Annotated in this window: 61 protein-coding genes and 1 pseudogene (2 of these 62 only partly in view); 28 read left to right on the forward strand and 34 right to left on the reverse strand. The window is 58.3% G+C overall.

Features of this window, described 5'->3' with window-relative positions:
- The 5 genes from ATN00_RS17875 to ATN00_RS17895 all read right to left on the reverse strand — a co-directional run.
- Positions 1 to 849, reverse strand: the 5' portion of a protein-coding gene (locus ATN00_RS17875) for an electron transfer flavoprotein subunit alpha/FixB family protein (protein WP_062067179.1). It extends 81 nt beyond the left edge of the window; the window shows 849 of its 930 coding nt (coding positions 1-849); the start codon lies at positions 847 to 849; its stop codon lies off the left edge, out of view.
- Complete coding sequence (locus ATN00_RS17880) at positions 846 to 1,595, reverse strand: electron transfer flavoprotein subunit beta/FixA family protein (RefSeq protein WP_062067181.1); 750 nt, start codon at positions 1,593 to 1,595, stop codon at positions 846 to 848. The genes ATN00_RS17875 and ATN00_RS17880 overlap by 4 nt, the downstream gene beginning before the upstream one ends.
- A gap of 94 nt (positions 1,596 to 1,689) precedes the next feature.
- On the reverse strand, positions 1,690 to 2,889 hold the full coding sequence (gene sucC / locus ATN00_RS17885) for an ADP-forming succinate--CoA ligase subunit beta (RefSeq protein ID WP_062067184.1): 1,200 nt from the start codon (positions 2,887 to 2,889) through the stop codon (positions 1,690 to 1,692).
- Between the two features lie 116 nt (positions 2,890 to 3,005).
- Complete coding sequence (locus ATN00_RS17890; protein ID WP_062067186.1) at positions 3,006 to 3,332, reverse strand: hypothetical protein; 327 nt, start codon at positions 3,330 to 3,332, stop codon at positions 3,006 to 3,008.
- A gap of 96 nt (positions 3,333 to 3,428) precedes the next feature.
- Positions 3,429 to 3,608: a hypothetical protein gene (locus ATN00_RS17895; RefSeq protein ID WP_062067189.1), complete on the reverse strand. Its 180-nt coding sequence runs from the start codon at positions 3,606 to 3,608 to the stop codon at positions 3,429 to 3,431.
- 299 nt (positions 3,609 to 3,907) lie between these two features.
- On the opposite strand from ATN00_RS17895, the gene ATN00_RS17900 reads away from it, so the two are divergent.
- From ATN00_RS17900 to ATN00_RS17915, 3 genes are all read left to right on the forward strand, one after another.
- Complete coding sequence (locus ATN00_RS17900) at positions 3,908 to 4,546, forward strand: glycosyltransferase (RefSeq protein ID WP_062067192.1); 639 nt, start codon at positions 3,908 to 3,910, stop codon at positions 4,544 to 4,546.
- Positions 4,468 to 6,186, forward strand: a complete 1,719-nt coding sequence (locus ATN00_RS17905) for a recombinase family protein (RefSeq protein WP_082635243.1) — start codon at positions 4,468 to 4,470, stop codon at positions 6,184 to 6,186. The genes ATN00_RS17900 and ATN00_RS17905 overlap by 79 nt, the downstream gene beginning before the upstream one ends.
- A gap of 451 nt (positions 6,187 to 6,637) precedes the next feature.
- Positions 6,638 to 7,051, forward strand: coding sequence for a hypothetical protein (locus ATN00_RS17915; protein ID WP_082635244.1), 414 nt, complete (start codon positions 6,638 to 6,640; stop codon positions 7,049 to 7,051).
- 153 nt (positions 7,052 to 7,204) lie between these two features.
- On the opposite strand, the gene ATN00_RS17920 is transcribed toward ATN00_RS17915, so the two are convergent.
- On the reverse strand, positions 7,205 to 8,194 hold the full coding sequence (locus ATN00_RS17920) for a hypothetical protein (protein WP_062067201.1): 990 nt from the start codon (positions 8,192 to 8,194) through the stop codon (positions 7,205 to 7,207).
- 299 nt (positions 8,195 to 8,493) lie between these two features.
- Here ATN00_RS17920 and ATN00_RS17925 point away from each other — a divergent pair, with 299 nt between their 5' ends.
- Complete coding sequence (locus ATN00_RS17925) at positions 8,494 to 9,045, forward strand: recombinase family protein (RefSeq protein ID WP_062067204.1); 552 nt, start codon at positions 8,494 to 8,496, stop codon at positions 9,043 to 9,045.
- On the forward strand, positions 9,046 to 9,387 hold the full coding sequence (locus tag ATN00_RS17930) for a Rap1a/Tai family immunity protein (protein WP_062067207.1): 342 nt from the start codon (positions 9,046 to 9,048) through the stop codon (positions 9,385 to 9,387).
- An 85-nt stretch (positions 9,388 to 9,472) separates the two neighbouring features.
- Here ATN00_RS17930 and ATN00_RS17935 read toward each other — a convergent pair whose 3' ends face one another.
- Positions 9,473 to 9,928, reverse strand: a complete 456-nt coding sequence (locus ATN00_RS17935) for a terminase small subunit-like protein (protein ID WP_156415299.1) — start codon at positions 9,926 to 9,928, stop codon at positions 9,473 to 9,475.
- Positions 9,929 to 10,145: 217 nt separating this feature from the next.
- Between ATN00_RS17935 and ATN00_RS17940 the strand changes: the two genes are divergently transcribed.
- Both ATN00_RS17940 and ATN00_RS17945 read left to right on the forward strand, forming a co-directional pair.
- The gene (locus tag ATN00_RS17940) at positions 10,146 to 10,781 is read left to right on the forward strand and encodes a hypothetical protein (RefSeq protein WP_062067213.1); all 636 of its coding nucleotides are present in this window, start codon (positions 10,146 to 10,148) and stop codon (positions 10,779 to 10,781) included.
- Positions 10,778 to 11,434 (forward strand): hypothetical protein, encoded by a 657-nt coding sequence (locus ATN00_RS17945; protein ID WP_062067216.1) that lies wholly within the window; start codon positions 10,778 to 10,780, stop codon positions 11,432 to 11,434. Before ATN00_RS17940 ends, ATN00_RS17945 begins: the two co-directional genes overlap by 4 nt.
- Before the next feature lie 15 nt (positions 11,435 to 11,449).
- Here the strand turns inward: ATN00_RS17945 and ATN00_RS17950 are convergent, their stop codons facing one another.
- From ATN00_RS17950 to ATN00_RS17975, 6 genes are all read right to left on the reverse strand, one after another.
- Positions 11,450 to 12,190: a hypothetical protein gene (locus ATN00_RS17950; RefSeq protein ID WP_062067218.1), complete on the reverse strand. Its 741-nt coding sequence runs from the start codon at positions 12,188 to 12,190 to the stop codon at positions 11,450 to 11,452.
- Positions 12,191 to 12,249: 59 nt separating this feature from the next.
- Positions 12,250 to 12,783, reverse strand: a complete 534-nt coding sequence (locus tag ATN00_RS17955) for a hypothetical protein (protein ID WP_156415300.1) — start codon at positions 12,781 to 12,783, stop codon at positions 12,250 to 12,252.
- 68 nt (positions 12,784 to 12,851) lie between these two features.
- On the reverse strand, positions 12,852 to 13,595 hold the full coding sequence (locus tag ATN00_RS17960; RefSeq protein WP_156415301.1) for a hypothetical protein: 744 nt from the start codon (positions 13,593 to 13,595) through the stop codon (positions 12,852 to 12,854).
- A 17-nt stretch (positions 13,596 to 13,612) separates the two neighbouring features.
- The gene (locus ATN00_RS17965; RefSeq protein ID WP_062067223.1) at positions 13,613 to 13,948 is read right to left on the reverse strand and encodes a hypothetical protein; all 336 of its coding nucleotides are present in this window, start codon (positions 13,946 to 13,948) and stop codon (positions 13,613 to 13,615) included.
- Positions 13,945 to 14,352 (reverse strand): hypothetical protein, encoded by a 408-nt coding sequence (locus tag ATN00_RS17970; protein WP_062067226.1) that lies wholly within the window; start codon positions 14,350 to 14,352, stop codon positions 13,945 to 13,947. The genes ATN00_RS17965 and ATN00_RS17970 overlap by 4 nt, the downstream gene beginning before the upstream one ends.
- Positions 14,353 to 14,436: 84 nt before the next feature.
- The gene (locus tag ATN00_RS17975) at positions 14,437 to 14,997 is read right to left on the reverse strand and encodes a hypothetical protein (protein ID WP_082635245.1); all 561 of its coding nucleotides are present in this window, start codon (positions 14,995 to 14,997) and stop codon (positions 14,437 to 14,439) included.
- An 18-nt stretch (positions 14,998 to 15,015) separates the two neighbouring features.
- On the opposite strand from ATN00_RS17975, the gene ATN00_RS22995 reads away from it, so the two are divergent.
- Positions 15,016 to 15,495, forward strand: coding sequence for a GIY-YIG nuclease family protein (locus tag ATN00_RS22995; protein WP_082635246.1), 480 nt, complete (start codon positions 15,016 to 15,018; stop codon positions 15,493 to 15,495).
- An 11-nt stretch (positions 15,496 to 15,506) separates the two neighbouring features.
- Here the strand turns inward: ATN00_RS22995 and ATN00_RS17980 are convergent, their stop codons facing one another.
- The 3 genes from ATN00_RS17980 to ATN00_RS17990 form a co-directional block, all read right to left on the reverse strand.
- Positions 15,507 to 16,367, reverse strand: a complete 861-nt coding sequence (locus ATN00_RS17980) for a hypothetical protein (RefSeq protein ID WP_062067232.1) — start codon at positions 16,365 to 16,367, stop codon at positions 15,507 to 15,509.
- 701 nt (positions 16,368 to 17,068) lie between these two features.
- Complete coding sequence (locus tag ATN00_RS17985) at positions 17,069 to 17,404, reverse strand: hypothetical protein (RefSeq protein ID WP_062067234.1); 336 nt, start codon at positions 17,402 to 17,404, stop codon at positions 17,069 to 17,071.
- Positions 17,405 to 17,863, reverse strand: a complete 459-nt coding sequence (locus ATN00_RS17990) for a hypothetical protein (RefSeq protein ID WP_062067236.1) — start codon at positions 17,861 to 17,863, stop codon at positions 17,405 to 17,407. It abuts the gene before it with no gap.
- A 230-nt stretch (positions 17,864 to 18,093) separates the two neighbouring features.
- Between ATN00_RS17990 and ATN00_RS17995 the strand changes: the two genes are divergently transcribed.
- Positions 18,094 to 19,092, forward strand: a complete 999-nt coding sequence (locus tag ATN00_RS17995) for a hypothetical protein (protein WP_156415302.1) — start codon at positions 18,094 to 18,096, stop codon at positions 19,090 to 19,092.
- A gap of 4 nt (positions 19,093 to 19,096) precedes the next feature.
- On the opposite strand, the gene ATN00_RS18000 is transcribed toward ATN00_RS17995, so the two are convergent.
- Positions 19,097 to 19,438, reverse strand: a complete 342-nt coding sequence (locus tag ATN00_RS18000; protein ID WP_062067252.1) for a hypothetical protein — start codon at positions 19,436 to 19,438, stop codon at positions 19,097 to 19,099.
- A complete protein-coding gene (locus ATN00_RS18005; protein WP_231746330.1) occupies positions 19,438 to 19,848 on the reverse strand; it encodes a lysozyme in 411 nt (136 codons plus the stop codon). The genes ATN00_RS18000 and ATN00_RS18005 overlap by 1 nt, the downstream gene beginning before the upstream one ends.
- A 156-nt stretch (positions 19,849 to 20,004) precedes the next feature.
- Here ATN00_RS18005 and ATN00_RS18010 point away from each other — a divergent pair, with 156 nt between their 5' ends.
- Positions 20,005 to 20,736, forward strand: a complete 732-nt coding sequence (locus ATN00_RS18010; RefSeq protein ID WP_156415303.1) for a hypothetical protein — start codon at positions 20,005 to 20,007, stop codon at positions 20,734 to 20,736.
- A gap of 79 nt (positions 20,737 to 20,815) precedes the next feature.
- Here ATN00_RS18010 and ATN00_RS18015 read toward each other — a convergent pair whose 3' ends face one another.
- Positions 20,816 to 21,172, reverse strand: a complete 357-nt coding sequence (locus ATN00_RS18015; protein WP_082635247.1) for a DUF2958 domain-containing protein — start codon at positions 21,170 to 21,172, stop codon at positions 20,816 to 20,818.
- Positions 21,173 to 21,296: 124 nt separating this feature from the next.
- Between ATN00_RS18015 and ATN00_RS18020 the strand changes: the two genes are divergently transcribed.
- The 5 genes from ATN00_RS18020 (at position 21,297) to ATN00_RS18030 (ending at position 23,970) form a co-directional block, all read left to right on the forward strand.
- On the forward strand, positions 21,297 to 21,587 hold the full coding sequence (locus ATN00_RS18020; RefSeq protein ID WP_062067261.1) for a hypothetical protein: 291 nt from the start codon (positions 21,297 to 21,299) through the stop codon (positions 21,585 to 21,587).
- Between the two features lie 67 nt (positions 21,588 to 21,654).
- Complete coding sequence (locus ATN00_RS23760; protein WP_197413618.1) at positions 21,655 to 21,825, forward strand: hypothetical protein; 171 nt, start codon at positions 21,655 to 21,657, stop codon at positions 21,823 to 21,825.
- A complete protein-coding gene (locus ATN00_RS18025; RefSeq protein WP_082635248.1) occupies positions 21,806 to 22,663 on the forward strand; it encodes an RES family NAD+ phosphorylase in 858 nt (285 codons plus the stop codon). The genes ATN00_RS23760 and ATN00_RS18025 overlap by 20 nt, the downstream gene beginning before the upstream one ends.
- A gap of 47 nt (positions 22,664 to 22,710) precedes the next feature.
- Positions 22,711 to 22,890, forward strand: coding sequence for a DUF6771 family protein (locus ATN00_RS24300; RefSeq protein ID WP_082635249.1), 180 nt, complete (start codon positions 22,711 to 22,713; stop codon positions 22,888 to 22,890).
- 327 nt (positions 22,891 to 23,217) lie between these two features.
- Positions 23,218 to 23,970 carry a hypothetical protein gene (locus ATN00_RS18030; RefSeq protein WP_062067264.1) on the forward strand — a complete coding sequence of 251 codons (753 nt, stop codon included), beginning with the start codon at positions 23,218 to 23,220 and terminating at the stop codon, positions 23,968 to 23,970.
- A gap of 847 nt (positions 23,971 to 24,817) precedes the next feature.
- Here the strand turns inward: ATN00_RS18030 and ATN00_RS18040 are convergent.
- Positions 24,818 to 25,213 (reverse strand): hypothetical protein, encoded by a 396-nt coding sequence (locus tag ATN00_RS18040; RefSeq protein WP_062067271.1) that lies wholly within the window; start codon positions 25,211 to 25,213, stop codon positions 24,818 to 24,820.
- A 105-nt stretch (positions 25,214 to 25,318) separates the two neighbouring features.
- Between ATN00_RS18040 and ATN00_RS18045 the strand changes: the two genes are divergently transcribed.
- The 6 genes and pseudogenes from ATN00_RS18045 to ATN00_RS18070 all read left to right on the forward strand — a co-directional run bounded on the left by ATN00_RS18045 (position 25,319) and on the right by ATN00_RS18070 (position 30,934).
- Complete coding sequence (locus tag ATN00_RS18045; RefSeq protein ID WP_062067274.1) at positions 25,319 to 26,305, forward strand: HNH endonuclease; 987 nt, start codon at positions 25,319 to 25,321, stop codon at positions 26,303 to 26,305.
- A gap of 78 nt (positions 26,306 to 26,383) precedes the next feature.
- Positions 26,384 to 27,274, forward strand: a pseudogene (locus ATN00_RS18050) (glycosyl transferase family protein); the annotation flags it as partial.
- 521 nt (positions 27,275 to 27,795) lie between these two features.
- Positions 27,796 to 28,305: a hypothetical protein gene (locus ATN00_RS24040; protein ID WP_231746331.1), complete on the forward strand. Its 510-nt coding sequence runs from the start codon at positions 27,796 to 27,798 to the stop codon at positions 28,303 to 28,305.
- 57 nt (positions 28,306 to 28,362) lie between these two features.
- Positions 28,363 to 29,277 (forward strand): sulfite exporter TauE/SafE family protein, encoded by a 915-nt coding sequence (locus ATN00_RS18060; protein WP_062067276.1) that lies wholly within the window; start codon positions 28,363 to 28,365, stop codon positions 29,275 to 29,277.
- The gene (locus tag ATN00_RS18065) at positions 29,274 to 30,041 is read left to right on the forward strand and encodes a TIGR02186 family protein (protein ID WP_062067279.1); all 768 of its coding nucleotides are present in this window, start codon (positions 29,274 to 29,276) and stop codon (positions 30,039 to 30,041) included. The genes ATN00_RS18060 and ATN00_RS18065 overlap by 4 nt, the downstream gene beginning before the upstream one ends.
- On the forward strand, positions 30,038 to 30,934 hold the full coding sequence (locus ATN00_RS18070; protein ID WP_062067282.1) for a Rossmann-like and DUF2520 domain-containing protein: 897 nt from the start codon (positions 30,038 to 30,040) through the stop codon (positions 30,932 to 30,934). The genes ATN00_RS18065 and ATN00_RS18070 overlap by 4 nt, the downstream gene beginning before the upstream one ends.
- A 6-nt stretch (positions 30,935 to 30,940) precedes the next feature.
- Here the strand turns inward: ATN00_RS18070 and mmsB are convergent, their stop codons facing one another.
- The 4 genes from mmsB to ATN00_RS18090 form a co-directional block, all read right to left on the reverse strand.
- Positions 30,941 to 31,825: a 3-hydroxyisobutyrate dehydrogenase gene (gene mmsB, locus ATN00_RS18075; protein ID WP_062067285.1), complete on the reverse strand. Its 885-nt coding sequence runs from the start codon at positions 31,823 to 31,825 to the stop codon at positions 30,941 to 30,943.
- A 129-nt stretch (positions 31,826 to 31,954) separates the two neighbouring features.
- Positions 31,955 to 33,013, reverse strand: coding sequence for an enoyl-CoA hydratase/isomerase family protein (locus tag ATN00_RS18080; RefSeq protein ID WP_062067289.1), 1,059 nt, complete (start codon positions 33,011 to 33,013; stop codon positions 31,955 to 31,957).
- A gap of 130 nt (positions 33,014 to 33,143) precedes the next feature.
- The gene (locus ATN00_RS18085; protein WP_156415305.1) at positions 33,144 to 34,289 is read right to left on the reverse strand and encodes an acyl-CoA dehydrogenase family protein; all 1,146 of its coding nucleotides are present in this window, start codon (positions 34,287 to 34,289) and stop codon (positions 33,144 to 33,146) included.
- A gap of 10 nt (positions 34,290 to 34,299) precedes the next feature.
- Positions 34,300 to 35,796: a CoA-acylating methylmalonate-semialdehyde dehydrogenase gene (locus tag ATN00_RS18090; protein WP_062067294.1), complete on the reverse strand. Its 1,497-nt coding sequence runs from the start codon at positions 35,794 to 35,796 to the stop codon at positions 34,300 to 34,302.
- 107 nt (positions 35,797 to 35,903) lie between these two features.
- On the opposite strand from ATN00_RS18090, the gene ATN00_RS18095 reads away from it, so the two are divergent.
- Positions 35,904 to 36,782: a LysR family transcriptional regulator gene (locus ATN00_RS18095; RefSeq protein WP_062068984.1), complete on the forward strand. Its 879-nt coding sequence runs from the start codon at positions 35,904 to 35,906 to the stop codon at positions 36,780 to 36,782.
- 74 nt (positions 36,783 to 36,856) lie between these two features.
- On the opposite strand, the gene cysQ is transcribed toward ATN00_RS18095, so the two are convergent.
- The 10 genes from cysQ to ATN00_RS18145 all read right to left on the reverse strand — a co-directional run bounded on the left by cysQ (position 36,857) and on the right by ATN00_RS18145 (position 47,948).
- Positions 36,857 to 37,690 carry a 3'(2'),5'-bisphosphate nucleotidase CysQ gene (cysQ, locus tag ATN00_RS18100; protein WP_231746332.1) on the reverse strand — a complete coding sequence of 278 codons (834 nt, stop codon included), beginning with the start codon at positions 37,688 to 37,690 and terminating at the stop codon, positions 36,857 to 36,859.
- A 91-nt stretch (positions 37,691 to 37,781) separates the two neighbouring features.
- Complete coding sequence (locus ATN00_RS18105; protein WP_062067297.1) at positions 37,782 to 38,465, reverse strand: Fe2+-dependent dioxygenase; 684 nt, start codon at positions 38,463 to 38,465, stop codon at positions 37,782 to 37,784.
- A gap of 63 nt (positions 38,466 to 38,528) precedes the next feature.
- A complete protein-coding gene (locus tag ATN00_RS18110) occupies positions 38,529 to 39,296 on the reverse strand; it encodes an energy transducer TonB (protein ID WP_062067299.1) in 768 nt (255 codons plus the stop codon).
- A 191-nt stretch (positions 39,297 to 39,487) separates the two neighbouring features.
- Complete coding sequence (locus ATN00_RS18115; protein WP_062067302.1) at positions 39,488 to 42,031, reverse strand: TonB-dependent receptor; 2,544 nt, start codon at positions 42,029 to 42,031, stop codon at positions 39,488 to 39,490.
- Positions 42,032 to 42,113: 82 nt separating this feature from the next.
- Positions 42,114 to 42,389 carry a ribbon-helix-helix domain-containing protein gene (locus ATN00_RS18120; RefSeq protein ID WP_062067305.1) on the reverse strand — a complete coding sequence of 92 codons (276 nt, stop codon included), beginning with the start codon at positions 42,387 to 42,389 and terminating at the stop codon, positions 42,114 to 42,116.
- Positions 42,389 to 43,111 carry an acetoacetyl-CoA reductase gene (phbB, locus tag ATN00_RS18125; protein WP_062067308.1) on the reverse strand — a complete coding sequence of 241 codons (723 nt, stop codon included), beginning with the start codon at positions 43,109 to 43,111 and terminating at the stop codon, positions 42,389 to 42,391. The genes ATN00_RS18120 and phbB overlap by 1 nt, the downstream gene beginning before the upstream one ends.
- A gap of 35 nt (positions 43,112 to 43,146) precedes the next feature.
- The gene (hemH, locus tag ATN00_RS18130; protein ID WP_062067311.1) at positions 43,147 to 44,115 is read right to left on the reverse strand and encodes a ferrochelatase; all 969 of its coding nucleotides are present in this window, start codon (positions 44,113 to 44,115) and stop codon (positions 43,147 to 43,149) included.
- 2 nt (positions 44,116 to 44,117) lie between these two features.
- Positions 44,118 to 46,388, reverse strand: a complete 2,271-nt coding sequence (locus tag ATN00_RS18135; protein ID WP_062067314.1) for a xanthine dehydrogenase family protein molybdopterin-binding subunit — start codon at positions 46,386 to 46,388, stop codon at positions 44,118 to 44,120.
- Positions 46,389 to 46,427: 39 nt separating this feature from the next.
- Complete coding sequence (locus ATN00_RS18140) at positions 46,428 to 46,862, reverse strand: CoA-binding protein (protein WP_062067317.1); 435 nt, start codon at positions 46,860 to 46,862, stop codon at positions 46,428 to 46,430.
- A 126-nt stretch (positions 46,863 to 46,988) separates the two neighbouring features.
- Positions 46,989 to 47,948, reverse strand: coding sequence for an Mrp/NBP35 family ATP-binding protein (locus tag ATN00_RS18145; RefSeq protein WP_062067320.1), 960 nt, complete (start codon positions 47,946 to 47,948; stop codon positions 46,989 to 46,991).
- A 152-nt stretch (positions 47,949 to 48,100) separates the two neighbouring features.
- Here ATN00_RS18145 and hflK point away from each other — a divergent pair, with 152 nt between their 5' ends.
- The 6 genes from hflK to ATN00_RS18175 all read left to right on the forward strand — a co-directional run.
- Entirely contained in the window at positions 48,101 to 49,237 is a 1,137-nt protein-coding gene (gene hflK, locus ATN00_RS18150) for an FtsH protease activity modulator HflK (RefSeq protein ID WP_197413620.1), read from the forward strand.
- Positions 49,237 to 50,082 carry a protease modulator HflC gene (gene hflC / locus ATN00_RS18155; RefSeq protein WP_062067322.1) on the forward strand — a complete coding sequence of 282 codons (846 nt, stop codon included), beginning with the start codon at positions 49,237 to 49,239 and terminating at the stop codon, positions 50,080 to 50,082. The genes hflK and hflC overlap by 1 nt, the downstream gene beginning before the upstream one ends.
- 112 nt (positions 50,083 to 50,194) lie before the next feature.
- A complete protein-coding gene (locus ATN00_RS18160; protein WP_062067325.1) occupies positions 50,195 to 51,718 on the forward strand; it encodes a Do family serine endopeptidase in 1,524 nt (507 codons plus the stop codon).
- A gap of 122 nt (positions 51,719 to 51,840) precedes the next feature.
- The gene (locus ATN00_RS18165) at positions 51,841 to 53,466 is read left to right on the forward strand and encodes a helicase HerA-like domain-containing protein (RefSeq protein WP_062067328.1); all 1,626 of its coding nucleotides are present in this window, start codon (positions 51,841 to 51,843) and stop codon (positions 53,464 to 53,466) included.
- A 67-nt stretch (positions 53,467 to 53,533) separates the two neighbouring features.
- A complete protein-coding gene (locus tag ATN00_RS18170) occupies positions 53,534 to 53,959 on the forward strand; it encodes a hypothetical protein (protein WP_062067331.1) in 426 nt (141 codons plus the stop codon).
- A gap of 162 nt (positions 53,960 to 54,121) precedes the next feature.
- Positions 54,122 to 55,291: the 5' portion of an MFS transporter gene (locus ATN00_RS18175; protein WP_062067334.1), read on the forward strand. 135 nt of this gene lie beyond the right edge of the window; the window shows 1,170 of its 1,305 coding nt (coding positions 1-1,170); the start codon lies at positions 54,122 to 54,124; its stop codon lies beyond the right edge, outside the window.

Here is a 55,291-nt window from a genome sequence, read left to right on the forward strand (position 1 = left end):
ATCTTCATCCTTGTTGATGGCGATGATGGTCTTGGAGTCCTTCATGCCGGCGAGATGCTGAATCGCGCCGGAGATGCCGACCGCGACATAGACTTCAGGCGCCACGATCTTGCCGGTCTGCCCGACCTGATAGTCGTTGGGCACATAGCCCGCGTCCACCGCAGCCCGGCTTGCGCCAACGGCCGCGCCCAGCTTGTCGGCCAGCGGAAAGATCACCTGCTCGAAGGTTTCGCTGTCCTTCAAGGCACGACCACCCGACACGATCACCTTGGCAGAGGTCAGTTCGGGACGTTCCAGCTTGACAATCTCCGCACCAACGAAGCTGGAGAGGCCCTTATCACCGGTCGAAGCCACGGCTTCCACCGCGCCGCTGCCGCCTTCGCGCGCTGTCTTCTCGAACGCCGTGCCACGCACGGTGATAACCTTCTTCGCGTCCTTCGACTTGACCGTCGCGATCGCATTGCCCGCATAGATCGGGCGCGTGAACGTATCCTCGCCCTCGACCGAGAGGATGTCGCTGATCTGCATCACGTCGAGCAACGCGGCTACGCGCGGCGCGATGTTCTTGCCGTTGGAGGTGGCAGGCACCACGAAAGCGTCATGGCTGCCCATCAGTTCCACGACCAGCGGTGCGACATTTTCGGCCAGCGCATGACCAAAGGCCGCATCGTCCGCGACATGCACCTTGCCCACGCCCGCAATCTTCGCGGCTTCGGCGGCGACGCCATCGACGCCCTGACCGGCAACCAGCAGATGCACTTCGCCCAGCTTGCCGGCGGCGGTAACGGCGGAAAGGGTCGCGTCCTTGATGGCACCGCCCTCATGTTCAACCCATACAAGCGTCTTCATGCCGCAACTCCCAGAGCCTTCAGTTTCGCAACCAGTTCATCGACATCGGCGACCTTGATCCCCGCCGACCGCTTGGGCGGTTCGGCGACGGTCATCGTTTCCAGGCGCGGCGAGATGTCCACGCCATAATCGGCGGGCGTCTTGGTCGCCAGAGGCTTGGATTTTGCCTTCATGATGTTGGGCAGCGAGGCATAGCGCGGTTCATTAAGGCGCAGGTCCGTCGTGATGATCGCAGGCACGCTGAGCTTCACCGTTTCAAGCCCGCCATCGACCTCACGGGTCACATTGACCTTGTCACCCTCGACCTCGACCTTCGACGCGAACGTGCCCTGCGGCAGGTTCAGCAGCGCCGCGAGCATCTGGCCGGTCTGGTTGCTGTCGTCGTCGATCGCCTGTTTGCCCAAGATGATCAGGCCAGCGCCTTCCTCTTCCTGAACCTTCGCCAGCAGCTTCGCCACGCCCAGCGGTTCCACCTCGGCATCGCTTTCGATCAGGATCGCGCGGTCCGCACCCATCGCCAAAGCCGTCCGCAGCGTCTCCTGCGCCTTGGTAACGCCAATCGACACCGCGACAACCTCGGTCGCGACGCCCTTTTCCTTCAGGCGAATGGCTTCCTCAACCGCAATCTCGTCAAACGGGTTCATCGACATCTTGACGTTCGCCAGATCGACGCCCGTCCCGTCCGCCTTCACGCGGGGTTTCACATTGTAATCAATCACCCGCTTCACGGGCACAAGGATCTTCATTGCAACATCCTCCGTTAATACGCCAACAAGGACGCAGGCGGCCCGTTTCCGGACCACCTACGCCCCATGCTGTTCATTCCAGTGGCTTGGTGCGTCAGGCCGCCTTCCTCACTTCCGCCACGATCTTCTTCGCCGCATCGCCCAGATCGTCCGCGGGAACGATGGCCAGGCCCGACTGCGCCAGAATGTCCTTGCCCTGCTGGACGTTCGTGCCTTCCAGGCGCACGACCAGCGGAACCGACAGATTCACATCCTTGGCCGCCGCGACAATGCCTTCCGCGATGATGTCGCAACGCATGATGCCGCCGAAAATGTTGACGAGAATGCCCTTCACCGCCGGATCCTTCAGGATGATCTTGAAGGCCGCAGTCACTTTCTCCTTGGAAGCGCCGCCGCCGACGTCCAGGAAGTTGGCGGGAAATTCACCGTTCAGCTTGATGATGTCCATCGTCGCCATGGCCAGGCCCGCGCCGTTCACCATGCAACCGATGTTTCCGTCCAGCTTGATATAAGCAAGGTCATATTCCGAAGCCTCGACCTCGGCCGGATCTTCCTCGGTCAGGTCGCGCAGCTCGGCGATGTCCTTGTGACGGAACATGGCATTGCCGTCGAAGCCGACCTTGGCGTCGAGCACGAGAATATTGCCCTGTTCGGTGACGGCCAGCGGGTTGATTTCGATCTGCTCGGCATCGGTATCGAGGAACGCGGCGTAGAGCGACGATGCGACCTTGGCCGCCTGCTTCGCCTGATCGCCGGCAAGTCCCAGCGCAGCGGCGACAGCGCGGCCATGATGCGGCATGAAGCCGGTGGCCGGGTCAACGGCGAAGGTGTGGATCTTCTCAGGCGTCGAATGCGCGACTTCCTCAATGTCCATGCCACCTTCGGTCGACGCCACGAAAGCAACGCGGCCCGTCGCACGGTCGACCAGCAGGGCGAGATAGAATTCCTTGGCAATGTCTGCGCCGTCGGTCACGTAGAGACGGTTGACCTGCTTACCCGCTTCACCGGTCTGCACGGTGACGAGCGTATTGCCGAGCATGTCGGTAGCGTGCGCCCTCACCTCATCCAGCGTGAAGGCCAGACGAACGCCGCCCTTCGCTTCGGGAGCCAGTTCCTTGAACTTGCCCTTGCCACGGCCACCGGCATGGATCTGCGACTTGACCACATAAAGCGGTCCGGGCAGCTTCTTTGCGGCTTCGACAGCTTCATCGACCGAAAAAGCAGCATAGCCCGCGGCGACCGGCGCACCATATTTCGCCAGCAGTTCCTTAGCCTGATATTCGTGGATGTTCATGGGTCCGACCCGTCCTTTTCGCAGCAAACCTGTTAGGGAGGGCTAAAGCATAGGCGATGGCGCCATGCCAGATGAATTTGCAAAATGACTTTGCAAAATTGCAAAGTGCCGCGCCCTTAAAAGGAGCAGGAAATCGCCGCCTTGCTGGTAACGAGGAAAATTTCCGGGTCTTCCAGTGCGCGGATCTTGTGGAGAAAATGATCGAGCGTGACTTCTTCCATGTCCGTTTTGCGAAGTGAGGCAAGGGATTGAAGCTTGCGAAGTTGAGACAGGCTCAATCTGTCCACCATCTTGCCGGCCATGCATGTCGCCATGCGAGGGGATAGTCCCGCCTCCATCAGGCGGTTCCGCAAACGCGACTCGGGCGAAACGGTCGCGCAGGATGAAAGCAGCGCGGCCATAAGCAGGGGCACGAAGGCGCAGCGCGGGATCGGACTCGTCATGGCCCGATTGATGGCGACATGATGCTGAACCAGGCCTAAACAGCTTGCAGGAGCAGCACTCTTGAAAGACCGATTGCGCGGCGCTGACGGCTTTACCTAGTGCGTGAGGGAAGTTGTCCGGAAATTTCCCTGGCGATAGGCATCCACACGCTCGCCATAGCCCCGCGCGAGATCTTCATAGGCCGTCCTGCCGGCCGCCGATTGACTCTTTGCGGCGCGTATCAAGGACATCTGCTGACGATGCAGCAGGTAGTTGACATCCACTTCCCTATCCATCGGCCTCTCCTTGACGTTCCTTATATGTGGGTCAGGTGGCTCATCTCGGTCGCCTGAGGCGCCGGTGCGGGATTTTACCCTTTCCCGCCCATTCCGGCGAATCAGCCTGTCCCACGGGTAGCGCGGCCTGACGCACTCTCATGCCGGACTAGCGCATGATGAAGCGCCTCGCCTGCGATGGCAAGGATTGCGGCAATGGCGACAATTTCATGGAGTCGATGACGCAACCTCTTGGAAAACGGGCATCATCATGGCATCACCCGCTCCCATAAAGACAGGGGGTCGATATTTTGGGGGAAATGCTGGTCGCCTTTTTGGCGATCGCTCATCGCGAGATTCTTCTCTTCGCGGTGGCGGGGCTTTTTGTCGGCGGGATCGACGACCTGCTGATAGATGTCCTGTTCCTGTGCCGCCGTGTTTGGCGCAGGCTTACCATCTACTCGCGCCATCCGCGTATGACGACGGCCACGATGCCGCACTCTCCAAACCCCGGACGAATCGCCGTTTTGGTGCCCGCATGGGACGAGGCTGACGTGATCGGCCCGATGATCAGAAACGCGCTGCACCGTTGGCAGGATGCGAACTACAGGATTTTCGTCGGAGTCTATCCGAACGACCGTGCGACGATCGAGGCGGCGGGCAGGATCGCGGCCCATGAACCGCGAGTGATCCTGGCGATCAATTCTCATCCCGGTCCCACCACGAAAGCCGATTGCCTCAACCTGCTGTGGCGCGCGATGGAAGCCGAAGAACGCAAAAGCGGTTTCGCGTTCAAGGCGGTCCTGCTTCACGATGCCGACAATGTGGTGACGGTTGTAAACACATTGGCAACTCCCCTCCCCTTACGGTGGTTGTCAATATGGCCGAACAAAATCAGCAACCTATTAAAACTGCGGATGCCAAGCCCGCATATCTCTACGCCCGCTTTAGCTCTCTAAATCAGAAAGAAGGCAGCAGCATTGAGCGCCAGCTTACTTACGGGCGCACATTCATCGACAAGCACGGTTGGGACCTCGTTGGCGAACTGCGCGACGAGGGCAAGAGCGCGTTCAAAGGGGCCAATCGTGAAGAAGGTGCAGCCCTTCACGGTTTTGAACTAAAGGCACGGAACGGCCATTTCTCATCAGGTGCCGTGCTGGTTTGCGAAAATGTGGATCGCCTATCGCGCCAAGGTGCGAAGGCTGCTGCTCAGCTCATATGGTCATTGAATGAGGCTGGCGTTGACGTAGCCACCTACCATGACGGTCATATCTATAAGGCTGGCGACGATGGCGACCTGATGGACCTGCTGTCCATCATCATCAAAGGCGCGCTGGGCAAAGAAGAGAGCTTCAAAAAATCTGAACGGTCAAAGGCCAACTGGACGAAGGTGCATCAAGAGATCGCCAACGGCGACAAGCGCGCATACTCCAGACAGTGCCCCGCATGGCTGGACATTGAGGACGACAAATACGTTCTGAACGAGCATCGCGCCAACATCGTTCGACTGATGTATGGATGGTATAATGATGGCCTCGGATGCCTCATCATCATGCGTAAGCTGAATGAGATGGGAGAAAAGCCCTGGTCATCAGAGAAGCGATATAAAGACCGAAACGACTGGACCTACCGCTACATCCACAAGCTACTGCAATCGCGCGCCGTTATAGGTGAATATGTCACGCTGAAAGGCGAAACTCTCGCAACGGATTATTATCCTGCGGTCGTGGACGTAGACACTTTTTACAAAGCTCAATCCGTCCGTAAGGTGCGCGCAAGCATCGGCGGTGATGAACGGAAGCGCAGCGCAAACCTATTTTTGGGAATTTCCAAGTGCGGCGTTTGCGGAAAGGCTGGCGTCTTTATGAAGCGCACCTTCAACGACAAATACGTCAAGCAGGATGGCACGGTGGTTCACTATAAGAACACGCGGACTTACCTCAAATGCAATGAGGCGAGATATAAGGAAAGCCCCTGCAATAATCCCGCTCACATCAGATACGATGTGATCGAAAAAACGGTGCTGAACAAAGCCCTGCCGCTGATCGCCAGCCAGAAACATGAGGATAAAGTCCTTCAAGCGTTTGATCTGAAGATCGCTGAATCGCAGCGGGAAATCGATGTGAGGCAGAAGCAACTGGATAACATCGTGGAGGCAATTGCGAACGGCGTGGCCGCAAAGGCTCTGGCTCAAAAGGCCAACGCCATCGAAGCGGAAATAGAAACGCTGGCGCAGCAGATTGCCAACACGAAACTGGAGAAGGACATTGAGGCCGCCAAGCCCGCCAAAAATCAGGACGTGGACCTAATTGCGGAAATGCGGAGCAATCTGGAAAGCGAAGATGCTGATGAACGCTTCGAGACACGAGCGCGGATCAACAGCTTGCTCAGCCGTCTCCTGAGAGCTGTTTACATCAACGACGACCGCACGTTTACCGTGGAAGTGGATGACGGATTTTCAGCAACCTACGCGGCTGATGGAACCGCAATTGGGTATCGCGTGGCCGGAGACAGGATTGTTGGCGCGATGGACGAAGGGTTCCTGCTGGAGGACAAAGACATGATTATTGATGAGGCGTTCAAGCGCGTCCGAGCTTAACTCACCGCACTTCGATGCAAGGCCCGCTCATGCCCTCCTAGATAACGAACATCGCGGCGGTCCACTCCAACTCTGTCGCAAATCGCAGCTTGTAGTTACAGCCCGTAATACTCCCTTCTTCCCACCGGACGGTCTGACACAGGGCTACTCCGATGCCCAAAGCGGCACATGATTGATAGGCTGTTAGGGCCACCTCATCGTCACACGCATACAGATTAATCGAATGCGCCATTTTGAATGGGTTTTGATATTCAGCTAAGCAGGTATCCATCACCCAAGGATGATAAATTGCATTCCTCCCTTGCGCGTCCATAGCTTCGTAGGGACGGTAGCAATATGGAACGGACGGTTTCTTCTTTCTGTATCTGGACATATCATATTTAGCCGTTGACCCTTTGAACGGTCTATGTAGGTGATGTGAACCAAAGGCAGCTAAAGAAAGGAAATCAATATGGCACTTGATTGGAGAAAGTCGCTCAAGACCGTTGCGGAAAGCAAGGAGTTCCAGAACGTCAAATCTGGCCCTGCTGCTCTCACCCCTGCTCAGCGGCTGGGCAAGAACATGGACAAGGCACTTGCCGCATTCAAAGCTGGCAACAAGGAAGTTAAGCGTCCTACCATCGTCAAGAAGGGCGATGAGGTGAAGTTCAGCGTTCGCTACTCCAACAGCCCCATGAAGCTGACTGCCGAGGAAACGGAAGTCGTGGTTCCCGCGAAGGAATTTGAAGCGATCTACGCCGCGATCAAGGAAAGCGCCCTCGCTGGTGAGTTCGACGCTCAGCTTGCTTCTCTCTCCGCTAACGCAAAAACGCGGGGTCAGACTGGCGCAGCTTCGCGCAAAGCGAACGCTGCCAAGAAGAAGTAAACGGCATCAATCCCAAAGCACCAAAGCCCGTCAGCAATGGCGGGCTTATTTTTCGTCGCTTGCGCGTGTAGACGATTTGGCCTGGGCGGCTCCTCGCTTATGCCAACCCGATTCTGGCCGACGATCACTGCGCTCAGGCCCGCTATCCGCCAGTCAGAATGGCGCCTCATCTTCTTCGAATGACCACGGTTGAGCAACAGCAGGCTGAGCAGCTTTGGGTAGTTCCAGCCGGTGAGCAGTATATAGGTTCAGGATATGATCGCGGTCCATGAACATGATTTGGCTCCGCTTCGAATTGTCCAACATGCCGCCAAGCCAGTTCCTCGCCGCCTTAGTGATCTCTCCACCGGCGACGATAAATGCGTGATCGACGAGTGCCTTACGGTTATTATCAGGGTCGAAAATCTCGTGCCCGAGCATCATGAGGACCTGATTGTAAATCTCGGCGATGTTGGCGTTCGAGCTTTTCGTCGCACCGGCGGAATCCAGCTTTCCCTTTTTGGCTTGAATGCCGAAGTAGATGACATGCTCTGTCGGCAGCTTATACCGCATCCACACGTCCTTCCCGTATTCCAGTGCCTTATCCTTATGGCCTACGTTGGTTATACGTTGATAACCAAGGTGCCTGAACATAGGCAGTAGGATTTCCGCTATCAGTTCATCCTCAGAGCATTTGTCCAGATAGGCAATTAGCAGTTCCCGATTTTCTGCCTCTGCTGGGGTGAGCGGCCGATAGATATTGACCGGCGTTGACACCGTCATGGTCCTGATATGCCGGACGTAGAAAACCCCATCTTCGCCATAAAAGCCCTCAAAACCCTCCCGCATCAGTGGGACGTTTAAGGCAGCCAAAGCAAGTAAACGGTCGTCGTCACCGTCCTGTGCCTCACGTTTATCCATTAACACCCGCAACACAGTAGCGAAGCGGTCAGGTAGCTGATTTGCGTTCGGCTGTGGGTCGGCCAGCAGCTCAGTGAGGACGGCCTGTGTCCACGGCACTCTTGAGCTACCATCATGTGCGTAATCAAACTCACACTCTTCAAAGAAAAGGGTGATGTAGTAACTGCTTCGGTAGTGGAAATGCGGAACATCGCCGACTACCATCTGGGCAATTGGTCTGAGATTGCGAGGTTTGAATATCATGAAGCCACGTTAATGGCTCAGACTCGATGGTGAAACGGTTTTTGGTCGCATGGCAAAAATCTGAAACCGGCATGGTTTTGAAAATCAAAGATAGTGATGAGCGCTCACCCCGCCCCTCCAACAGAAACAGGGGTATACCCCTCCCAATCCAGCCAGCCCCACAGCCAGTCTGTCACAGTTGGGATATCCGTCACATTACATCAGCCAAGCCACTGAATCACAAGTCTTTTTATATCGACTTCCGCATTCGTGACCCTGTATTTTTTGATGCTAACAACCAAAAATAACAGGTGAACAGAATGATAATAGGTTATGCGAGGGTCAGCACCAAAGAGCAGGACATTGACCTTCAAACGGAAAGACTGACTGAAGCTGGTGCAGAGAAGATCTTCCAGGATAAATTGAGCGGCACCCAAGCCAGCAATCGCGCTCAGCTTCAACTCTGTCTGGATTTCGTTCGTGAAGGTGACACGTTGATTGTCACCAGATTGGATCGCATTGCCCGATCATCCCACGACCTCCACAACATCATTGCCAGTCTGGAAGCCAAGGGCGTAGCGTTCAAGTGCATCCAGCAGGGCGAGGTTGATACCAGCACCAGCACAGGCAAGCTGATGATAGGAATGCTGGGTGCCATCGCCCAATTCGAGAACGACTTGCGACGAGAGCGCCAGAGAGAGGGCATTCTGAAAGCCAAGGCAAAGGGCGTCTACAAGGGCAGGAAAGCTGTGATTGACGCTGAGCGAGTGCGACAGATGGCATCTGAGGGGACGGGGCCATCTGCTATCGCCAAGCAGCTTGGATGCCATCGCCAGTCCGTTTATAGGTTGTTGGAATCAAGGGGGGAATGAATGAAGCGACTTGTGGCACTCGCATTGGGTTTGGCTGCTCTGCCGACGACCGCCCATGCAATGACGGGCAATCAGATACTCGAATTCTGCGGGTCCAGCAGCCAAGCCGTGGCTGTCTCTTGCCAAATGTATATCGTTGGCCTGACAGATGGTTTCACGTTGTCTGGCGTTCGCGATAGCACCCCTGTCCTCAAACTGGATGGGGTCACAGGAGTTCAACAGCGAGATTTGGTCGTTTCCTATCTGCGGCAGCATCCAGAAGTCAGGCACAAGTCCGCCGCGATCATCATCTGGGATTTATTCAAGGATACTTTTGGAACCGAGATAATCGGCCCACAATAGCCCGAAAGAAAACCTCGATTTCGGGCAAATTGCTGAAACCACCCCTTGAAAACCCCCGTTTTCTGCGGGTTTCAGAGGGGTAAAATCAGCGTTTTTTGCTGTCAGCTATACCACATGGGCCTTGGCTGGTTTGTTGTGATTCCGGCTTAGAAACCACAGTGAAATCGCCCTCAATCCCATTAAATTCGCTGGGTAGGACAATCTGCACCGTCTCAGTCCGTTCATGGACTTCGGTGCGCTCGTTGTAATTGCCCAATGGTGACTGGCTGCTTTTAGCGATCCTTGCTGCTGCCCATTTGATGTTATCGCTGAGCAGATGCTTGTCTGCCGAACTCATGTCCGTGCGGAATGGAATTTCCCATAGCTGGTCAACCAAGGCGTGCTGCCCAATGGTGCGGGCGATTGCGATGCGCTGGGCATACTCGTCATCAAGGTAGCAGGCTCGATAGATATGGCCGGGATCGATCCCCAAATCCTTGCAGATCATGCTGACTGACTCTCCCCCATAAAGGCGGTTCGCCACTATCTCCTTGTCCTCCACGGTCAATTCCCTCCAGCTTTCCGTGGGGCTGATTAGGAGGTTCTGTCGAGCTACCGTGGATATGTCTTTGCCACGCGCTTCACTGGCTACTGATTGCGATATGCTGATTTTCTCGCGGGTCGTTGCTGACCTCTGTTTTCTCTGTGCCATTCTGGCAAAATCTCCAATTGTTCCTACTGCTATTTATTGGCAGGGGTAGACCGAATTGGGGGATTAAATGGCTGTGGAAGAAAGCGACGAATTCAATCAGTTGATGATGGCCTTAGGCAGCGTGGTCGTCATGTGGGGTATGGTTGAGGACATGGTTCGTCATTTCCTCCGTGATGTGGTCATGGAGGATGGAAACGCACCGGAAATCGAACGGATTGTTCTCAGTGAAACATCTTTCAGGAGCCAGTTGGATATCCTCAAGAAAGTCGCTCATGTCCGTTGGCCAAACAGCGATTGGTTCAATGCGGTCAATGAGCAGGTGAAGGCTCTCAAAGGACCACTTCAAGACAAGCGGAACAGGTTCATTCACGACCTATGGGAAAAGAATGAAGCCGGTCAGATGGTCAAGATCATCAGAGGTAGAGACGAAACTGCCGTTCAGAAACATGGTGGCGAATGGCATCTGAAACTCACTGGCGAACATGCAGTGCCTGTCGCTGACGTGGAGGCGTTCTTTGAGGAAATCGCCAACTCCTATGAGACGCTGGTGGATTTGAAATCCGAGTATGTAGCGTGGCGCTATAAGGCCAAAGCCGATGCCGTCATGGCGAAGATCGCAGGTGAGCTTGTTGAGAAAGCGCGTCGCATCCCTCCCCCTCGCGTGGTTGGACTTACCGCGAAGGATGAAGAGGATTCTAAATGACCTATTGGGACTGCTTCGTCCATTGGCTCGATAAATGGCAGACGCTCATCACCGGCGCTTTAGCCCTTGGTGCGGCCTTTTATGCTGGGCGTCCAGTTTATCGCCAATTGGCCCTTATGCGGGCGCAAAACAATGTCATGGTGCGAGAGACGATTGGGGACATGATCCTGCAATTGGATACCCATCGCAACCGTGTCGGTGAGATCACCGCGAAGAGGCTCACTGACGTTCATTCCGCCATTTATCGGTTCGACAACTATGGAGAAACCAAAGGCATTGATGAATGGGCATCCCAGCAGCACAGCGAATTCATAGGCGCCGATTCTGAGTTGAAGGCTCTCTTCATCCAGTCTCACGATGTGGAAGCAATTGAAGTCCAAAAGGCCGCTTTGCTGGCCGCTGTGGACGCTTTTTCGGGCGTATTATGGGATATCTATGCGCCACACTATGCGTTCATGTTTCCAGAGGATTGCAACTGGTCTGATGCGGAACATGCTTCCGCCGTCGCACGATCAAGCGAAGCAGAAAAGGAGTTAGACTCTAATGCAAGCGCCGTTTCTGCTGCTGTCCGCCAACTCTATGAAGCATATGCTGAGCAGCGAGCCGGATTGGTTCGTCGCTTGCGCGTTATAGATGACGGCTTACTCGCGTAGTTAGGTTTCCATGTTTTAATCTACCGAACGATCGGCACGCTGTTTTTTAGCGTCTTCTTTCTCGCGACGCCTGATATCCCGTTCCGCGTTCTTAATACGTTCAGCCACCTCGATATGCTCAATGGCTTTGGCTGCTGGAATGTGGCGATTGACCTTTACAATCTCAGGCAACTCATCAGTCCAAAAACTGTGAAGCAAATTCCTGCTTTCCTCGCATTCTTCCCATGCTTTCTGCAGGTGTATTTCGTTCACAATACGTGCTTTAGAGAAAAATATCTCGTGGGGTGAATTCATTCGAGCGGACCCAACCGCCTCAGCCTCGATGGCCGATCTCGTTGCATGAGTATAAGCATCACTCGTGAATAGCGCCAATTGGCTGGGTTCACCCTCACAGATCGCCCAAAGCCCATGGGCAACTTCATTACGTTTTTTCGCAGCTTTTGATACCACATTCAGGACCGCCCGCACCGTCGCCGCTGCCCTCTCACCCGCCGTGTCCTTCAACGCAGCGGACATATATTCAACGCGCCGGTCCCAACCCTTTAGCTCTTTGAATTGTGCGAGCCTGGCTTCGTCCTTCGTCAGTGCTAAAAAGATGGAATCAAGGCGCGCCTCTGTTTCAGCCCAACTTGCGATGATTAATGCTACAATCACGGCTAGATTAGGGTGCTGGGTCAGAACGAATGGCTGGATTTTAACCGTTGCCTCCTTGGGGACTTTCACATCGCTTATCAGCAATTTTCTTCCTATCACCATCTAACCATCTGCTTTCCTACCATATAGTTAGAAAACAACAGCTTTCAAAGCGATGTGTCCTACCGCTCAAAAGACCTGATTTTCGTCAACAACATCTGGCCGAGTTCGACGGTAGATTGCGCGTTCAGAAGTGCGCCATCGTGGAAATGCGTTGGCAGGTCATGGCGGATTCGGAATTGGAAGGATGGTAGGTGGGAATTCGGTGTGAGGCCGTCCACCTCAACATATTGGGCGATTAGCTGGGCGCAGCGTTTTGCGTCTGCGTATTTGGCGAAGTCCAATGTGGGGAAAAGGAAGGCATAGCAGCTTAAGCCGTCACTTTGAGTGGGGATCATCAGGAAGGCGCGTTCTGCATCTGTCAGCCTCGTAGCCACCTTCAAGGCTTTGGTGGCGTCATATTCCAACGTCACCGCTGAGCAGCCGTCATGATGCCGAGTCAGCGCGTTCGCCGTCCGCCATTCGCTGGTGCCAAATGTGCTGCTGGTAGCGGCCAATTGTTCGATCAATTGCAGGGCGTCAAAATCGCCCGGATTGTCGCCATACAACGGGGCCAAATGGTATCCGATTATCTTGCCGTTCTGAAATTCGCTCAACGTGATCGCTGGTATGCTGCTCATACCCTATTTATGGAAAGTCGGCGTTTTCGGCGCGGCCCCTACAGTCATGCCGCCAAAAAGCTGATGCCAGAAAACGACGTGAAGGCTGTGTTTCCTGACTGCATGATGACGTCGCCATCGACGGTTATATCGATGCGGCAAGAGCCGCCGCCAGACCAAGGGCCGAACATGAGCGTTCCGCTCGGCCTGAATCCCGGCAGAAGCGTGAAGAGGGTCACTCCGCTGGTGCTACTTCCGCCGGGCGCTTGGATAAGCCCCTCCAGCACGACAATTCCCTCGATAGTCTTATAGTATTGAGCGCCCAAATAACCCCCGCCGTAGTTGATCCACGGGCTATTCAGCGAAGGAAGCTGGACGGCAGGAGTGGTCAGCAGACCTTGTTTTTGCGCTTCCAACTGAGAAATTGCGAGTTGCACGTCTGTAGCAGTGATGCCGCCGACTGGAACGCAGCCGACGATGCCAGCCGACAAATCCGACCATGTAGTTGCCCCATCCGCTGTGCTGAATTTCTGGAGAATTTGTCCACTGCCGCCGCCGTTCGGCACCTGATTGATCGGGACGAATTCAAGCCCGCTGCCGTCAGCCTTGATCCTCACAAAATCCAAGCCGTGGCTGATGTAACTGTCTGGCACGTCTTGCAGGTTGAGAAAGGTGTTGTCTGCTGGGTCAGGCAGATCGCCAAGCCAAGGCTTGCTCGGTTTCCAGATACGCTTTGACGGATCGAAGGCCAGCACATCGTTTTCGACGGCAGGTATGGCCAGCGCCACGTCCTTCAAATCGTTCATCAAGGGCGCAGGCGCGCTCCTTACGGTCGGAACGTAAGCACGACACCCTTGATCGTTTTAGGGGTAACAGCCGTCACTCTGAGTGAGAGGCCAGCTACAGAGAGCAAATCGCCTTGCTCCATTTTCTCGCGGCATGTGGCAGTCTGGATAACCGTCTCAACGCCGTTGTCGTCCTTCACCTTGCGCTTGCCTAACTTCACCTCGACGGTGAGTTGCTGTTGAACGTCAGGTGTGGTTGGCTTTCCTGTTACGCGGTTGAACGTGCCTTTGGTGATACGGGTCAAAGTGCCACTGACGCCAAAAGCGGCGAATATCTGCTCCCTACCGTCGATGAATTTGCCAACAATATCCGTCATAGGACCATACGCCCAAAGCTGATGCTGGCGCCGGTTGATGCGGCCACTCTGAGTGGTGCAAGCAATGCGGTTACGAGCGGATAAGGGTCTGTGTATGGGGCTTTGTCAGCGTCCTGATATGTCGTTTTGATGCTGTCGCCGTCGCTCTCGATTTCCTCAGATTTGATGGCTGGATCAGCCTTCAATGCGACTGGATTGGTTTGGATTTCCAAGGCGAGCAATGCGGTTGCAATCACAAGCCGTTGGTTGTCAGCCTCTACGTCCGCTTTGAAGGGCAGATAGTGGGCAGTGATATAATCATCTGCCTTGGCCAAAGCTGCGGTTTTTTGTGTGGTGCTTAGATTGGACCATTCAGTGTTACCGCGAACTGTATGGACTTCATCAGCTTGGATTATCGTTATCATACCGTATTTATACAAACGGTCAGCTACTCAGAGCGAAGCCCCGCCATTGCTGACGAGGCTCCTTAACTCCTTTATGTTTTTGGATTAGCCGCCGGTTACATCGTGAGCGAAGAAACGGAATGGAACATATTGCTTGTCCACTGCCAATTCCCATGATCCGCTGTGAGCGAGGTTGCCAGTGGTTGCAGCTTCAGTTGGTGAAACTCCGCCCTTGTAGTTGAAGCCTTGTGGGTGAAGGACAACTGACTGACGGCTGTGGAGAATGTCGCCACCTTGGCCGTTACCGCCGTTTGCGATGCGCTCAACTTCAAATGGGACCATGCCTGCTGGGGTGCCAGTGCCGAACGCCAAAGCGCCTGAACGAGCAACTACGGACATGTTATCACCAAAAGTCTTATCGACGATGATCTTGTATCCTGCCCATGTGTCGAAACCGATGTTGGTTTGTGAAGCTGGAACGTAGCTGTTCTTTTCTTGCTTCTGCAACTTGCCCTTGGTTGCTGGTGAGATGATGATTGTGTCGAACTGGTCGGCATACAAGTCAGCATCAACGGTAGCGTCAATGATGAGGTCCAAACCAAATGCAGTGGTGTTTGGCAAGATGTTGACAGTCAAAGCTGAAACAGCAGCTTGGATGCCCTTCAATGAAGCAGTTGCTCTGCGTTGGAAAACGCCATTCCAGTAGTCAGCCAAACCAGCTTGGATGCCACCCTTTGCGTCATACAATGTGACCATACGGGCAGCGAAGGGCACCGCTTAACGAATGGCAAGGGCCGATGCATCCAATGCCATCCCGCCACCATTGGCTTCGTGTTACGCCATGCGCGACCAGGGTGGATTTATATCGCGGTTGCCCACGGCAAGCAGCTTACAAAAGTCGGCATCGGGGCCGATGTTGAAGAACGGTTACGGCAACTCAACGCACATCGATTAGCGGGGATAAGTCGCTGGGACTTGGTCTATTCCGATTGGAGCGAAAAGCCCGCCACGCTTGAAGCCGAGTTGCACCGCCGCCTTGCGAAGTATCGTCAAGAATTTAGCTATGATCGCAAAGGTGGCCAGATAGGGCGAGAGGTTTTTGCCTGCTCCGCAGCCCAAGCGATAACTGCACTTGCCGAGATATACGCAGACGAACCCGATTGATTTGCGACATTCTATGCCGCCAGTCCATCAATCCAGCCTTTGATATCTGGATGGCTGTTTTTCCTCTTTTTCCAGCCGTCCATGCCTGCCAGCATGGTCTTTGGATAAGTGGACTGAACGAACGTCACGAAACGCTTTGAGGGGTCGCCGTGGGGGGTAGCCTTGACGACGATGCAATCTGGATTGGTTGGCGGCTTCTTGCCCTTGGGGTCTTTGTCGCCGTGGATAATCCCAAGCTGGAAATCGCAGTTGTCGAGGTCATCCCACGCAATCTCAAGCGAGCGCCACAGGCCATCTGGTGCTCCAGCATCATCCAGCTTCTTTTTGACCACGGCAGCGTCATAAAACACGATGTGTTCCTTGCTTCCGTCCTTGTAGTCCAGATTGCCTGAACCTGTTTCGTCCCAAATGCTGACTGTGACTGGCTGATTTCGGTCTAAGGGCTTCTGAACGACCTCCGTTGCTGGTGGGGTCTGGGCATTAGCCTGCTCAACCTCGCCTTCAATGCGATCACAAGCGGCATGAGCAACAGCTTCCGCACTGCCATAGTGGGCGATAAGCGCCTGCCAGTGGTCCTCAACGGTGAACGATTGGATGGGCTGAGGTGCATGGGTCGCAACGCCCTTCTTTTTCCATGCCCAAGCCGTAGTGCGGCCAATCTGGACAAGCTGGTTAGGGAGCGTGATGCCAAGGTGAATGTCGATGTTGCGGATAAGACCCTGTGACTGCTTCTCTGTGAGCCTGCCCTTGTCCAGCAATGTGTCGATGTATGATCGGATATAACGGATGGTCTTAGCGCCATCGCCTGATTTTGGATTTTGCTTGTCTATGATTTTGAGGGCAAGACTGACCCAATTAATCTGTTTAGCCACGATATACGCGCTCCTTTCAGTTGATGCGATTGTCCGATTTTATAGATGAGATTCCCGTCTCATCTTGTCCGTTCCACTCCTTTCGCGCTGTGGGCAGCAACCATCTTGAAAGGATTTGGGAATCGGACATTGCTGCCCACATTTTTATTTATTATTTACTGTCAGATTATAGCGAATATGATTGATCTAAGTCGATATCCGCGCGTCGCCATTCATTTAGATACTCGTCTGGGCGAAGCCTAATGCTCTAATGTGCTTCCAGACTGCGAAGCCGAGAATGGAGCGAGTTTTAAGCGAGCGTAATGAAGGCGAGTTTTCAACGAGCATGATAATGCCCATTTGAATCACATGATTTTTCGACTTATTTTATGAGCGCCAGCGGCGCTGAAAATGTGGAGCGAAGCGACCGAAATAATAATGCGCTTCATGATATTTTATTTTATATTATTCTACATTATAGAGGCTCAGAAACCGCTGATTTCTGCGGGTTAGAATGGCATTTTTGTTTGACTGATGTTTGACTGACGTTTGACCGATGTTTAATTGACGTTTGACTCGTGTTTGACCGGAGTTAAACACTGTTTAACTGGAGAGTTAGAAAAACCCACCGCCGCAATGAAACGGCGATGGGTTATCATGCTTGGTTGAGCATTGCGCTCTCCCTTGCTGTCAGGTGTCAGCGTGACGTGCTGACTTACGCGTTATGATGCCCAGTATTGGCCATACGCATGGTAGATTCCTTCGACTGCTTTCGCTGTGAAATCATCCTCGATGTTATGACGATAAGCGGTGTCAATTTCGCAATCAGGGTGACTGTGTTTGGCAAACAGTCTCATCGCCATGCTTCGATATTGATCGCCAGCAAGATGGACGAATTCAATACCCTCTTTGTTTTTAGGCACCGTCACAGTTACCGTTGAAACATCGCTTCCGAGCTTAATGCCGAAAACGATCCCTTGGATACCACGACGTTGAAGTGAACCAAACTCCTGGTCAATATGATGTTCCAGAATGTCTTTCATGAGCAGATTTTTCATTTAATTTCCTTTCATAGATTGCAGGGTTAGATCGAACGTGCGCGGCTCCACGTCTCGCGACGCAAGGTCCTGCATTTTCGCCACTTGGCTGGGGTAGAACAAAAAGCAGAGGTTGAGCTTGTCGTAGCCAATGCCTTGATGGACGAAGCCGGTCGCGCAGATCGTTACTGCATTTGGCTCGAACATATGCCGGGCGCTGACGCACTGGACAGTAAGGCCACAGCGCGTAAATGCCTTTTCGATTAGCGATTTGACGTGATTGAAGCCGCCGATGATGCCTTCATTCGTGCTAACATCGATATCAAGGAACTGACTATCGAAGAGCGACGGCGCTTCAAATTCCTTGATCCCTCGTATCCAGCACATGTTGGCTTTTTTCGCCAAGGCAGTCGCCTTTTGTCCGTTGCCTATCTTGGCGCGGATCTCAGCAGCTATTTGTATTTGAGCTTTGGGTAGCATGTATTTTCAAACTCCGACGACTATGATGATCGACCAGCCTGGCGCATCGCCCGACGCACAGTGGGCCGTTTTCAAAAGCGCGGTTTTGCGCTGTTGAATTGGTTGGGACTAACGATGTGAAAGAGCTGACTTGGCGCTGTTGGGCAGTGCTGCGTCGTTGAAGCCTTGATACAGAAGGGTTGTCTTGATAGGCAGTTGGCACGATATATATTCGATAACGAGCCAACCCATTGCAGACTGAAAGACGGCGCAAGCGGCGCACACCAAATCTGAGCTTCATTGCGGTCCATGAAGACCGCTGGATGGATTTTCCTGAGATTTGGGCGGCGGAATTGTGGTTCAAATTCCTGCAAATCAGTCCAAGCTACGAACTGGCTCGCAAATACCGTGCTGGCGAACTGACAGGCACAGAGGCGCTACCAGCGGACTTTAAGGCCGTGCTGGCTGTCTATGATGATCTTGGAGACGTTCAAACGCTCAGCGACGAACGGCTGGACAGACAATACCGTTTTATGGGGCATTTCGGTTCGCAGCCTAACACTGCCCAGCTTGGCATTGTGCGCCACGACAGCCCAGAGCGGGCTTCTGACGTTATGGACGGGCTTGAGGGTTATCTGGGGCACCAGTGGATCGCTGAGGGCAAGCCGTCAGCCGTTATTGCTGCGATCCCGTTAGGCATGAGCAAAGCGGCAATCATGAAGCAGATTGAGGCGATGCTGGATGGGCTGATGCCAGACACACACATTCTGGCAGATGGCTCGCCCAAATATCAGGCAGCAGCCAAGCGGAACGATCTACCAAGCGTGGACCGCTATTATAATGTCCTGCGGATCAAGGCTGCGCGACCGAAGCTGAAAAACTGGCAAATCGGCGTGATGGCCAAACTCAGCGAGGCACATAAGAAGGAACACCTCAAAACGCGATCCGCCAGACCTGACTACGATCCAACAAAGGACCGCAATACGCTCAAGGAACTGACAAGCCGTGCCGTGGGCCGTGGGCATATGATCGCGGAGAATGCAGCCAGAGGCATTTTCCCTGATTATGCAAAATGCGAACATGCCGTGCCGTTGGATTGGAATCTCCTGCATCAGCAATGGCGAGCGCGATGCGTTTTGTCAGGCCAGCGAAACGATGAGTTTTGGAAGGACATAAACGTCAAAGAGCGGATGGCGGAACCTGTCGCTGGCGGTGTGGAGTTGGGCTGGGACGACTATTTCCAAGGCTAATGAGCTATCTCAGCAGTTTGAAAAAGTCGTCCATCGTCATCACTACGAGTGGCACTTTGCGGTCGGCTTTGATGACGGCCAGCGGGGTTAGATCGTTCTGGCTTTTGGCCTGCTCGATGGCATCATACACCAGAGCGATTTTCGACCTGGCTTTTGCCTCTACGCTAAATGGGAATTGAGCCTTAGCGGCGGTGGAAAGCTGGATATCCTCGCCATTGCTGCCCATTGGGGTTGAGCGCACATCGTCCAGCGTCAGATTCGGATACTTGGCCAAGATCGTATCGCGGACGGTCTGTTGCAGTTTCCTGCCCTTCGCCTTGGCTGCTGACGTTGATATGCGGGCCATTAGATCCCGCTCCTGAACAGCGCAGTTTCAGCGGCACGGCGATTCACCAGTCCATTGAGGACTTTGCCACCGGCCTTATTCCAGCGAGCAAACTGGACAACAGCGCCTTCATAATCACCCTCGTTGAGCAGGCGACGCAGGCTTGATTCCTTGAGGCTCTGTGCGCCCAGATTGTAAGTGAAGCTGACGAGTGCCCCTAACTGGTTTGCGGCAAGAGGCACTTTGACGAGCGCGAGAACCTGACGCTCAAATGCGTCATACTCCTCAATCAGCCAAGCATCTGCCTGAGTCTGTGAGCATGTATCGCCCGATTTGACGTTTGTGGTTCTGCCGTAGCCTATCGTCCAGATGCCAGCAGGGCATTTGTAGGCTTTGAGTTTGCATCCCTCATATTGCTTGATGAGCGCCAAGCCTGCGCGTTTCTTATTATTATTTGTCATCCCGTATTTAGAGGAATGACATGTTCATTATAAGGCTAATTCAGCCCCAATTTCTCCTGAAACACTAAATAGGTTTGTAAGCAAAACTTACAGACACTTTGTATTACACTTTTAGGATACTTAATTATGTTTACCGTTACCAGATTTGAAAGACGCGGACGAAAATCACCTATCATAGATACCAACGACATTGATATCACGAACCCAATCCATGACATTAATGCACTCATCAAAATGCAAAGCACACGCATCAAGCAACCACGCTTTTGGAGTTTCTGTGATTGGAATGGCGAGCATGGCAAAGCGCATTATCTCAACGCATCAGCTATCGTTCTTGAATATGTGGACGGAGTTGATTTCAAAGCCATCGTGAGCGGCATCGAATCCTTGGATTTGCTCAGTTGGATTATGGAAACTGAGAACGGCTATGCGTTCGTTTTCCCGCTTGGGACAGACATTGAAGCTGCCCAATATACCCGTATTGCATCCGTGTTGGCGGAGGTGTTTGCCCAACCATATTTGGTTGATGGATCAGCAGCAGCTACCTTCCTGTTCACCCCGCTTGATAACAAGAAAGCGCAAACGCTCCACAGCGGCCAACCAATCTCAGGCAGCTTCATAAGCGAAACCTACGAGGTCAAAACGGACGTTACGAAGTGGTATTTCAACTCAGCATCCACATTCATTGAAGGCGGGAACATAAAACCAGAGGCCATCGCCCCAACCGTTGCGAAGCCCCAATTCCGATTTGATGATGCCTTCGACCGTATGGACGACGCAATCGTGATACTGGCCGCTTCCCTTGAGGAATTTGGCAAAGCTGCCACCGAATTTCGCAAGCAGATGGGCGATCAATAATCTATCCGGCGGTTGCGCCCCATAAAAATGCCCGCTGGTTGCTCTCAATTACCAGCGGGCACCACTTTGAGGGAGGGAGTTAGGCTTTGATGCAGCCGTGAATGCGAGCATCTTCCGCATATTTGCTCAGGGGCTTGTCAGCCTGAAAATGCAAATCCTGCTCAATGCGGACTAATCCGCCCATTAGACGCACCTCTGCAATCTCGTTCAGGTCGAAATAGCCCAGCTCTGGATAGCCAAAATCTACCAACCCAAAGGCTAAACCATCTTCGTTGCATTCCGTGATGAGCCATGTGCCTGCGCCAGCGGGATTGAACAGTTTTGCCACTGGCATGAAATCTCGTTCGTCGGACGTCCCTTTCAATGGCTGCTGTTCGTTCCAGTTCTCAACCAGTTTGAGAACATCAGCCGCGCGTAACATATTTTTCCAGTCCATCTGTTGGCTCCTTCCGTTTGTGGCCAACAGGCGGATTTAACGCCAGAATTCAGTGGGTCGATACAAACCAGAAGCACTGCGGGGAATAAATATCGAAAAGCCACGCAGGAGCCTTCAATCGCCAATGACCAATTCCCACGATCCCATATTAGAGATAGCCATAACGGTTTCGGCTATCGATGAGCGAACAAAGCACATGCAAAGCAGCATGGATAAGATAGAGAATGATTTTAAGGCGAGACTCGGAGGGGTGGAGGAACGCCTAACTGATGTAGAGGCATGGAAAAGCAAGGCCGTTGGCATAGCGGTAGCTGCTGCCTTCTTGGTATCCGCCCTATGGTCCGTTGGTGGCGATTACGTCAAAAGCCAGATATTTCCATCAAAGGCAGAAGCACAAATAACAGCGACAGAATAAGAGCCTTTTCTGGATCGACTGAAAGAGCGACAAACATAGGTCGATATGGCTTTTTAGGAGCCATACGATGCAACAGCTTATCGACGATGTTACTGAATATCTCGATCTTGATCCGCGCTTTTGGAACAAGGACGACGGCGAATTTCAATATGATGGCGAGACAGTTTTCTATCGCCGCTTACCTGATAGCATTTTGCTTTCCGTAAATGGCGTGGTTTATGAGGCTCCTCGCCCTTAACGATCCGCATAGGCCTATTGTGACGCTGGATAACCCCTCTATTCCTGAGTTCGCATCGTGGCGCAGCTATGAGATATTTGCCAAGCGGGTGCGTCATTCCAATCGCTTTGTTTGGAGCAATGAAGTCCAAGCGTTCCTTGATACTGTCGTAGCTACCATCGAGCAGCGTGACCAAATTCTTCACAAAGGGCGCGTTCTCTATCGCGCTCAACGTGGTGTAATCTGGGAAGATCGCAAAAACAGCGACGGAGAATGGATCGGCGAAGATGTTTACGGCTATGGCAGCCAGCGGATGAAGCCTTTGGCCAATCGCGCCAAAGAGGGCCGCGCTAATCCTGCTGGTATTCCAGTTCTCTACATCGGCAGCAATCTCGACACAGCTATCTCAGAGGTGCGTCCTTGGGTTGGCGCAGAGGTGTCTGTCGCCCGCTGTAAAATCCTCCGCCCACTTCGGACGTTGGACCTGTCGCTTGGTCACGGCCAATCGTCATTTGCTGGGCCGATTTTCAGTCACGTAATGGGCAATACGAAACCTACTGCCGCTGAGAAGAAGACGGCAGTTTGGACTGACATTGACAATGCCTTCTCCAGACCAGTGACGCTCTCAGACGACACGGCAGACTATGTGCCTACACAAATCCTTGCAGAGCTATTCCGCAGCCAAGGCTACGATGCCATCGCCTACAAAAGCCAGTTTGGCGACGAGGATGGTTTGAACATCGCTGTTTTTGACCCCAGCGCGGTCGAGATAGCCACTTGCGCGCCATTCAAAGTGAAATCCATTAAGGTCGAAGCGGAGCAGATTGGGAACGACTGGTTCCGAACGGAAAGCAACTAACCGCAAACCCACTTGTCAATTCGTTCCTATTTTGTTCTCATTGAGACATGGAACGCGATTCGCTCTCAGCCATAATCCTAAACTCGCCTGCATGGGCCAGAGTTGGCCTCACAATGCCTGACGAGCGTATGCGCGAACGGGCAGCAGACGCCCTTGCAGCCAGCATCATTGAGAAGCTTAACCCTGCTCCTGAACCTGACCGCAATCAGCTAAAGTTGCCACTGTGACGAGCCGTGGGCAAACTCGGCCCAACGCGCAAATTGCCTGACACTGATCCACCAAAACAATGAAATTCTTTATCGAACCGTAACGACAATGCGGCTACGTTCGCCGCAATTCGTTGGGGGTATTATGAAAATCTCGCGTTCGTGGGCGTTAGGTCTTTCACTTCTGTTGGCAGCATGTGGCAAGCCTGATGCGTCAGGAATCTATGTCGCTGCCACTGACGGCAGAGTTACCTTGGTGCAGCTTGTCCAAGCCCAAGACGGGAAGCTGACTGGCAGATTGGAAGAATCGACCATTGGCGTTGATGGACAGTCACGACCAAGGAAGCGATGGTTGATGGCTCTGTATCAGGGAACGAACTGATGCTGCGGCCTGCAAGCGCGTGGTTTGGTGGGATACAGGCCAGCGGCACAGTCTCAGGAAGCAAGCTGACGCTCACCAACAAAAACGTCACCTTGACCGCTGATCGTTCCTCCTTGGAAAAATATCAGGAGGCTGTGGCAAAGCTGAAAGGCGATGCTGGCGAGCAGCAAAAGCGGATAGCGGTTACGAATGCGAACGCCGCCCAGCAAGAAGCGCAAGCCCGCGCTGAGAAGCAAATGGCTGACATGGCTACAGAGGTAAACAACCTCGCGGAGCGCCTGCGCCTTGCTGCAACCAAATTAGGCGAAGCGGTTTCGCGCAGCCCGAATTTCGGTAAGCAGGCTATGGCGAACACGGCCCGAATTTCCCAACTGGTTCAGCGCGCCAATGGGCAATCGGACCTTGCCCGCAACCAACTGGCGGTCGCCGCCAATCAGATCGAGGTAGACACGAACCAAATCGAAGTCGCCCGTTCACAATATGCCATAGGGCTGAACGGAATTGTAGAAGCCGCAAAGGACGCCGCAACTTCGGTAGGCAAGCTATGCGGCTCTAATCCCCCTGCTCAATTAGGTGCTGTATGCGGCGATGCAATGGCAGCGGTAAACACGTTCAAGGATGCGTTCATCAGGAGCACCAAGACATTCACGCCCTACAAGCAACAAGTGCAGGCTGAAATGGATAGGCAGAATAAGCTGTCCCAGCGGATTGAAGGCTAAACATGGGAATAAGGAGGACACAGGGCTTCCTCATAGAGCTTGCCGTTGTAGGCGCGCTCGCCGCAAGCGTATGGGTCGAGACGAATACCAGCATATCAGGCGGCTACGTCATAATCCCTGCGCTGGCGACCCTCGTGCCGCTCTATTTCTGGAATTACATGCGGCCTTGGGGCCGTCGAAGGAAATGGCGGCCACGAGTAGTGAGCCAGCAGCGGCAACCATATGATAGGCGGTCGCGGTCGAATGGCTGGCAGCAGCTAAAGGAAAGGCAGTTCCCTGAATGGGCAGTCTACGCTGTTGCCGCTGTCCTAATGGTTGGCACCTTCTGCGCTGTTTTCTTCTGGCCCAGCAGTGAGCCGAGCGAAGCGGCGTTGGTTGAAGCATCGACCTCACCCGCTCCCTCTCCGCTTGATGCCCCATCGCCCTATCGGCCAAGCAAGCAGACATTCGCCAATCTGCCGGATAGAGCGGAGGCATCAGCCGCATCTTCGGAAACGTATGAAGTCCCATCTGATCGCTTCCTGTGCAACGTCAGCAGCATCACGGATGGCGACACTCTGCGCTGCTCAGATGGAACGAGGATTAGGCTCCATGCGGTAGCTGCTCGCGAAAGCGACGAAACCTGCAAGCCCGGCCACCCCTGCCCATCGGCTTCCGCTGCATCAGCAACCGCTATGCTGTCCCAATTGGCATCTGGCCAGATGCTTCAATGCGAGCAGACGGGGACCAGCTATGGCCGAGTGACGGCGGTATGCTGGAACCAGCAACAAACTGAAATCAACTGCGCCATGGTCCAGAGCGGCACCACGCTCCTATGGCCCAAATTCAACGCTCAACGGACGATCTGTCAGTGATTGGACGTTAAGGCGCGGAAAGGTCCACCGAGGCGATTATGGAAATATGTGCGGCTGCCAATTGGCTCGCCATCCTTTTCAAACCGGCCAGAGGTCCATTTATCGGGTCGCTCCATGAACACTTCCCACACCATCAACCCAAAGCACTTGGCGGACTGCTCATAGCTGGACCGTGCGGCCTTGAAGTAGATGGGTTCAAACACCGTGCCGCTCCAATCGTGACCGGGCATCCATCCCGCTGTCTGAATTTCAGTGCCGTCGATCATCTGGTTGAGGTGAGCCTTAATGGCGTCAATTTCACTCGGCGACATTCGCGACATGTAATCGCGGTATTGAACGGTATATGGCACAGCATTGATGACCTGACCTGTCATCATATCGACAAGCATACTTCCCCCTACGTTCGGTGCAATCACGGTAGGCAGCAAATCACACTTTGGCCATCCTCATCATTGCGATAACCAGGACGTAGGACTGCCAATAGGGGGAATGCAGTGGCGCTATCTGATGTGACTAAGGAAGCCATCATCGAGCGGCTCAAAGAGTATCGATCCGACCCAACAGCCTTTCACGAGAAGTGGGGCGGATCGGACAAAAACGTGGATTATCACATCATTTGGGAAGGCGGATTCTACCCTTCAAAGACAATCATCAACGCTGCTCACTACGTAGTGATGGGTGATCCAAATATGGAGGAAATCCGTGGCTACAGCGGTGGTCTGGCAACAATGGTCCCCGTTCTGGAGCGGCATGGGTTCGACTATACCGAGGGCAAGGTAAATTGGGATCGCGAAGAGATGATCTTAGCCCTGGAACTCTACGCTCGTGACCCTCAGCCCGGTAAAGGCAGCAAGGCAGTCGCAGAGGTTTCTGGCCTCCTTCGCAAACGCGCCGAGCAGTTGGGTCGCGTTGTCCCTCCCCGCTTTCGCAACAGCGATGGCGTTTACCTCAAAATGATGAACTTCCGCCGCTATGATCCCTCACAGCAGGCCAAGGGCAATAAGGGCATGGAACGAGGAGCGAAATTAGAGCAGGCAGTATGGACTGAATGGTCGGGTAAACTCGTCAGCCTGCGTGAAGCTGCCAAAGCGATTCGCTTGAGCATCGAGAATGACATCGAGGTTGGAGAAGCGTTTTCCGACGACATGGATTCTGACCTCGCCGCAGAAGGCGGATTTGAATATCGCAAGCACCGTCGCTACGAGCGCAATCCACAAAACGTGAGGCGTAAAAAAGCCTCCGTAAAAAACGCTGGCCTGACTTTAGCTTGCGAGGCCTGCAAGTTCGATTTCGAGCAGACGTATGGTCCGCGAGGTGCCGATTATATCGAAGTTCATCATAAAAAGCCGATCCACACGGTGAAGCCAGGTAGCGTCCCCAAGATGTCTGATCTGGCGCTGCTTTGCTCTAACTGTCATCGAATGGCGCATCGATGGGGCAAACTCATGTCCGTTGAGGAGATTGCCGCGCTCTGCAAATAGACGGGCTTAAAGCAGGTAGGCATCCTTCAAACCCCTGCTTTTCTGCGGCTTCCTTAAAATACAACCGTCACCACTTGCGAGGATGTCGTGCATGGCGATGAGATCCGTCTGTTCGACTTCATGATCGATCGTTTCGATCTGGTCCAACTGCCGGTGCTGCCCCTGCCCGGCAAGGGCGGATGGCTAGGCCGCGCCGTCACCAATCATTATTGCGACGAATTTGCGGAGAGCCATTCCAAATTCCTGACCATACGGGAAGCATTGGGCGCCGCCATTCCGTCTGCCGGGGTCGCTTGCGCCTTCGAAAGGCGGATGCTGGGTCGGCTGGCCCACGACAGGCACGAGGGCCCCTTCGATCCTGCGTCCCTGACCGAAGATTATGAAGCCGGTCTCCGCATCGGCGAAATGGGCGGTCGAGGCATATTCGTGCGTATGCGCGATGGGAAAGGCGACCTGGTCGCCACTCGCGAATATTTCCCAGACACGCTGGATGCCGCCATCAGGCAGAAGGCGCGCTGGATCATCGGCATATCCCTTGCGGGATGGGATCGACTGGGGTGGCATGGCGGCGTATCCGAATGGTGGATGCGTATCCGCGATCGGCGGGCCGCGTTTGCCGCGCTCGTACTATTCGCGGCATACCTGTCCTTTTTGCTGTGGGGCATGTTGCTGCTCGTCGAATTTTTTTCTGCCTATACACTGCCGCCCTATCCTGAAGCGATCCGGACGTTATTGCTTTTGAACGCGGGCATCATGATCTGGCGCGCGTTGCTGCGCGCATTATTTGCGGGGCATAGCTATGGCTGGCACCATGGGATCGCCTCAATCCCGCGCATATTCGTCGCCAATCTGATTGCCATCATGGCGGCCCGCCGCGCCATTTTCCTTTATGTCGGCTCGCTGCTTGGCAGACCGCTGGCATGGGACAAGACCGAGCACCGTTTCCCCGAATTACGGGCGCAGGAATGACTGTCACAACCAGCGGGCGTCCCCTTCGCTTTTTCGCGTTGTTGATCCTGGGATGGGTTGCATTTCGCGCTGCCGTCATATGGATGGATGAACCAAACTCCCTGGCGCGCCCTCTGATGCGCCTTGCTCCCATGCCCGTTCCGTCATTCGCGATGGAGACTCCCACGGTCTCCACGCCAGGACCAGGAGCCAGGAAGGGAAAAGAACATGACGCCTTTCGCCCTGAAAGGCAGGCCCGGCATCATCACCCGCATCAGATCAGCAGAGACATCCCCCTCCATCTTGCCGGGTTCAGCCCCCCTTCCGATGAGGCCGCGCCATCCGGGAACTATGGCTCGCCCGTCCTGGTGATCCCCGCGCCGGAACCTCATTCCTCCCCCTACCGCCCCTCCACCGACCGTTGGCGGGCGAGCGCATGGTTGTTCTGGAGAGATGGCGGCAATGTCCCGCATGCGCTTTCTCCTGGTCGGTTGGGCGCTTCCCAGGCGGGGATACGGATCGACTTCCTTCTCGCGCCATCCATGGAAAGACGAGCCACTGCATATGGACGGATAAGCGGCGCGCTCGACCACCCGATTGCAACGGAGGCGGCGCTGGGCATTTCCTTGCAGCCTGTGCCCGGCATTCCGGTGAGCATTGGGATAGAGCGTCGCATAGCGTTGGGCGAAGGAGGAAGAAACGCCAATGCCGCCCTGATCGTGGGTGGCTTTGGCCCGACCGTCCTGTTCGATGGCGTCGAGGCCGAAGGTTACACCCAAATGGGCATGGTAGGATTACGTGGCCGCGACCTATTCGCCGACGGTAAGCTGTCGCTCCTTTCAAGAATCGGCAAATCCTCTTTCCGCATCGGCGGCAGCCTGTCGGGCGGAGCGCAGCCCGATCTGGAGCGTTTGGACATAGGCCCCGAATTGCAATGGCGTCTTCCTCTCCCCGATGCCAATGCCCGCATTGTCATCGAATGGCGTGAACGCATCGCGGGGCGGGCGCGCCCTCCATCCGGGCTGGCCATGACGCTTGCCACCGATTTTTAACCGATCGGGCATTGCACGACTTTATATCCGGATGCTTTGGCACTAACCCAGAGAGACATGGATCTTTACCTGCCCATCGCCAATCTGTCGGTGAACGCCCTCGTCATCATCGGGCTGGGCGGGGTCGTCGGCCTGCTGTCCGGAATGTTCGGCGTAGGCGGCGGGTTTCTGACGACGCCGCTGCTCATCTTCTATGGCATTCCTCCCACGGTCGCGGCCGCGTCGGCCGCATCGCAGGTGACAGGCGCCAGCGTTTCGGGCGTTGTCACGCATATGGAGCGCGGCACCGTCGATTTTCGCATGGGCGGCGTATTGATTGCCGGCGGCGTGATCGGCGCGGGGATCGGCGTCCTGTTGTTCAGGTTGCTCCAGTCCCTCGGGCAAATCGATACGGTTATCGCCATTCTTTACGTGCTGATGCTGGGCGGCATCGGGACGCTGATGGCCAAGGAATCGATCCAAGCCCTGATTGCGTTCAAGTCCGGCAAGCGCCTCCCGGCGCGCAAACGCCGTCATCACCCCCTCGTCGCGGCATTGCCGATGCGCTGGCGCTTCTATCGCTCGGGGCTTTATATTTCCCCGCTCGCGCCGCTGCTTCTGGGCATGGCGACGGGCATTCTTACCATGCTGCTAGGCGTGGGCGGCGGGTTCATCCTCGTGCCCGCAATGCTGTATCTGTTGGGCATGAACACACAGTCGGTGGTGGGCACTTCCCTTTTCCAAATCCTCTTCGTCACCATGGCGACCACGATGATGCATGCCATGACGACAAAGGCGGTGGATCTGGTTCTCGCCCTGCTGCTCCTTATCGGCAGCGTGACGGGCGCGCAGGTGGGAACGCGCCTTTCGATGACAATCCGCCCGGAATATCTTCGCATCCTGCTGGCTGCAATCGTTCTGCTCGTCGCGGCGCGCATGGCGTTGGGCCTGGGGTGGCGGCCAGACGAAATCTATACGATCGAGGTCCGATGAAGCGCGCCTTCATCCCTTCCCTGCTCGCTCCCGCTCTCATCCTGTTGCTGGGCGCCGCCGATGAGCCTGAGTTGGTGCCCGACGTGTCGCAACGCACCGTCGAAATCCAATATAGCTTCACCGGCGCGAATCTGCTGCTGTTCGGCGCGATCGTCTATCCCGACGGGCGACGACCCAAAAAGCCGGCCGACATCGTCGTGATCCTCAAAGGCCCTGACCAATCCATCATAATGCGCGAGAAGGAGAAGGTCGCGGGCATCTGGGTCAATGCAGACCGCGCGCGCTTCCGCTCCGCGCCCAGCTTCTATGCTATGGCATCGTCCCGGCCGATCAGGCAAATCGTCGATGACAGGACCGCCGCCATTTACGAATTGGGCGTCGACAAGTTGCAGTTGTCGCCATCATCGCTAAACGACAGCGCCGCACTTGCACGGTTTCAGACGGGCCTGGTGGATCTGCGCCGACGTGTAGGTCTTTATGTCGAGAAGCCCGGCACCATCGAAATCACCGACGGCGTGCTGTATCGGGCGCGTCTGCCATTGTCGGCAAGGGTCACGGTGGGAGACTATACGGCGGAAACTTTCCTGGTGCAGGACGGCCGCGTCGTGGCGGCGGCGGTAAGGGACATTACTGTCCGCAAATCGGGCTTTGAGCAGTTCATGGCCATGGCGGCGGAACACTGGTCTTTCTTCTATGGGTTGACCGCGATCCTGCTCGCCGTTGGCATGGGGTGGACCGCCGGAGCCATTGCGCGGCGGCTGTGAGGGACGGGGTGTCGGGACAGGCGCTTTTCTGCAAAAGGCTGGGCATTATCGGAGCGGGACGCGCCGGTCAGGCCTTCGCCTTGGGGCTGGCGCCCTTTTCCCAAGGAACGCCACTGCTCTACAATCGGTCCGAGGCCCGACGGCGGGAGGTGCTCGACCGTTTACCCGATATCGCGCCTGCGGAGCATCTGAAAGAGGTCGCGGAAAAATGCGACACCATCGTTCTGGCTGTTTCCGATGATGCGATAGCGGTCGTGGTGGAAAGCCTGTCGCGCGAAACCATGAAGCATCGCCCATTCCTCTTTCACCTGAGCGGGAGAAGTGGGGCCGCCGCGCTGGAAATGTTGCGCGAAGCGGGCGCGCTGACTGCCGCCATCCACCCGGTGATGACCTTCACCGGCGATCCGGCCCATGAAGTGAAGCGCATGGTGGGCGCACCCTTTGGCGTGACGGGGAGTTCCGCCGAGACTACCGAACGCGCCATGGCGGTGGTGGGATGGCTGCGGGGCAAGGGATTCATTATCGCAGAAGAAAAACGGTCGCTCTATCATGGCGCGCTGAGCCATGCGGCAAACCATCTGGTGACACTGATGGCCGGAGCGGCCCGCGCCCTGGAAGAAGCCGGGGTGGACGATCCGGGCAAAGTGCTGGGACCGCTGGTCCGCGCCGCCATGGAGAATAGTCTGACCAGCGGGTTCGCAGCCTTGTCCGGGCCTTTGCTCCGCGGGGACCGGGGAACCATCGGCGATCATCTGGCCGCCTTTGACCGATATTGCCCGGATGTGTTGCCGGACTATCAGGCCATGGCGCTGGCAACGCTGCGGGAGATGGAGCGGCATGGCATGGGACAGGCCGATGCCATGCCGGATCTCCGGCAATTGCTGGAAAGCTGACGGAGCTTATTTACCGTCCAGCATTTCAATCATGATGGAGAAGTCGCGGGTCGCCTTCCCCTGGTTTGCGAGCATCTGATAGAGCGCTTCGGCGGCATTGCCCATGGGAACGCTGGCGTTGACGGAGGCGGCCGCTTCGATCGCCAGCTTCAGGTCCTTGAGCATCAGGCCGACCGCGAAACCGCCCTGATAATCATTGTCCGACGGGCTTTGCGGGCCAACGCCGGGAACGGGGCAATAGCTGGTCATGGACCAGCTCTGGCCGGACGAGACGCTGGAGATGTCGTAAAAGGTCTGCGGATCGAGGCCCAGCTTCTGCGCCATGGCGAAGCTTTCGCAGGTCGCAACCATCGTCGCGCCGAGCAGCATGTTGTTGCAGATCTTCGCCCCCTGCCCATTGCCCGCACCACCTGCATGGATGACGGCCTTGCCCATGGCGGAGAGAATCGGCTTTGCCTTGGCGAAGGCCGCATCGGCGCCGCCGACCATGAAGGTGAGCGTGCCGCCATTGGCGGCCGCGATGCCGCCGGAGACGGGAGCATCGACCATTTCGAAGCCTTTTGCCGTCGCGGCTTCGATGACGCGGCGAGCGGTGGCAACGTCGATAGTGGAGCAGTCGAGGAACAACGCCCCCGCCTTGGCCGCGCCGAAGATTTCGCCATTATAGACGCTTTCGACATGCTTGCCCGCAGGAAGCATGGTGACGACGGCATCCGCACCGGTGACGGCTTCGGCCGCATTGGCGGCGCGGACGGCGCCAGCCGCTTCGGCGCGGGCCAGTGCGTCTTCGGACAAGTCGAAGGCGCGGACGGCATAGCCGTTCTTCAGCAGATTGGCGGCCATGCCGCCGCCCATGTTGCCGAGGCCGATGAAGGCGATGGTGAGGCTCATGTCAGGCTCCTTCCAACTCTTGACGTCTATATCTCGCGGAATGCGAATTCATCCATGGCATTGACCCTGTCGGAAACGGGCAGATGGTGCTGGGAGTCCGGGCCGCCATTTCCGCAGGACAGCTTTCCTTTACCCCTGAAGTTCGGGCAAGGGCGTCCATTGCTTTTCCGGCGGCAAGGGCGCGAAGATCGCCTCGATTATCGCATCCGTTACGCCTTCAGGCGTCGCCGGATTCCATTTGGGCGCATTGTCCTTGTCGAAGATCACCGCGCGCACCCCTTCGACCAGATCGGGACGGCGGATCACATGACAGGCAATGCCATATTCCATCCGCATATTGTCGGCAAAGTCGGTCTTGGCCGCGCCTTCGGCCAGCTGGCGCAACGCCACCTTGATCGTTTGCGGGGATTTGCTGTCCAGAACGGTCCGCTGCTTCGCCGCCCATTCGCCGCCATCCGCTTCCAGCGCGGCAAGGATTTCCTCCAGCCGGCCAGATGCGAACAGCCGGTCAATGTCGGGACGCATCGCCTCCAGCTTGGAAGGCGGCGGCGTTTCGGCATTATCGTCCAATATGGCAAGGAGCTGCTGCGGATCGCCAAGGATGGCATCCTTGACCGTATCCAGCTTGTCCGAGGTCATATAATGCGTGGCAAGTCCAACGGCGCGGCAATCGGCCCCGTCGATCCGCGCGCCGGTGGCCGCGAGCCATGCGCCTGTCCTGCCCGGCAAACGCGGCAGGAACCAGCCACCACCCACATCGGGAAAGAGGCCGATGCCCGTTTCCGGCATGGCAAAAATAGTCCGTTCCGTCACGACGCGATGCCGCGCGGGGAGAGAAAGGCCGACGCCGCCGCCCATGACGATCCCGTCAATGAAGGCAACGATCGGCTTTTCATAGACGAACAACAGATGGTTCATCCGATATTCGACGAAGAAGAAATGCTCGGCCTCAACGCAATCGCCCTTCGCGCTGTTGGCGATGAGGGCAATGTCGCCGCCCGCGCAAAAGCCGCGCCCTTCGGCATGATCGATCATCACCGCGACGACCGTGTCATCCTTGCTCCAGGCCAGCAAGGCATCGTTGATGGCTCCGCACATTTCCGGCGTCAGGGCGTGGAGCGCCTTGGGCCGGTTGAGCCGGATGCGGCCGACGCCATTTTCGATGAAGGTCAGAACTTGGTCAGTCATCTTCTCTCCTTGGCGCGGCACATGCCGGAGCGGAGTTGTAATGGGGTTGGCTGCGCGTTTTCTTCGTTCCAGCTTCGAACCGGACAGCGAACCGCCCAGCCCCTGAGCGCCCTTCCCCAAAAGTTAGCGATTACTGCCGCAACATATCGCGGGCAACGATCATCCGCATGACCTGATTGGTGCCTTCCAGGATCGAATGCACGCGCAGATCGCGCCAGAAACGCTCGATCGGATAGTCCATCAGATAGCCGTAGCCGCCATGCAGCTGCAGCGCGCGATCAACCACGGACGAACCTGTATCGGTGGCAAGACGCTTGGCCATGGCGGCAAAACGGGTCTTGTCAGGCGCATTCTCCGTTACCTTGACCGCTGCGGCATACAGCAGGGTGCGGGCAGCCTGAAGCTCCGTTTCCATGTCCGCCAGCGTGAACTGGGTATTCTGGAAATCGGCGATGGACTGGCCAAATTGTTTGCGGTCTTTTGTGTAGCTAACCGCTTCGTCGATGCAGCGTTGTGCGCCCCCGAGCGAACAGGCGCCGATATTGAGGCGCCCCCCGTCAAGACCCATCATGGCGATGCGGAAGCCTTCCCCTTCGCCCCCGACCAGATTTTCGACCGGCACGCGAACCGCGTCAAAATTGACCTGCGCGGTAGGTTGAGAATGCCAGCCCAGCTTGCGTTCCTGCGCGCCGAAGCTGACGCCTTCCATATCCTTTTCGATGACGAGGCAGCTGATGCCCTTGGCGCCGTCATCGCCGGTGCGGACCATGGTGACATAAAGTTCGTTCTCTCCACCGCCGGAGATGAACTGCTTGGAGCCGGTGACGACATAATGGTCGCCATCGCGAACCGCCCGGGCCTTGAGGGCCGCAGCGTCCGAACCGGACCCTGCCTCGGTCAGGCAGTAACTGCCCATCCGTTCCATCGGCACCATGGAAGGCAGATATTTATCCTTGACCGCCTGACTACCGAAGCGGTCGATCATCCAGGCGGCCATATTATGAATGGACATGAAGGCGCTGGTCGACGGACAACCATAGGCCATCGCCTCCATGATGATGGCCGATTCAAGACGGCCAAGGCCGATGCCCCCCGACGCTTCGGAAACATAGATGCCGCCAAAGCCCAGTTCCGCCGCCGCCCGGATCGTGTCGCGGGGGAAAATATGCTTTTCGTCCCACTCCGCCGCATGGGGCGTAATCGCGTCGGCGGTGAACCGGCGCGCGAGATCCTGGATCTCGCGCTGGTCGTCGGTGAGATCGAACTGAGTCACGATACCCCTGCCCTCAACCCATGGTCGGGATGACGAAGGCGCTATCGCCGCTTTCGCCGCCGTCGGGCCAGCGCTGAGTGACGGTCTTCACCTTGGTCCAGAACTTGACGCCTTCCATGCCATGCTGGTTAGTATCGCCAAAGGCAGACCGCTTCCAGCCACCGAAGGTGTGATAGGCGACCGGCACCGGGATCGGCACGTTGATGCCGACCATGCCGACTTCGACCCGTGCGGCAAATTCGCGTGCGGCATGGCCGTTACGGGTGAAGAGAGCGACGCCGTTGCCATATTGGTGCTTGCTGGGAAGCGCGAGCGCCTCTTCGAAATTGTCGGCGCGGACCATCTGGAGCACGGGGCCGAAAATTTCTTCCTTATATGCCTGCATGTCGGGCGTCACATGGTCGAACAGCGTCGGGCCGACGAAGAAGCCCTTCTCATGCCCCTGCAGCGTGAAGCCGCGGCCGTCGACGACCAGTTCCGCGCCTTCATCGACGCCAGTCTGAATCCACTGCTCGATCTTCGCCTTATGCTGGGCTGAAACGACGGGGCCGTAATGCGCTTCCGCATCGGTGGAGACGCCGACGCGCAGCGCCGCGATCGCAGGAATCAGTTTCTCGCGCAGGGCAATAGCGGTCTTTTCGCCCACCGGCACGACGACCGGCAACGCCATGCAGCGTTCACCCGCCGAACCGAAAGCCGCGCCGCACAGATCGTTGACCACCTGGTCAAGATCGGCATCCGGCATGACGACGCCATGATTCTTCGCGCCGCCCATCGCCTGAACGCGCTTGCCCGCCGCAACGCCGCGATTGTAAACATAATGGGCGATGTCGGACGAACCGACGAAGCTGACCGCACCGATGCCGGGATGATCGAGGATCGCGTCGACCATTTCCTTGTCGCCATGGACGACCTGGAAAATGCCTTCAGGCAGGCCCGCTTCAAGGAAGAGTTCACCCAGACGCACCGGAACGGACGGATCACGCTCCGAGGGCTTGAGGATGAAGGCGTTGCCGGTCGCGATGGCAACGGCGGACATCCAGAGCGGAATCATCGCCGGAAAATTGAACGGCGTGATGCCCACACCGATGCCGATCGGTTGACGGGTGGAAAATACGTCGATGCCGGTGCCAGCGCCCTGCGTGAATTCACCCTTCAGCACATGAGGGATGCCGCAGGCAAATTCAACCACTTCAAGGCCGCGCTGAATGTCGCCCTTGGCATCAGCGATCACCTTGCCATGTTCGGAACTAAGCAGATGGGCGAGTTCGTCCATATGCTGTTCCACCAGATCCTTGAAACGGAACATGACGCGGGCGCGACGCTGCGGATTAACGGCCGCCCATGCGGGCTGCGCCTTTTGCGCGGCTTCCACGACGCGATCCAGCAAAGCGGCGTCGCCGAGCGTGACGCGGGCCTGAACGCCGCCATTATTGGGATCGAAGACATCGCCATAGCGCGCGGACGCGGTATCGTGGGCGAAAGCGAGCTTGTGAGAAATCTCACGCATGGACGGTCCTTTCCGTAAGGTTGACGCGGCTCTAGCAATAGCGTGTAATTGCATGCAACGACGAAGTTTCGCATGTCTATACTGCAAAAACGCAGTTGGGGGAAATGATGTTCGATTGGGACGATCTGCGCGTCTTTCTGGCCGTAGCGCGGGCGCGCAAGATCGCTCCGGCGGCGCGGATGCTTGGAATCGATGCAACCACCATCATGCGGCGCCTCGCCCGACTGGAACGGGCGCTGGGGGCGGACCTGTTCGAGTTGGCATCGGGCGAGCGGACGCTGACCGTCAGAGGACAGGCTCTGCTGCACCATGCCGAAGCCGTCGAAAGCGCAGCCATGTCGGCGGTGGAGGATGTGGCCGGGCTGGAACAGCAGCTTGCCGGGCAAGTGCGGCTGTCGGTGGCGGAGGGCTTTGGAACATGGGTGCTGGCGCCGGGGCTGGCGGAGTTCAGCCGACGGCATCCGGGCATAAGGCTGGACCTCATTACCGCTTCGGGTTTCCTCAATCCTTCAAAGCGCGAGGCGGATATGGCGCTGATGCTGGCACGGCCGCAGCGAGGGCGGCTGTCGGTCAAGCGGCTCGGAGAATATCGCCTGCATCTTTATGCGTCGGTCGATTATCTGGCGCGGGCAGGACGACCGGATCGCCCTGCCCAGCTCCGCGATCATATGCTGGTCGGCTATGTGCCGGAATTCATCTTTTCTCCCGAACTCGATTATCTGGACGAGGTGGAGGCCGGGCTGGAAGCGCATCTGCGCGCGACGAGCATCAATATGCAATATCGCATGGTCCGCGATGGAAGCGGCATCGGCGTACTGCCCGACTTCATTGCGCGCAGCGACCCGCAACTGATCGAATTGATGGCCGACAGGGTGGAGATCATCCGCCATTTCTGGCTGGTGACGCATGAGGATCTGCGGAAAGTCGCTCGTATCGCTACGGTCGGCGCCTGGTTGCAGGAGCGGGTCATGATGGCGTCGCGTTGACCCGCTCTCTACATGGGAGCAGCCAGCGCGAGATGCCGCGCCAACTCAGACATCCCAATTGAAAGGCGTCGGCCTCACTTCGTCATGAAGGGCGCAATGGGCGGCGGATCAATATCGCCAGCTGCAACGAAGCCGGGATTGAAGAAGCCGTCCTTGCCATAGGCCATGGGCGCCCCATCGGGCGCAAGCAGCTTGCCCCCCGCAGCGCGCAAAACGGCATCGCCCGCGCCGATGTCCCATTCGCAGGTCGGAGCGAGACGGGGATAGAGGTCCGCTTCCCCCGTCGCGACCATGCAGATTTTCAGCGAGGAGCCGAAAGACACCCGCTCGGCCACGTCAAACTGATCGAGATAGGCATCGGTTTCCGGCGTGTTGTGGGATTTTGAGGCGACCACCGACAATCCCGTGTCGGGCAGGTCACGCACGCGGATCGGGGTGCGCTCACCGATCATGCCTTCGCGGGAGACGGGCGCGCTCCATGCTTCTCCGCTGTGCACGTCGCCCACGAAAATCCGGCCCTTTGCCGGAGCATGGACGATGCCGAATACAGGTTTGCGCCCTTCGATCAGCGCGATATTGACGGTGAAGTCCCCGCGCCGCTGGATAAATTCCTTCGTCCCGTCGAGCGGATCAACAAGGAAGAACGTGCCGTCGGTTTGCGGAATGCGGCCTGCCGCCGCTTCCTCTTCCGCGATCACCGGAATATGCCCCGCCAATCGCCCCAGCGCTTCCAGGATAATTTTTTCCCCCGCGGCATCGGCCTGCGTCACGGGGCTGTTGTCCGACTTGGTCTCGACCGAAAAGCCCGCATCGTAGATTGCCATGATCGCCTTGCCCGCCTCGATCGCGGCGGTGATCAGTTCTTCGGCAATCGTCGTGATATTCATCGGCTGATCGATTTGAGACATATGGATAATTTCCCGTCCTTCATTGCGGGCTTCGGATGGCCCCTGTTTTCTGCTTATAGCGCAATCCGCGTCAACGCCAATCCGGATTGGTTCAAGCCTCCGACCAACGGCGAAGCAGATTGTGATAAACGCCGGTCAGGCGGATCACCTGCGCGTGCCCATGACCCAGATCGGCGGCCAGCGCCTGAATGCTGCTGTCGAGATCGAACAGCATCTGCCGCGCGGCGTCGTCGCGGACCATGGATTGCAGCCAGAAGAAGCTCGCGACGCGACGCCCGCGCGTGACCGGTTCCACCCGATGCAACGAAGAAGAGGGATAGAGCACAGCATCGCCCGCGGCCAGTTTCACCTGCTGAACCCCGAAATGGGTTTCAATGGTGAGTTCACCACCGTCATAGGCGTCAGGCTCTTCCAGAAAGATGGTGATAGAAAGGTCGGACCGGACGCGAAAACCCGTTCCAGCCTGAATACGGACGGCGTTGTCGACATGCGTGCCGAATGCCTGCCCGCCTGCATAGCTATTGAAAAGCGGCGGGAATATCTTGAGCGGCAGGGCCGCCGCAATGAACAGGGGCGATTGACCGAGGGCGTCCAGCACCATCTGCCCAGCCTGCCTGGCTTCCGGCGCATCTTCCGGCAATTGCAGGTTGCGCTTGGCGAGCGCCGACTGATGGCCCGACGTAACGTTGCCGTCCACCCACTGCGCCTGATCGATCAATGCCCGGACAGCGCAGACGGCCTGCATATCGAGCAACTGGGGAACGGCAATCAACATGACCTGAAACTCGAACCGGGACTGACAAGGGGTAGAAAGGTCGGGCGAAAGACTAACGCTTTATCAGGCAGCGTCGATTCGCAGGACGAACGGGATTTCCACCACGCCCTTGACCCGCGCTGGCTGTCCATTGCGGATGATGGGCTTCCAGCGCCAGCCGCGAACGGCATCGCGCGCGGCGTCATCCAGCCGCTTGGAGCCGCTGCTTTGTGCAATAACGATGCTTTCGACGCTGCCGTCCACGCCCAGCGTCAGAGACAGCACCACCGTCCCCTGCTCACGCTTGCGACGGCTTTCGATGGGATAACGCGGCGGTTTGCCTGCCACCATCTGGGCGCCCAAATCCCCACCCTGCACGATGCTCGGCGGCGCTGGCGGTGCGGCAGATGCCGACGGTCCCGGCGGGGACATGACCGGCATGGGCGACAGAACGGGCACGGGATCGGGCGTTGTCGCCACCAACTGAACCGGCGGCACGGGCATCTGGACCAACGGTGGAGGTGCAACGATTTCCGGCTTCGAGGGCGGCGGTGGGGGCGTATCGGCGGCGGGCGGCGGCGGTGGGGGCGTCAGGTTGACCACCGTCAGCTTTGCTTCGCGCGCTTCAATGACATGCTGCCGCACCTGGATCAGCGCATAGATGAGCATGGCATGGATCAGGACAATAGCAAGAATGACGGGCAGGTTGGGCCTGCGCCCTTCACCGAAGCGACCTGTGGCCTCGACGGGGTTTGACGACAAGACCCGGCTGGGGCTACGGGATTCAAGGAGGTACTGAGACGTCGGAACGTCCAACACGTCGTCGATCCTTTCTTCCGCTACCGAGAGCATGATCGCCCCTTCTTCCGATCAGTAAGCCAGCAAAGGCCCATATCCTGAACCCTAATGCGAATCAATTGCATAATTGTCCCGCATGGTCCTGCTCCGGTTCAAAGGATTGGGCGGGCAGCGGCCCGAGGAGGATGGATTCGCCGCTGCCCGCCCCTTTCCCCGGCCGGGACAAGCCGGGGATTTATTCCGGGTCAGAACTTGTAATTCAGACTGAACACCGCCGAACAGGTCGGCGCTGGCTGCGCCCAACTGTTGCCGATATTATTCCGAACCGTGGTCACATATTTCTTGTTGGTGAAGTTCTGGACATTGACTTGCGCCATCAGGTTTTCCGTGATGGGGTAGGATGCCATGAACCGGTGGATCGTATAGCTGGGCACACGATAAGGCACATAATTGTCGGCCGCGAGTTGCGCGAGCGTGGGCTGGTTCAGCAGGAACTTACCCTGATAAGTCAGCCCATAGCCTAGTTCCAGCCCAAAGGGCAGGCGATAGGTGGAGAACAGGCTACCTGAATGCTTGGGCGTATTGGCCAATTGGGAACCAGCGGTCGGATCCACAAAATCGGCACTGTTACCGCAACCCGCCGCACCCGGATTGGCAAGGCAATAGTTGGACACGCCCTGCTGTATCTTCGATTTCAGATACATGTAATTCGCCGAAATCGTCCAGTTGGGCGTGATATTGCCCGATGCGCCAAGGGAAATACCCTCCACCCGCTGCTTGCCATCAAGCGTCTGGTCCGGCAGCGTCGGATCGTTCGAGTTCACCTTGATCGAATTACGGTCGTTGCGGAACAGCGCAGCAGTCAGCAGCAATTGCCCGTCGAACAAATCCGCCTTCACGCCAATTTCATAATTCTCGGTCGTTTCCGGTTTCAGGCGACAATTAGCGGCCGAGCAGGCGCCATCGACAGATGCCTTCGAAGGCAGCTTTGAATTGCCATAAGCGACATAGATGCTGGTGTTGGGCGTCGGCTTCACCACCGCACCGATACGATAGGAGAAGAGATTGTCTTCCACCTCGAAATAGGTCGGATTGGTTTCGGCCGGATCAGTGGGAACCACCGGCAATCCAATGTCGGGGCCGCTGGTCTGGTAACTGAAGTTCCGGTTCCAGCCCTTCACCTTTTCATAGCGCACGCCGCCATTGATCTCGAACCATTCCGTAAACTTCATGGCATCGAACAGATAGGCCGCATAGCTTGTCTGCTGGCCGATATTTCGGCCGCCCATGATGAAATTGGTCGGACCGACATAGCTGTTGCTGCCATAAAGACGGGCGAGGCCACCAATCGCCGCCGGGCCGGCAATAACCGACGATGGATCGCCGATATTCACGAGCGGATAGTAAAGGCCCAGGCTGGCGCCTGCATTGTAAAGCGGATTGGGCACCCCCGAACTTGCGCCTCGCGCCACCACAAAGGGTGCTGCATAGGGGTCATAGCCGTCCGCGGTACGTCCGATACTGCCCTGACGTTGCTGATATTTTTCCCACATCGCCGATGCGCCGATGACGAGGGAATGACCAATGCCGCCAGTTTCAAATTCAGCGCTCAGGTCGAACTGCGTATAGGCCGTTTCATTGCTGATGAAGCGCTGGTTGCCGCGGCCGCCAGTAGGCAGATAATAGCCTACTGGTATGGTGAGCGCTTCCCCTGCCTCGCTCGTGTAGATGGTCGTCGTGCATGCACCGTTGGTATCCGGGTTGAAACCGCCGCCGGCGCCATCATCCAAGCAGAAGACACCCTGCGGTTGGCTGGTTACGGTGTTCTGGCGGACATTTTCATAACGGGTGAGATTGCGAAGCTTCACGCTATCACTAAACGCGTGGCTGAAGATCGCCTGGAGCGAATCCGTCTTGCTGTCCTGCCGGTCCAGATTGGCGAAGCCATAATAGGCGGAGCGGTCGAAGTCCCTGAGAATACCGCCGAGCGCCGGGAAATAACGCATGCCATATTGCGGCATCGCCTTATCATCCAGATGCTCATATTGCAGCGTCAAGCTGGTAGGCCCGTCAATGCCGATAGTGACGGCAGGCGCTATGCCCCAGCGCTTATAATCTTCCACATCGCGGCCCGGAACATCATTTTCATGATAGACGGCATTGATGCGGACGGCGACCAGATCGTTCAGGCGCTTGTTCGCGTCAATGGTTGCGCGATAATAATTGTCGGTGCCGATGCCCGCATTCATCACGATCTGATCGTCGGCCAGCGGCCGCTTCGTGACGAGGTTGATCGTGCCCGCAACCGACCCGCCGCCATTCATGACGGAATTCGCACCATTGGTGACCTCGATCTGCTCGATATTATAGACTTCGTTACGGTTGAGAAACGCACCCGACCGCACGCCGTCGATAGTCACATCGTTCTTCGCGTCCTGCCCGCGCAGGATGATGCGGTCGCCATAGCCGAAACCACCCTCGCCCGCGCCAAAAGTGATGCCCGGAACGGTCGAAAGCACATCGCGCAGGGTCAGCAGATTCTGCTGCTGGATGGTCGCCTTGCTGATCACCGTGATGGTCTGGGGCGTATCGAGCAGCGGACGCACATATTTCGGAGAGTCCGCTTTCTCGACCTTCACTTCGGATTCATCGATCGCGGTGTCGGTGACGGTGACGCCCCCCAGCTTGGGCGCCGAGGCACTATCCTGCGCGTGGACGGTGGACGCCAGCGCAATAGCGCCGACACAGCCCATCGCCAGAAAAGACGGAACATTTGCGGATTTGGACATGGATCAGGAAGCCCCCTTTGTTGTCGGGAGACCTGCTATTGCGACTTGTTCTCAGAGTCAACATTATTGCGAATAATTCTTATTATTGCGCTCGATATGTTACATCGAAAAGCCAGCACCGGATCGCGCTGGCAAGATTGGGCGGCTGCGCTGCCGCCAGGCGCTCCACATCGATCCGGGCGATAAGGGCGTTGATCGGAATCCCTTCGCGCGCCGCTTCCTCACGAAGGGCCTTCCAGAATATCGGTTCAAGGCTGATGGCCGTCTGATGGCCAGCAATAGTCACGCTCCGCTTTGCAGGCGGGGCAAAAAGAGAGGCTCCGGCGGACCGGGCCGACGAAGCCTCATCCCGTTCCATCAATACATGTGCTGACCGCCGTTGATCGACAATGTGCTGCCAGTGATGAAGGCCGCCTCCTCACCGCACAGAAATGCCACGCCGCGGGCGATTTCAGAGGCATGGCCAAGGCGGCCCACCGGTATCTTCGCGACGATCTTTTCCAGCACGGCCGCAGGAACGGCGGCGACCATGTCGGTATCGACATAGCCGGGCGCGATCGCGTTGACGGTGATGCCGAATTTCGCGCCCTCCTGCGCCAGTGCCTTGGTAAAGCCATGGATGCCGGATTTGGCGGCGGCGTAATTCACCTGACCATATTGACCCGCCTGCCCGTTGACCGAACCGATATTGACGAAGCGCCCCCAGCCCCGCTCCCGCATGCCGCCGAACGTCGCCTTGGCCATGTTGAAGCAACCGCCCAGATTGATGCGCATCACATCATTCCAGTCATCAAAGCTCATCCGCGCGAGCACGCCATCGCGGGTTATGCCTGCATTATTGACCACGATATCGATGGGGCCAAGTTGTTCCGCCACTTGCGCGCATCCGTCGAGGCAGGCTTGATGGTCGCCGACATCCCATTTGAAAGTCGCGATGCCGGTCTTTTCGGTAAAGGCGCGCGCCTTTTCCTCATTGCCCGCATAATTAGCAGCGACGGTGTAGCCGAGAGCCTTGAGAGCCAGGCTGATCGCCTCGCCAATACCGCGTGTTCCGCCAGTGACGACAGCAACCTTGCTCATAAGCCCTCCTATAATTTTTCAGTCTGAAACCTCATTCAACTCACCCAGCCGGCCAATTCTCGACCGATCAGATTCTTATAGAGTTTGATAGCCTCTGGAGAGGCGTTCAAACAAGGCAAATGCGCGAATTTTTGCCCGCCAGCAGCCAGAAAATCATCTCGTCCCCGGATGCCGATTTCTTCGAGGGTTTCAAGGCAGTCGGCAGAAAAGCCAGGCGTAAGAACGGCAACCGTTCGGACACCCTTTGGCGGTAGGCTTTTGAGCGTCTCATCGGTCGCCGGCCCAAGCCATTTCGCTCGTCCGAAACGGGATTGGAACGTCACCCGGACGTCCCGTCCCAAAGCCTGCGTCAGGAGTCGCGCCGTTTCCAGCGACTGCTCATGATAAGGATCGCCCAGCGTCTTTGTACGTTCCGGCATTCCGTGGAAACTGGCGATCAGGAGATCGGGCTCGAAATCCAGCGCGTCGAGTTGCCTTTGGACCGACATCTTCAACGCTTCTATATAGGCCGGATCGTCGAAATAGGGCGGCAAGGTGCGGATCGCGGGTTGAGCGCGCATCTTTGCCAGCGCCGCCGACACGCAATCTACCGCCGTGGCGGTCGTTGCCCCGCAATATTGCGGGTAAAGAGGCGCTACCACAATGCGGTCGCAGCCTGCCTCATCAAGCGCCGCCAGCCGGCTCGCAATCGATGGATTGCCATAGCGCATGGCCCAGTCGATCATCACTTCGGAGCCGAAGCGTCCTTGCAGGGCGATGGCCACGTCGCGGGTATTGACGGCGAGCGGGGAGCCCTCCTTCGTCCAGACCTGGGCATAGGCATGGGCCGACTTGCGCGGACGGGTGAGCAGAATCGGCCCGCGCAGGATCGGTTGCCAGAGCCATTGCGGGATTTCCACAACGCGCGGGTCGGATAGAAATTCGGCCAGATAGCGCCGGACGGCCCCAGCATCCGGCGCATCGGGCGTGCCGAGATTGATGAGAAGAACACCGATGCGAGGCATATTCAGTCCTGAGAAAGAAGCGGCAGGCTGCGGAACCTTTGGCCGGTGACGGTGAAGAGGGCGTTGGCGATGGCCGGGGCCACCAGTGATGCGGCGATTTCCGTCGCACTGGCGGGCTGCGCGGTGCTGCGGATCAATTCAACCGTGACTTCACCAATATCGTCCAACCGAGGAAGGTTCATGCGGCCCAATATGGCGCGCCTGGGCATTCCCTTATCATAGGGGACCGACGCCCCCATCGCGTAGGCAAGACCATAGATCAGGCCGCTTTCCACCTGCTGCCGGGCGATGTCGGGATTGATCTGATCGCCGCAGTCGATCGCCGCCACCATTCGACTAACCGTGAGCTTGCCGCCGGTGATCGCGGCCTCCACCAGCACCGCGCCGAACGCATTGCCGGCCTGATGCGCGGCGATCCCCTGCCCGCTGCCCGCGATGCCGCCCTGCCATCCGCCCATGGCGGCGGCGGTCGAAAGGCAATGGGCCAGACGCGGATTGCCGCCCAGCATCTGGATGCGGAAAGACATCGCCTCCATCTGTGCCAGATGGGCGAGTTCATCCATGAAGCTTTCGGTGAAGAACGTACTGTGCAAATGAGCGTTGCCGCGCACGAAACCAAGAGGCAGATATACATCTGACGGATAGTGGTCGATGGCCCAGTTGGAGACGGCATAGGGTATCTCCATACCCGCGATCGCGAGTCTTGTCGCCTTGTCCGCGCTCTGGGCCGCCGCTTCGTGGGGCAAGGCGCCGTTTGCGATCCGTGCCCAGGTCTGGCTCATCGCGCAGGGGGCGGCGACTTTCGCCAGCCAGCCCTCTATCACGCCGCTGCGGCCGAGCTTCGCTGCCATGCGGGCATGGGCGGGCGGGCTTGGGCGGTCGTGAATGACATCCTCCAGCCGCGACCAGAGCAATTGGACAGGACGCCCCATGTCCCGCGCGATCAGCGCGGCCTGCACCGCTGCCTCGAAATCCATCTTGCGCCCGAAGGAGCCACCCGCGTGCACGGGGTAAAGCGTCACGGAAGCCCGGTCGATCCCGAGCGCGTCGGCGATGGCCGTGCGGGCGAGACCTGGGGCCTGCGTGGCGGTCCACACCTCAGCCCCGGCGTCGGTGACGCGCGCGGTGGCGCACATCGGTTCAAGCGCCAGATGCAGCCCGGCGTCCACGCGATATTCGCTGGCCAGGATCGTCGCGCCCTCAAACACCGGCAACAGGTCGCCCTGCGTATAAAGACGGCGGCCATGGGAACCGGAAAACGCATCCTCCAGCGCGGCGTCGATGCGTTCGTCGCTGACGGGCGGACCGTCCAGCATGAATACGGGATCGGCCAGATCGAGCGCCTTGTTCGCCGCCCACCAGTTGGTTCCAACCGCGGCGACCCAGCGTTCCGACCGAACCAGCTTCAGGAAGCCGGTGACGCTCCTGGCTGCGCCCTCATTCACGCTTTCCAGCCGCGCATCGCCGATCGGCCCTTGGCGGATCGACGCGAATACCATGTCGGGCAGGCGGATGTCGGCAGCGAAATTATGGCTGCCGTCGAGCTTGGAAGGCGTGTCGAGCCGGGGCAAATCCTGTCCCGCCAACCGCCCCTCCATCCCCTGCCGCAGGGGCAGGATCTCGGGAAGGTCGAACGCCGCCGCCTCCTCGACCACATCTCCAAAACGCAGCGTCCTTTGGCCGCCGTCGGAAATCAGACCTTCCTGAATGTCGCAGCTTTCCCACGGCACGTTCCAGCGCTTCGCCGCCGCCTTGCACAGCAGGATGCGCGCCGCGGCCCCGGCATCGCGATAGGCATCGTGGAACATCGGCACGGAGGTTCCGCCACCCGTCAGCATCAGCGCCTTGCGCGTCGCATATTGATCGAGCGCCCAGTCGCCCGCCTCGCCGCCGACGCGGGTCCAGTCGCTCGCCAGCCACTCACGCGCCAGAAGGGTGTTCGCATAAAGGGGGCTTTCCGGCGCGCTTTGCACCGCGATGGTGCGCCAGTCGGCGCCCAGTTCGTCCGCGAGAATCTGGGGCAGCAAGGTCGTTATCCCCTGCCCCATTTCCAGTTGCGGCACGATGACGATCACCTGCCCCGCCCGGTCGATCTTGAGGAAGGCGTTGAAGACGAACTCCCCCGGCGCGGCGTTGAGATTGGGCTTGTAGCTGCGCGGCCAGACGGCCCATGCAAGCAGCAGCCCCGCGCCGGCGCCTCCCCCGACAAGCAGGGCGCGGCGGTCGATTCCCTGCCTGCCCTTGCCCTTCTGCCTTAGCGGTGCTCGCCCCATATCCTGACTGATAGAGAGCGGCAAAGGCGCTGCATAGCCTTATTCGGCGCGGATGGGCGCAAGGCCGAGGCGCGGGATTTCGATTGCGGGGCAACGGTCCATCACGACCTTGAGGCCAGCGGCTTCCGCGCGTGCGGCCGCTTGCGGGTTGATGACGCCGAGCTGCATCCAGACCGATTTCGCCCCGGCGGCGATGGCGTCGTCCACCGCTTCGCCCGCCGCCTCGCTGCGGCGGAAGATGTCGACCATGTCGATGGACACGCCAATGTCGGACAGCCGGTCCCAGACGAACTCGCCATGCACATGCTCTCCCGCGATCTGGGGATTGACCGGCAGGACGCGATAGCCATGGTCCTGAAGCGCCTTCATGACGCCATAGCTGGGGCGGTCGGGACGATCGGAAATGCCGATCAGCGCAATGGTGCGGGTTTCGTCCAGCAGATCGGCGATATCCTGCGGCTCGGTCAATGGCATGGCGGGCTCCTTGGTTCAGCTTCCCAGATGGGAGAGACGCGGCGTAAAGCAAGACGTTCCCATTTATGGGCGCTTTGGGAGAGGCCGGGATCACGCGATCCGCTGTCCTGCGGCCACGCCCTATCCTTATCGCGCGATATGTTCCGCAACCTTTTCCGCGATGGCGCGAAACGCCTGCCCATGCACATCGTCGCCCGCCGCGGGAGGATCGCCCGCGTCCGAGCGGCGGCGGATGTCGATGGCAAGCGGGATGCGGCCCAGGAAGGGCATGCCCATCTCTTTCGCCGCCGCTTCCGCGCCGCCCGCGCCGAAGGGATCGGAAACCTCGCCGCAATGGGGACAGGCATAGCCCGCCATATTCTCGACCAGGCCGATCAGCGGCACATGCGCCTGCTCGAACAGGTTGACGGCGCGGGTGGCGTCGATCAGCGCCAGATCCTGCGGCGTGGAAACGATCACCACGCCGGCGGGCTTGTGCTTCTGGATCATCGAAAGCTGGATGTCGCCGGTGCCGGGCGGCATGTCGACGATCAGCGTTTCCACGTCGCCCCATTCGGCATCAATGAGCTGACCCAGCGCATTGCTGACCATCGGCCCGCGCCACGCCAGCGCGCGGCCCGGCTCCACCAGATGCGCCATGGACAGCATCGGCACGCCCACCGGGCTTTGCACGGGGATCAGATGCTTGTCGCGCGCCTGCGGCTTTTGATCCTCGCTCGCCATCAGGCGGGCCTGCGACGGGCCATAGATGTCGGCATCGACAAGGCCCACGCGATGGCCCAGCCGTTTGAGGGCCACGGCCAGATTGGCCGACAGCGTGGATTTGCCGACGCCCCCTTTTCCCGACGCGACCGCGATGATCCGCAATTCCTTGCGTTCCGCGGTCATGGCGATGCGGACATCGCTCACGCCCGGAACGGTCAGCGCGCCTTCGCGAATGGCGGCGGCGATGGCGTCGCGCTGATCGGCGGTCAGGCCGCCTACTTCCAGCGCGAGGGTCATGACGCCGTCCTTGACGCGCGGCGTGCTGGCGCGGCCGCCGGTGATGGTCTTGAGGCGTGCGGCGAAGCTGTCGAGATCGGTCATGGCTGCCCTCTAAAGCCTTTCGGCATGGTGGGGAAAGAGGCTTTGCCCGGCTGGCGCATTTTCCGCTTCGCGCGCCGTCCGGAAATGCTTTCAAACAATATTCCCGACGATGGGCACTGTTTTTCGCCGCTCAGCCTTCCTATAGAGACCTCATGAAGAGAATTTTCGGGTGGATGCCCGGCATCGCGAGCGCCATGGTCCAAGGGCCATGGGGCGGTAAAAGCGACGGGCCGGAGGGCAATGACGGACCGGGCAAGGGCGGCGGGGGGAACGATGGCCCGCGCAACCCGTGGACCCAGCCAGGCAAATCGGGCGGGCAGAAAGGCCCCTCCGCGATCGAGGAACTGCTGCGCCGCAGCCGCGAGAGCTTTGGTTCGGGCGGTGGCGGCGGGCTGGGCGGACTGCCGCCCCGCGCCAATGGGAAGGCGTTGTGGCCGCTCGCCATCGGTATCCTCATTCTGTTGTGGCTGGCGCTTACATGTTTTCACCGCGTGGGCCCGCAGGAACGCGGCGTCGTCACGCTGCTCGGCAAATATAGCCGCACGCTTTCGCCCGGTATCAGCCTGACGCTGCCCGCACCGTTCGAGAATGTGACGACGGTGGATGTCGAGGAAATCCGCACCATCGACATCGGATCGACCAGCGCCGAAAGCGAAAACCTCGTCCTGACGGGCGATCAGAACATCATCGACCTGGCTTATTCGGTCCGCTGGAACATCCGTAATCCCGAACTCTATCTGTTCCAGCTTTCCGATCCCGACGCGAGCGTCCGCGAAGTCGCCGAAAGCGCCATGCGCTCGGTCGTCGCCAGCGTCAGCCTGGACGACGCGCTGGGCGCGGGCCGCACCGAGATCGAACAGCAGGTCGAATTGCGGATGCAGGAAATCCTCGACGGCTACAGGTCCGGCATCCGCGTGCAGGGCGTCGCGATCAAGCAGGCCGATCCGCCCACCGCAGTCAATGACGCGTTCAAGGCGGTCTCCGCCGCGCAGCAAACCGCGCAGACCTACCTCAACGAAGCACGCGCCGCCGCCCAGCAGGTGACGGCCAAGGCGCAGGGCGAGGCCGCCGCGTTCGACAAGGTGTTCGAGCAATACCGGCTCGCCCCGGACGTCACGCGCCGCCGCATGTATTATGAAACCATGGAGAGCGTTCTGTCCAACGTCGACAAGACGATCGTCGAAAGCGGCAACGTCACCCCCTATCTGCCGCTGCCCGAACTCAAGCGCCGGGCGCAGGCCGCCACCGCCGCGCCAGGCAACGCCGCGCAGGCCGAGGGGGATCAGTGATGCCCGCATTCCAACGCCATCCGATCGCCATCGCGCTCATCGCCATCGCGTTGCTGCTCCTGCTTGGCAGCACCATCGCCATCGTGCCGGAAACCAAGCAGGGCGTGGTCGTGCGCTTCGGCGATCCCAAGGCGATCATCAACCGCTATCGTCCGAACGAAACCTTCGGGAAAACCGGCGCGGGCGTCATCATGCGCTGGCCGTTCATCGACCAGATCGTGTGGATCGACAAGCGCGTCCTGTCGGTCGAGATGGAGCGGCAGCAGGTGCTGTCGACCGACCAGCTTCGCTTGCAGGTGGACGCCTTTGCCCGTTACCGCATCGTCGATCCGCTTCGCATGTATATCGCGGCGGGAAGCGAGGAACGCGTGTCCGACGCGCTGCGGCCCATACTCGGCTCGGCGCTTCGCAACGAACTGGGCAAGCGGCCTTTCGCGGCGCTGCTCAGCCCCGAGCGCGGCCAGGTGATGCAGAATATCGAAGCGGGCCTCGACCGCGTCGCGCGGCAATATGGCGCGGAAATCGTCGATGTCCGCATCAAGCGCGCCGACCTGCCCGACGGCACGCCGCTGGAAAGCGCCTTTACCCGGATGCGGACCGCGCGCGAGCAGGAAGCGCTCACCATCCGCGCGCAGGGCGCCAAACAGGCCCAGATCATCCGGGCCGAAGCAGACGCGAACGCCGCCCGCATCTATGCCGAAAGTTTTGGCAAGGACCCGCAATTCTACGATTTCTATCGGGCGATGCAGTCCTATCGCTATACCTTCGCGACCGACAAGCCGGGGCAGACCAATATGGTCCTGTCCCGCGACAATGAATTCCTCCGGCAATTCCAGGGGCGATGAGGTCATTACGGAACCAGAGTCATTCAATATGGGTTAAGGCAGGGCGGCGCATCCAGGACTCTCCTAGAGTCCCGCCCTTCCATTCCCGAAGATCATGAGAGGACCGTCACGAGTGCGTTACGCTTATGCCATTACCGGCGCCCTGCTGCTTGGCGGCACCGCCATCGCCGTCACCTCAAGCCCCAATGTCGGCGCGCAGACCGCGCAAAATGAAGGAATGCAGGCCGCCGCGCCCGCAGGAGCGCCCGCCAGTCTGGCCGACATGGTGGAAAAACTTCAACCCGCCGTCGTCAACATTTCGACCAAGCAGCGCGTACAGGTACAGAACCCCTTCGCCGGCACGCCCTTTGGCGACCTGTTCGGCTTTGGCCAGGGTGGAGGCGGAGGCGGCCAGCCACAGACCCGTCAGGCGCAATCGCTCGGCTCCGGCTTCATCATCTCGCCGGACGGCTATATCGTCACCAACAACCATGTGGTGTCCGCGGGCGCGGAAGGCGCGAGCGTCGATTCGATCACGGTGACGCTCACCAACCGCGAGGAATATCCCGCCAAGCTGGTCGGCCGCGATCCGGCGACCGACATCGCCGTGCTGAAGATCGACGCGAAGAAGCCCATGCCCTTCGTCAAGTTCGGCGACAGCACCCGCGCCCGCGTGGGCGACTGGGTGGTGGCCATCGGCAATCCCTTCGCCCTTTCGGGCACGGTGACGGCGGGCATTATTTCCGCCCTGCATCGCGGCACCGGCGGCACCTATGACAAGTTCATCCAGACCGACGCGTCCATCAACCAGGGCAATAGCGGCGGCCCGATGTTCGACATGGCCGGCAACGTGATCGGCATCAACAGCCAGATCCTGTCGCCTTCGGGCGGCAATGTCGGCATCGGCTTCGCCATTCCATCGGAGCAGGCGGCGCCCATCGTCGAAACGCTTCGCAAGGGGCAGATCGTCAAGCGCGGCTATCTGGGCATCCAAATCACGCCGCTGGGCGAGGACATGGCCGATTCCCTGGGGCTGGCGAAGAACCGTGGCGAATTCGTCCAGAGCGTCGAGCCGGGCAAGGGCGCGGACAAAGCAGGGATCAAGGCGGGCGATGTGATCGTCAGCGTCGCCGGGCAGGAAGTGACCCCGGACCAGAATCTGTCGTCCATCGTCGCGAATCAGGCGATCGGGGCGCGCGTGCCCATCGTCATCATCCGCAACGGCCAGCGGCAGAATGTCACCGCCATCGTCGGCGAACGCCCGCCCGAAGATCAGCTCAACAACTTCGCGCAGCAGCAGGATGACGATGCGCTTGGCCAGCAGGACAATGGATCGGATAACGGGCAGGCCGCACAGAAGTCGCTCGGCATTTCCGCCATTCCGTTGACCTCCAGCATCATCCGGCAGCTGGGCATCGCGGCCGATACGCGCGGCATCGTCATCACGGCGGTCGACGCTTCCACCGATGCGGGGGCGAAGGGCCTGCGTCGCGGCGACGTCATCATCAGCGCGAACAACCGCCCCGTCGTCAGCCAGTCCGATCTGGATGCGGCAGTGAAGCAGGTGTCGTCGCAGGGCCGCAGCGCGATCCTGTTGCAGGTGCTGCGTCGCGGACAACCGCCGATCTTCCTGCCCGTGCGGCTTCGCGACAAATAAGGCTGGGCAGGACAGCGGATCATGATGGGCCGCGCCTGCCGGATCAGTTCCCCTTCCCATAAACGGGGAGCGGGCTGAACCGGCAAGCGCGGCCCAATGTTTTTTCGAGGGAGCGTGGGTCAATGAGCGACGGCATTTTCATCGGTTTGGGCGCGCCGGAAAAGGATGGCGGCCTGCCCCAATATCTGAACCTGCGGCGCGCCAACCGCCATGGCCTGATCGCTGGCGCGACCGGCACCGGCAAGACGGTGACGCTGCAAGGGATCGCCGAAAGCTTTTCCGCGCTGGGCGTGCCGGTGTTCCTGTCCGATGTGAAAGGCGACCTGTCGGGCATAGCCATGGCGGGATCGCCGACGGCGAAAAATGCCGACAAGCTGGTCGAGCGGGCCAAGGAAATCGGCATCGAAAATTACAGCTATGCCGACAATCCCGCGATCTTCTGGGATCTTTACGGTGAGCAGGGCCATCCGATCCGCACCACCGTCAGCGAAATGGGCCCGCTGCTGCTGGCGCGCCTGATGGGCCTGAACGAAACGCAGGAAGGCGTGCTGTCCATCGCCTTCAAATATGCCGATGAGGAAGGGTTGCTGCTGCTCGACCTTGCCGATTTGCAATCCATGCTGGCCTATTGCGCGGACAATGCGGACAGCCTGTCGTCGCGCTATGGCAATGTGACCAAGGCCAGCGTGGGCGCGATCCAGCGCCAGCTCCTTCAGCTCGAAAGCCAGGGCGGCGCGCATTTCTTCGGGGAACCGGCGCTCGACATCCATGACTTCCTGAAGATCGACGACAAGGGCCGCGGCTATATCAACATCCTGGCTGCCGACAAGCTGATGCAGAGCCCCAAGCTCTACGCCACATTTCTGCTGTGGCTGCTTTCCGAACTGTTCGAAACGCTGCCGGAGGTGGGCGACCCGGACAAGCCGGTGCTGGTATTCTTCTTCGACGAGGCGCATCTGCTGTTCGACGATGTGCCGCCCGCGCTGGAGGACAAGATCGAACAGGTGGTTCGCCTCATCCGATCCAAGGGCGTGGGCGTCTATTTCGTCACCCAGAACCCGATCGACATTCCCGAAGCCGTGGCGGGCCAGCTTGGCAATCGCGTGCAGCACGCCCTGCGCGCCTTTACGCCCCGCGACCAGAAAGCGATCAAGGCGGCGGCGGATACATTCCGCATCAACCCCGACCTTAAGGTCGAAACCGCCATCACCGAACTCAAGGTCGGCGAAGCGCTGGTTTCCCTGCTTCAGGAAGACGGATCGCCCAGCATCGTGCAACGCACGCTGATCGCCCCGCCCCGGTCGCGGCTTGGCCCCGTGGATGCCAAGGAACGCGCGATCATCCAGTCGATTTCGCCGTGCACGGGCAAATATGACGCCGCCGTCAATCGGGAGTCGGCGCAGGAAATCCTCGCCGCGCGCGGGCAAGCCGCCGCTGCGTCTGCCGAAGCGGCCAAGGCGAAGGCGGAAGCCGACAAGGCCGCCGCCGCTCAGGCCAAGGTCGAAGCCAAGCAGCGCGAGCAGGAGTTGAAGGAACAGGCCCGGCGGGATGCGGCGGCCCAGCGGGAAGCGGCCAAGCCATCGGCCCTCGACAAGGCGGTCCAGTCCGCCACGCGCTCCGCTGCTTCCTCGGTCGGGCGCCAGGTGGCCAATGAGCTTGGCCGCGCCGTCTTTGGCGGGTCGAGCCGTAGCTCTGGCGGGATTGCAGGCAAGCTGGTGCGGGGCATATTGGGGGGGCTGTTCAAATAGCCGCGTATGACCGCTTTTCCCGCGCCGATGATGACGGTATCATAGCAGTCCAGACAGGGAGGACGGCATGACCTTGGCAGCGCGGCGGACAGTTTTCACGATGACGGCTCTCGCCCTTGGCCTGACGGCCGGGACGGCGGCCCTCGCCCAAAGCCACGGCGATCTGCATCGCGCCGTCGGCGCCGCGATCCTGAGCGACATCGCCAGCGACCGGCAGGCCGAGCGCGACGCCAAGCGGCAACCCTATGTTTCGCCCGGCTCCGGCTATGGCTCCATCGCGACGGCCCACGGCGCGCGTGACGCCTGCGCGCAAAAGGCGCTCGCACAGGCGGGAGCGGGCGCGAAGATCATCGGCACGCCCAGCGCGAACAGCATGGCGACCGGCTGGGAAGTGGAAGGCATGGTGGCTCCCGCGACCGATTCATCTGTCCCGTTCGTCTGCTCGGTGCGTAACGGTTCGGTGACGGGCATCCTGCTGCGCCGCGACGAATAGGATCGCCCGGCCTTCCCCTTGCAGGTTCCGGCCCGCAAGGCCGCAGAGGAATCGGGGTTTCCGTGACCGCCAAAGCGCGGGCATGGAAGCAGCAAGAATTACTGCTTCCCTTTCCTTGCCATATGGTTGCCGTTTGCAACCCGGCGCGGCTAAGGAAAGCGCATGACGTCCCCTCACGCGCCGCGGCATCCGCTTCACTATTCCGATTTCCGCGCATATCTGGCGGGCCGTTTCGCAGCGGTGCTTGCCCAATATGGCATGATGATCGTGCTGGGATGGCAAGCCTATAACGTCGCCCGCGAGACGATGAGCACATCGGGCGCGGCGGCCCAGCTTGGCCTGATCGGCCTCGCGCAGTTCGTGCCGCTCTTCTTTCTGACGCCGGTGACGGGGTGGGTCGCCGATCATTTCGACCGGCGCATCATTACGCGCGTAACGCTGACGCTGCTGACATTATCCTCTGGCCTGCTCGCCTTCGCGACATGGGAAGGCTGGATCAGCCTGCCGCTGATCTTCTGCATCGCGGCCATCGTCGGCATCGCCCGCGCCTTCAACGGGCCGGCCTATAGCGCGCTCGCGCCCAATCTGGTGCCGCGCGAAGTGCTGCCCAACGCCATCGCCATTTCCAGCGTCGTGTGGCAGACGGGCATGATCGCCGGGCCCGCATTGGGCGGCTATGCCTACGCAGCCGAGCCATGGGGCGCCTATGCGCTGGCGTCGGCCTTGTTCGCCATGGCGCTGATCTGCATGATGCTGATCGGGCCGGTGCCGCAGCCGCCGCGCGACACCAGCCGCCATCCGATCCGCCAGATGATCGACGGCTTCGCCTATGTCCGCACCAACCGGCTGGTGCTGGCCGCGATCACGCTGGATCTGTTCGCGGTGCTGCTGGCGGGCGCGACCGCATTGCTGCCCATCTATGCCCGCGACATATTGCATGTGGGATCGACCGGCCTTGGACACCTGGCGGCTTCCCCCGGCATTGGCGCAGGCGTCACCGCGCTCTATTTCTCATTCCGGCCGATGAAGAAAGAAGTGGGCCTCAAGATGCTGGGGGCCGTGGTCCTTTTCGGCCTTGCCACCATCACCTTCGGCTGCACCGCTTTCCTGCCCCGGAGCATCGCGATGGAAGTGGGGATCGCATCCCTGATCGCACTGGGCAGCGTCGATATGGTGTCGGTCTATGTCCGGCAATCGCTGATCCAGCTTCACACGCCCGACGCCATGCGGGGCCGGGTGTCGAGCCTGTCGCAACTCACCATCTCCGCCTCCAATGAACTGGGCGAGGCGGAGTCCGGTTTCCTCGCCGCGCTGGTCGGCCCGATTGCGGCC

The sequence above is a fragment of the Sphingobium baderi genome (assembly GCF_001456115.1).
GTDB classification, from domain to species: domain Bacteria; phylum Pseudomonadota; class Alphaproteobacteria; order Sphingomonadales; family Sphingomonadaceae; genus Sphingobium; species Sphingobium baderi_A.

Excerpts from the sequence above, each read along its gene's own strand:
- ATN00_RS17880 (WP_062067181.1), bottom strand. The coding sequence starts at position 1,595 with ATGAAGATCCTTGTGCCCGTGAAGCGGGTGATTGATTACAATGTGAAA.
- sucC (WP_062067184.1), bottom strand. The coding sequence starts at position 2,889 with ATGAACATCCACGAATATCAGGCTAAGGAACTGCTGGCGAAATATGGT.
- ATN00_RS17890 (WP_062067186.1), bottom strand. The coding sequence starts at position 3,332 with ATGACGAGTCCGATCCCGCGCTGCGCCTTCGTGCCCCTGCTTATGGCC.
- ATN00_RS17895 (WP_062067189.1), bottom strand. The coding sequence starts at position 3,608 with ATGGATAGGGAAGTGGATGTCAACTACCTGCTGCATCGTCAGCAGATG.
- ATN00_RS17900 (WP_062067192.1), top strand. The coding sequence starts at position 3,908 with ATGCTGGTCGCCTTTTTGGCGATCGCTCATCGCGAGATTCTTCTCTTC.
- ATN00_RS17905 (WP_082635243.1), top strand. The coding sequence starts at position 4,468 with ATGGCCGAACAAAATCAGCAACCTATTAAAACTGCGGATGCCAAGCCC.
- ATN00_RS17915 (WP_082635244.1), top strand. The coding sequence starts at position 6,638 with ATGGCACTTGATTGGAGAAAGTCGCTCAAGACCGTTGCGGAAAGCAAG.
- ATN00_RS17920 (WP_062067201.1), bottom strand. The coding sequence starts at position 8,194 with ATGATATTCAAACCTCGCAATCTCAGACCAATTGCCCAGATGGTAGTC.
- ATN00_RS17925 (WP_062067204.1), top strand. The coding sequence starts at position 8,494 with ATGATAATAGGTTATGCGAGGGTCAGCACCAAAGAGCAGGACATTGAC.
- ATN00_RS17930 (WP_062067207.1), top strand. The coding sequence starts at position 9,046 with ATGAAGCGACTTGTGGCACTCGCATTGGGTTTGGCTGCTCTGCCGACG.
- ATN00_RS17940 (WP_062067213.1), top strand. The coding sequence starts at position 10,146 with ATGGCTGTGGAAGAAAGCGACGAATTCAATCAGTTGATGATGGCCTTA.
- ATN00_RS17945 (WP_062067216.1), top strand. The coding sequence starts at position 10,778 with ATGACCTATTGGGACTGCTTCGTCCATTGGCTCGATAAATGGCAGACG.
- ATN00_RS17950 (WP_062067218.1), bottom strand. The coding sequence starts at position 12,190 with ATGGTGATAGGAAGAAAATTGCTGATAAGCGATGTGAAAGTCCCCAAG.
- ATN00_RS17965 (WP_062067223.1), bottom strand. The coding sequence starts at position 13,948 with ATGACGGATATTGTTGGCAAATTCATCGACGGTAGGGAGCAGATATTC.
- ATN00_RS17970 (WP_062067226.1), bottom strand. The coding sequence starts at position 14,352 with ATGATAACGATAATCCAAGCTGATGAAGTCCATACAGTTCGCGGTAAC.
- ATN00_RS17985 (WP_062067234.1), bottom strand. The coding sequence starts at position 17,404 with ATGAAAAATCTGCTCATGAAAGACATTCTGGAACATCATATTGACCAG.
- ATN00_RS17990 (WP_062067236.1), bottom strand. The coding sequence starts at position 17,863 with ATGCTACCCAAAGCTCAAATACAAATAGCTGCTGAGATCCGCGCCAAG.
- ATN00_RS18000 (WP_062067252.1), bottom strand. The coding sequence starts at position 19,438 with ATGGCCCGCATATCAACGTCAGCAGCCAAGGCGAAGGGCAGGAAACTG.
- ATN00_RS18010 (WP_156415303.1), top strand. The coding sequence starts at position 20,005 with ATGTTTACCGTTACCAGATTTGAAAGACGCGGACGAAAATCACCTATC.
- ATN00_RS18015 (WP_082635247.1), bottom strand. The coding sequence starts at position 21,172 with ATGGACTGGAAAAATATGTTACGCGCGGCTGATGTTCTCAAACTGGTT.
- ATN00_RS18020 (WP_062067261.1), top strand. The coding sequence starts at position 21,297 with ATGACCAATTCCCACGATCCCATATTAGAGATAGCCATAACGGTTTCG.
- ATN00_RS23760 (WP_197413618.1), top strand. The coding sequence starts at position 21,655 with ATGCAACAGCTTATCGACGATGTTACTGAATATCTCGATCTTGATCCG.
- ATN00_RS18025 (WP_082635248.1), top strand. The coding sequence starts at position 21,806 with ATGAGGCTCCTCGCCCTTAACGATCCGCATAGGCCTATTGTGACGCTG.
- ATN00_RS24300 (WP_082635249.1), top strand. The coding sequence starts at position 22,711 with ATGGAACGCGATTCGCTCTCAGCCATAATCCTAAACTCGCCTGCATGG.
- ATN00_RS18030 (WP_062067264.1), top strand. The coding sequence starts at position 23,218 with ATGGTTGATGGCTCTGTATCAGGGAACGAACTGATGCTGCGGCCTGCA.
- ATN00_RS18040 (WP_062067271.1), bottom strand. The coding sequence starts at position 25,213 with ATGCTTGTCGATATGATGACAGGTCAGGTCATCAATGCTGTGCCATAT.
- ATN00_RS24040 (WP_231746331.1), top strand. The coding sequence starts at position 27,796 with ATGGAAAGACGAGCCACTGCATATGGACGGATAAGCGGCGCGCTCGAC.
- ATN00_RS18060 (WP_062067276.1), top strand. The coding sequence starts at position 28,363 with ATGGATCTTTACCTGCCCATCGCCAATCTGTCGGTGAACGCCCTCGTC.
- ATN00_RS18065 (WP_062067279.1), top strand. The coding sequence starts at position 29,274 with ATGAAGCGCGCCTTCATCCCTTCCCTGCTCGCTCCCGCTCTCATCCTG.
- mmsB (WP_062067285.1), bottom strand. The coding sequence starts at position 31,825 with ATGAGCCTCACCATCGCCTTCATCGGCCTCGGCAACATGGGCGGCGGC.
- ATN00_RS18080 (WP_062067289.1), bottom strand. The coding sequence starts at position 33,013 with ATGACTGACCAAGTTCTGACCTTCATCGAAAATGGCGTCGGCCGCATC.
- ATN00_RS18090 (WP_062067294.1), bottom strand. The coding sequence starts at position 35,796 with ATGCGTGAGATTTCTCACAAGCTCGCTTTCGCCCACGATACCGCGTCC.
- ATN00_RS18095 (WP_062068984.1), top strand. The coding sequence starts at position 35,904 with ATGTTCGATTGGGACGATCTGCGCGTCTTTCTGGCCGTAGCGCGGGCG.
- cysQ (WP_231746332.1), bottom strand. The coding sequence starts at position 37,690 with ATGTCTCAAATCGATCAGCCGATGAATATCACGACGATTGCCGAAGAA.
- ATN00_RS18105 (WP_062067297.1), bottom strand. The coding sequence starts at position 38,465 with ATGTTGATTGCCGTTCCCCAGTTGCTCGATATGCAGGCCGTCTGCGCT.
- ATN00_RS18110 (WP_062067299.1), bottom strand. The coding sequence starts at position 39,296 with ATGCTCTCGGTAGCGGAAGAAAGGATCGACGACGTGTTGGACGTTCCG.
- ATN00_RS18115 (WP_062067302.1), bottom strand. The coding sequence starts at position 42,031 with ATGTCCAAATCCGCAAATGTTCCGTCTTTTCTGGCGATGGGCTGTGTC.
- ATN00_RS18120 (WP_062067305.1), bottom strand. The coding sequence starts at position 42,389 with ATGGAACGGGATGAGGCTTCGTCGGCCCGGTCCGCCGGAGCCTCTCTT.
- phbB (WP_062067308.1), bottom strand. The coding sequence starts at position 43,111 with ATGAGCAAGGTTGCTGTCGTCACTGGCGGAACACGCGGTATTGGCGAG.
- hemH (WP_062067311.1), bottom strand. The coding sequence starts at position 44,115 with ATGCCTCGCATCGGTGTTCTTCTCATCAATCTCGGCACGCCCGATGCG.
- ATN00_RS18135 (WP_062067314.1), bottom strand. The coding sequence starts at position 46,388 with ATGGGGCGAGCACCGCTAAGGCAGAAGGGCAAGGGCAGGCAGGGAATC.
- ATN00_RS18140 (WP_062067317.1), bottom strand. The coding sequence starts at position 46,862 with ATGCCATTGACCGAGCCGCAGGATATCGCCGATCTGCTGGACGAAACC.
- ATN00_RS18145 (WP_062067320.1), bottom strand. The coding sequence starts at position 47,948 with ATGACCGATCTCGACAGCTTCGCCGCACGCCTCAAGACCATCACCGGC.
- hflK (WP_197413620.1), top strand. The coding sequence starts at position 48,101 with ATGAAGAGAATTTTCGGGTGGATGCCCGGCATCGCGAGCGCCATGGTC.
- hflC (WP_062067322.1), top strand. The coding sequence starts at position 49,237 with ATGCCCGCATTCCAACGCCATCCGATCGCCATCGCGCTCATCGCCATC.
- ATN00_RS18165 (WP_062067328.1), top strand. The coding sequence starts at position 51,841 with ATGAGCGACGGCATTTTCATCGGTTTGGGCGCGCCGGAAAAGGATGGC.
- ATN00_RS18170 (WP_062067331.1), top strand. The coding sequence starts at position 53,534 with ATGACCTTGGCAGCGCGGCGGACAGTTTTCACGATGACGGCTCTCGCC.